Annotated in this window: 46 protein-coding genes and 10 pseudogenes (2 of these 56 cut by a window edge); 22 read left to right on the top strand and 34 right to left on the bottom strand. The window is 59.8% G+C overall.

Annotated features, from left to right (window positions below):
* From Mame_RS25530 to Mame_RS25515, 4 genes are all read right to left on the bottom strand, one after another.
* Positions 1 to 325, bottom strand: partial view of an IclR family transcriptional regulator gene (locus Mame_RS25530; protein ID WP_018065866.1) — the 5' end (the start) only. The gene continues 503 nt to the left of window position 1, outside the view; only the first 325 of its 828 coding nucleotides appear in the window; it begins with the start codon at positions 323 to 325; the stop codon falls past the left edge of the window.
* A gap of 444 nt (positions 326 to 769) precedes the next feature.
* Positions 770 to 2113, bottom strand: coding sequence for a TRAP transporter large permease (locus Mame_RS25525; protein WP_155122309.1), 1344 nt, complete (start codon positions 2111 to 2113; stop codon positions 770 to 772).
* Positions 2110 to 2616, bottom strand: a complete 507-nt coding sequence (locus Mame_RS25520) for a TRAP transporter small permease (protein ID WP_018065863.1) — start codon at positions 2614 to 2616, stop codon at positions 2110 to 2112. The genes Mame_RS25525 and Mame_RS25520 overlap by 4 nt, the downstream gene beginning before the upstream one ends.
* Positions 2617 to 3044: 428 nt before the next feature.
* A complete protein-coding gene (locus tag Mame_RS25515) occupies positions 3045 to 3755 on the bottom strand; it encodes an IS6 family transposase (protein ID WP_018065752.1) in 711 nt (236 codons plus the stop codon).
* A gap of 86 nt (positions 3756 to 3841) precedes the next feature.
* Between Mame_RS25515 and Mame_RS25510 the strand changes: the two genes are divergently transcribed.
* Positions 3842 to 5095: an ROK family protein gene (locus Mame_RS25510; protein WP_018065753.1), complete on the top strand. Its 1254-nt coding sequence runs from the start codon at positions 3842 to 3844 to the stop codon at positions 5093 to 5095.
* Positions 5096 to 5601: 506 nt separating this feature from the next.
* Here the strand turns inward: Mame_RS25510 and Mame_RS25505 are convergent.
* The 3 genes and pseudogenes from Mame_RS25505 to tnpA all read right to left on the bottom strand — a co-directional run.
* A pseudogene (locus Mame_RS25505) lies at positions 5602 to 6396 on the bottom strand (IS66 family transposase); the annotation flags it as partial.
* Positions 6397 to 6450: 54 nt separating this feature from the next.
* Positions 6451 to 6804, bottom strand: coding sequence for an IS66 family insertion sequence element accessory protein TnpB (gene tnpB / locus Mame_RS25500; RefSeq protein WP_018065755.1), 354 nt, complete (start codon positions 6802 to 6804; stop codon positions 6451 to 6453).
* The gene (tnpA, locus tag Mame_RS25495) at positions 6785 to 7243 is read right to left on the bottom strand and encodes an IS66-like element accessory protein TnpA (protein WP_018065756.1); all 459 of its coding nucleotides are present in this window, start codon (positions 7241 to 7243) and stop codon (positions 6785 to 6787) included. The genes tnpB and tnpA overlap by 20 nt, the downstream gene beginning before the upstream one ends.
* 143 nt (positions 7244 to 7386) lie before the next feature.
* Here tnpA and Mame_RS25490 point away from each other — a divergent pair.
* Positions 7387 to 7527, top strand: a pseudogene (locus Mame_RS25490) (transposase domain-containing protein); the annotation flags it as partial.
* A gap of 306 nt (positions 7528 to 7833) precedes the next feature.
* On the opposite strand, the gene Mame_RS25485 reads toward Mame_RS25490, so the two are convergent.
* The gene (locus tag Mame_RS25485; RefSeq protein WP_155122308.1) at positions 7834 to 12636 is read right to left on the bottom strand and encodes a beta strand repeat-containing protein; all 4803 of its coding nucleotides are present in this window, start codon (positions 12634 to 12636) and stop codon (positions 7834 to 7836) included.
* 578 nt (positions 12637 to 13214) lie between these two features.
* Between Mame_RS25485 and Mame_RS25480 the strand changes: the two genes are divergently transcribed.
* From Mame_RS25480 to Mame_RS25470, 3 genes are all read left to right on the top strand, one after another.
* Positions 13215 to 13916: an IS6 family transposase gene (locus Mame_RS25480; RefSeq protein WP_018065758.1), complete on the top strand. Its 702-nt coding sequence runs from the start codon at positions 13215 to 13217 to the stop codon at positions 13914 to 13916.
* A 164-nt stretch (positions 13917 to 14080) separates the two neighbouring features.
* On the top strand, positions 14081 to 14914 hold the full coding sequence (locus Mame_RS25475; RefSeq protein ID WP_026173640.1) for an IS5 family transposase: 834 nt from the start codon (positions 14081 to 14083) through the stop codon (positions 14912 to 14914).
* A gap of 115 nt (positions 14915 to 15029) precedes the next feature.
* Positions 15030 to 15848, top strand: a complete 819-nt coding sequence (locus tag Mame_RS25470; RefSeq protein ID WP_026173641.1) for an IS5 family transposase — start codon at positions 15030 to 15032, stop codon at positions 15846 to 15848.
* A gap of 9 nt (positions 15849 to 15857) precedes the next feature.
* Here Mame_RS25470 and Mame_RS25465 read toward each other — a convergent pair.
* A pseudogene (locus Mame_RS25465) lies at positions 15858 to 16130 on the bottom strand (integrase core domain-containing protein); the annotation flags it as partial.
* A 25-nt stretch (positions 16131 to 16155) separates the two neighbouring features.
* Between Mame_RS25465 and Mame_RS25460 the strand changes: the two are divergent.
* A pseudogene (locus Mame_RS25460) lies at positions 16156 to 16455 on the top strand (transposase); the annotation flags it as partial.
* Between the two features lie 144 nt (positions 16456 to 16599).
* Entirely contained in the window at positions 16600 to 17955 is a 1356-nt protein-coding gene (gdhA, locus tag Mame_RS25455; RefSeq protein WP_018065762.1) for an NADP-specific glutamate dehydrogenase, read from the top strand.
* Between the two features lie 251 nt (positions 17956 to 18206).
* On the opposite strand, the gene Mame_RS25450 is transcribed toward gdhA, so the two are convergent.
* Complete coding sequence (locus tag Mame_RS25450; RefSeq protein ID WP_018065763.1) at positions 18207 to 18908, bottom strand: IS6 family transposase; 702 nt, start codon at positions 18906 to 18908, stop codon at positions 18207 to 18209.
* Between the two features lie 17 nt (positions 18909 to 18925).
* Positions 18926 to 19180: a cyclic nucleotide-binding domain-containing protein gene (locus Mame_RS25445; RefSeq protein WP_018065764.1), complete on the bottom strand. Its 255-nt coding sequence runs from the start codon at positions 19178 to 19180 to the stop codon at positions 18926 to 18928.
* Between the two features lie 527 nt (positions 19181 to 19707).
* Here Mame_RS25445 and Mame_RS25440 point away from each other — a divergent pair.
* From Mame_RS25440 to Mame_RS25430, 3 genes are read left to right on the top strand one after another with little or no spacing between them, the layout of a single operon-like run.
* Positions 19708 to 20778: an HlyD family secretion protein gene (locus tag Mame_RS25440; RefSeq protein ID WP_235726834.1), complete on the top strand. Its 1071-nt coding sequence runs from the start codon at positions 19708 to 19710 to the stop codon at positions 20776 to 20778.
* Entirely contained in the window at positions 20775 to 23546 is a 2772-nt protein-coding gene (rbbA, locus tag Mame_RS25435; RefSeq protein ID WP_018065766.1) for a ribosome-associated ATPase/putative transporter RbbA, read from the top strand. Before Mame_RS25440 ends, rbbA begins: the two co-directional genes overlap by 4 nt.
* Positions 23547 to 23549: 3 nt before the next feature.
* A complete protein-coding gene (locus tag Mame_RS25430; RefSeq protein WP_018065767.1) occupies positions 23550 to 24662 on the top strand; it encodes an ABC transporter permease in 1113 nt (370 codons plus the stop codon).
* 376 nt (positions 24663 to 25038) lie between these two features.
* Here Mame_RS25430 and Mame_RS25425 read toward each other — a convergent pair.
* Positions 25039 to 25305 (bottom strand): annotated as a pseudogene (locus Mame_RS25425) (SDR family oxidoreductase); the annotation flags it as partial.
* 87 nt (positions 25306 to 25392) lie between these two features.
* Positions 25393 to 26757 carry a sulfatase gene (locus Mame_RS25420; RefSeq protein ID WP_236953515.1) on the bottom strand — a complete coding sequence of 455 codons (1365 nt, stop codon included), beginning with the start codon at positions 26755 to 26757 and terminating at the stop codon, positions 25393 to 25395.
* Between the two features lie 698 nt (positions 26758 to 27455).
* Here Mame_RS25420 and Mame_RS25415 point away from each other — a divergent pair.
* From Mame_RS25415 to Mame_RS25405, 3 genes and pseudogenes are all read left to right on the top strand, one after another.
* Positions 27456 to 27992: pseudogene (locus Mame_RS25415) on the top strand (IS21 family transposase); the annotation flags it as partial.
* A gap of 88 nt (positions 27993 to 28080) precedes the next feature.
* Positions 28081 to 29432 (top strand): IS3 family transposase gene (locus tag Mame_RS25410; RefSeq protein WP_155122306.1). Its coding sequence is split into 2 segments (ribosomal slippage): positions 28081 to 28416 and positions 28419 to 29432, totalling 1350 coding nucleotides; the frame shifts between segments, so codons are not numbered across the junction.
* A gap of 77 nt (positions 29433 to 29509) precedes the next feature.
* Positions 29510 to 30061: pseudogene (locus Mame_RS25405) on the top strand (IS110 family RNA-guided transposase); the annotation flags it as partial.
* 161 nt (positions 30062 to 30222) lie between these two features.
* Here the strand turns inward: Mame_RS25405 and Mame_RS25400 are convergent.
* Positions 30223 to 30729 (bottom strand): disulfide bond formation protein B, encoded by a 507-nt coding sequence (locus Mame_RS25400; RefSeq protein ID WP_169337200.1) that lies wholly within the window; start codon positions 30727 to 30729, stop codon positions 30223 to 30225.
* Between the two features lie 221 nt (positions 30730 to 30950).
* On the opposite strand from Mame_RS25400, the gene Mame_RS25395 reads away from it, so the two are divergent.
* The 8 genes from Mame_RS25395 (at position 30951) to Mame_RS25360 (ending at position 37986) form a co-directional block, all read left to right on the top strand.
* A complete protein-coding gene (locus Mame_RS25395; RefSeq protein ID WP_024706424.1) occupies positions 30951 to 33083 on the top strand; it encodes a heavy metal translocating P-type ATPase in 2133 nt (710 codons plus the stop codon).
* 66 nt (positions 33084 to 33149) lie between these two features.
* Positions 33150 to 33767 carry a cation efflux transmembrane domain-containing protein gene (locus tag Mame_RS25390; protein ID WP_018065776.1) on the top strand — a complete coding sequence of 206 codons (618 nt, stop codon included), beginning with the start codon at positions 33150 to 33152 and terminating at the stop codon, positions 33765 to 33767.
* Entirely contained in the window at positions 33760 to 34263 is a 504-nt protein-coding gene (locus Mame_RS25385) for a copper chaperone PCu(A)C (protein ID WP_009452628.1), read from the top strand. The genes Mame_RS25390 and Mame_RS25385 overlap by 8 nt, the downstream gene beginning before the upstream one ends.
* Positions 34260 to 34880, top strand: coding sequence for an SCO family protein (locus Mame_RS25380; RefSeq protein WP_009452629.1), 621 nt, complete (start codon positions 34260 to 34262; stop codon positions 34878 to 34880). The genes Mame_RS25385 and Mame_RS25380 overlap by 4 nt, the downstream gene beginning before the upstream one ends.
* Complete coding sequence (locus tag Mame_RS25375) at positions 34880 to 35623, top strand: cytochrome c biogenesis CcdA family protein (protein WP_018065777.1); 744 nt, start codon at positions 34880 to 34882, stop codon at positions 35621 to 35623. The genes Mame_RS25380 and Mame_RS25375 overlap by 1 nt, the downstream gene beginning before the upstream one ends.
* 25 nt (positions 35624 to 35648) lie before the next feature.
* Positions 35649 to 36113, top strand: a complete 465-nt coding sequence (lspA, locus tag Mame_RS25370; RefSeq protein WP_009452631.1) for a signal peptidase II — start codon at positions 35649 to 35651, stop codon at positions 36111 to 36113.
* On the top strand, positions 36110 to 37222 hold the full coding sequence (locus tag Mame_RS25365; protein ID WP_051085129.1) for a flavin-containing monooxygenase: 1113 nt from the start codon (positions 36110 to 36112) through the stop codon (positions 37220 to 37222). Before lspA ends, Mame_RS25365 begins: the two co-directional genes overlap by 4 nt.
* A gap of 335 nt (positions 37223 to 37557) precedes the next feature.
* The gene (locus Mame_RS25360; protein WP_018065780.1) at positions 37558 to 37986 is read left to right on the top strand and encodes a FixH family protein; all 429 of its coding nucleotides are present in this window, start codon (positions 37558 to 37560) and stop codon (positions 37984 to 37986) included.
* Between the two features lie 43 nt (positions 37987 to 38029).
* Here Mame_RS25360 and Mame_RS25355 read toward each other — a convergent pair whose 3' ends face one another.
* The 5 genes and pseudogenes from Mame_RS25355 to Mame_RS25335 form a co-directional block, all read right to left on the bottom strand.
* Positions 38030 to 38890 carry a F510_1955 family glycosylhydrolase gene (locus Mame_RS25355; protein WP_018065781.1) on the bottom strand — a complete coding sequence of 287 codons (861 nt, stop codon included), beginning with the start codon at positions 38888 to 38890 and terminating at the stop codon, positions 38030 to 38032.
* Between the two features lie 57 nt (positions 38891 to 38947).
* Positions 38948 to 40408, bottom strand: coding sequence for a multicopper oxidase family protein (locus tag Mame_RS25350; protein ID WP_018065782.1), 1461 nt, complete (start codon positions 40406 to 40408; stop codon positions 38948 to 38950).
* A 64-nt stretch (positions 40409 to 40472) separates the two neighbouring features.
* The gene (locus Mame_RS25345; RefSeq protein WP_155122305.1) at positions 40473 to 40844 is read right to left on the bottom strand and encodes a hypothetical protein; all 372 of its coding nucleotides are present in this window, start codon (positions 40842 to 40844) and stop codon (positions 40473 to 40475) included.
* 293 nt (positions 40845 to 41137) lie between these two features.
* The gene (gene istB / locus Mame_RS25340; protein ID WP_026173652.1) at positions 41138 to 41896 is read right to left on the bottom strand and encodes an IS21-like element helper ATPase IstB; all 759 of its coding nucleotides are present in this window, start codon (positions 41894 to 41896) and stop codon (positions 41138 to 41140) included.
* A gap of 24 nt (positions 41897 to 41920) precedes the next feature.
* Positions 41921 to 42700, bottom strand: a pseudogene (locus Mame_RS25335) (Mu transposase domain-containing protein); the annotation flags it as partial.
* 253 nt (positions 42701 to 42953) lie between these two features.
* On the opposite strand from Mame_RS25335, the gene Mame_RS25330 reads away from it, so the two are divergent.
* Complete coding sequence (locus Mame_RS25330; protein ID WP_018065785.1) at positions 42954 to 44183, top strand: IS110 family RNA-guided transposase; 1230 nt, start codon at positions 42954 to 42956, stop codon at positions 44181 to 44183.
* A gap of 99 nt (positions 44184 to 44282) precedes the next feature.
* Here Mame_RS25330 and istA read toward each other — a convergent pair.
* The 15 genes and pseudogenes from istA to Mame_RS25255 all read right to left on the bottom strand — a co-directional run.
* Positions 44283 to 44990, bottom strand: a pseudogene (istA, locus tag Mame_RS25325) (IS21 family transposase); the annotation flags it as partial.
* A 180-nt stretch (positions 44991 to 45170) separates the two neighbouring features.
* Positions 45171 to 46514, bottom strand: coding sequence for an APC family permease (locus Mame_RS25320; RefSeq protein WP_018065787.1), 1344 nt, complete (start codon positions 46512 to 46514; stop codon positions 45171 to 45173).
* Positions 46515 to 46622: 108 nt separating this feature from the next.
* Positions 46623 to 47327 carry a ferric reductase-like transmembrane domain-containing protein gene (locus Mame_RS25315; RefSeq protein ID WP_155122304.1) on the bottom strand — a complete coding sequence of 235 codons (705 nt, stop codon included), beginning with the start codon at positions 47325 to 47327 and terminating at the stop codon, positions 46623 to 46625.
* A gap of 85 nt (positions 47328 to 47412) precedes the next feature.
* Positions 47413 to 48066 (bottom strand): methyltransferase family protein, encoded by a 654-nt coding sequence (locus Mame_RS25310; RefSeq protein WP_018065789.1) that lies wholly within the window; start codon positions 48064 to 48066, stop codon positions 47413 to 47415.
* Complete coding sequence (locus tag Mame_RS27750; protein ID WP_230802127.1) at positions 48066 to 48188, bottom strand: DUF2933 domain-containing protein; 123 nt, start codon at positions 48186 to 48188, stop codon at positions 48066 to 48068. Before Mame_RS27750 ends, Mame_RS25310 begins: the two co-directional genes overlap by 1 nt.
* A 162-nt stretch (positions 48189 to 48350) precedes the next feature.
* Positions 48351 to 50705, bottom strand: coding sequence for a copper-transporting P-type ATPase (locus Mame_RS25300; RefSeq protein WP_026173642.1), 2355 nt, complete (start codon positions 50703 to 50705; stop codon positions 48351 to 48353).
* Complete coding sequence (locus tag Mame_RS25295) at positions 50702 to 51649, bottom strand: ribose-phosphate diphosphokinase (RefSeq protein WP_018065791.1); 948 nt, start codon at positions 51647 to 51649, stop codon at positions 50702 to 50704. The genes Mame_RS25300 and Mame_RS25295 overlap by 4 nt, the downstream gene beginning before the upstream one ends.
* The gene (locus tag Mame_RS25290) at positions 51646 to 53154 is read right to left on the bottom strand and encodes a thymidine phosphorylase family protein (protein ID WP_018065792.1); all 1509 of its coding nucleotides are present in this window, start codon (positions 53152 to 53154) and stop codon (positions 51646 to 51648) included. The genes Mame_RS25295 and Mame_RS25290 overlap by 4 nt, the downstream gene beginning before the upstream one ends.
* A pseudogene (locus Mame_RS25285) lies at positions 53151 to 53945 on the bottom strand (MBL fold metallo-hydrolase RNA specificity domain-containing protein); the annotation flags it as partial. The pseudogene Mame_RS25285 and the gene Mame_RS25290, both read right to left, overlap by 4 nt.
* Positions 53946 to 53952: 7 nt before the next feature.
* Positions 53953 to 54606 (bottom strand): methyltransferase family protein, encoded by a 654-nt coding sequence (locus Mame_RS25280; protein ID WP_018065794.1) that lies wholly within the window; start codon positions 54604 to 54606, stop codon positions 53953 to 53955.
* A gap of 146 nt (positions 54607 to 54752) precedes the next feature.
* Positions 54753 to 55676, bottom strand: a complete 924-nt coding sequence (gene lgt, locus Mame_RS25275; RefSeq protein WP_018065795.1) for a prolipoprotein diacylglyceryl transferase — start codon at positions 55674 to 55676, stop codon at positions 54753 to 54755.
* A 105-nt stretch (positions 55677 to 55781) separates the two neighbouring features.
* Positions 55782 to 56453, bottom strand: a complete 672-nt coding sequence (locus tag Mame_RS25270) for a TVP38/TMEM64 family protein (RefSeq protein ID WP_051085130.1) — start codon at positions 56451 to 56453, stop codon at positions 55782 to 55784.
* A 20-nt stretch (positions 56454 to 56473) separates the two neighbouring features.
* Positions 56474 to 56914 (bottom strand): DUF6010 family protein, encoded by a 441-nt coding sequence (locus Mame_RS25265; protein WP_018065797.1) that lies wholly within the window; start codon positions 56912 to 56914, stop codon positions 56474 to 56476.
* Between the two features lie 87 nt (positions 56915 to 57001).
* Complete coding sequence (locus Mame_RS25260; RefSeq protein WP_018065798.1) at positions 57002 to 57388, bottom strand: DUF302 domain-containing protein; 387 nt, start codon at positions 57386 to 57388, stop codon at positions 57002 to 57004.
* Positions 57389 to 57599: 211 nt separating this feature from the next.
* Positions 57600 to 57671: the 3' end of an EF-hand domain-containing protein gene (locus Mame_RS25255; protein WP_018065800.1), read on the bottom strand. It continues 516 nt past the right edge of the window; the window shows 72 of its 588 coding nt (coding positions 517–588); the start codon falls outside the window, past its right edge; it ends in the stop codon at positions 57600 to 57602.

The following is a 57671-nucleotide window of genomic DNA, read 5'->3' as shown; positions in this document are numbered from 1 at the left end:
AGTTCGCCTTGAGCGCGAGCCCGTCCGCGTCGTTCAGCGCAACTTGCCCCGCGCGCGAGTGCAGCCAGACCTCGTAGCCCATCTCCCAGTAGCGCAGCGAAGGGCTGTAGCGGGACTTGGCGTTCTTGTGAACGAATCCATACGCCGCAAGGGTTTGCAACAGGCGGTGCACGTTGCTCTTGGTCATGCCGAGAGCCGCCGACAGGTCGCTGATGCCCGCCGGCGCCTCGCAGGTTGCCAGGTGCCGCAACAGGATCAGCCCCTTCGAGAAGGACTTGTCAAGACCTGCCTTATTGTAGGGCAGATCGGGGCTTTCGTCGGTCATGCTGCACGCCTCACTCGACGGAAAGAAATGTGAAAGATTATTCTCTAATTCCGGTACGCATTTTCTACAATATAGAACACTGGAGGCCAATACGATCCGCCATACCGGAAAGCCCCTTCTCACCACCGCGCTTTCTTCCGCGCTGTTCGCAGGTGGCTTCACCGGCCCCGCGCTGGCGCAGGAGCTGAGCCAAGGGCATCTCAACATCATCGGGCTCAGCCAGCTTCATGCCGCTCTATGCCGAGCGGGATATGCCGTTCTGGACCCAGACCCTGGCCGAGGTGTTCTCTGTGACCTCGAACTGAACGGGGCGTTGGGTCTTGCTCTGGATGACGGAGACGCGCACGCAACCGCCGTTGACACCGTGAACCTTGATCGCCTCATTGTCCGTCTCCTGGTTGGGGCGGACTCTACCTCAAACTGGAGGAAGAAGTGGGGCTCAGGTCAGAAGGAGCGATGCTTACGTAGACAGCATTTAAAACCCCACTGCATCATCCTATCCGGAAGATATGTGGCCAACGCCGGGAACAGGATCAGGATCCCCACCAGCAGGATCATCGCCACCCAGAACGGCAACACGCCGAGGAAGATTTCAGCCAGCGGCACCCGGGGCGCGATGGATCGGACGATGAACACATTGACCCCGACCGGTGGCGAGATCATCGCCATTTCCAGCACGATGACGATGATGACGCCGTACCAGATCGGATCGAAGCCCAGCCCGATGACGATGGGGTAGAGGATCGGCATGGTCAGCACGATCATCGACAGCCCCTCAAGGAAGCAGCCCAGCACCAGATAGCACAGCAGGATCAGCACCAGCGTGGTGATCGGCCCGGCGGTGACCCCGGCCAGCCATTCGCCCACCACATGCGGCACGCCGGTGAGCGAGATGAACGGGTTCAGGATATAGGCCGAGATCAGGATCAGCATCACCGTCGCCGTGGTCCGGCCGCTGTCGAGGATCGCCCGCCAGAGCCCCGCCAGCGTCAGGCGGCGCAGCGCGAAGCCCAGCACGATGGCCAGTCCCGCGCCGACGGCCGAGGATTCGATGGGCGAGAAGATACCGGTGTAGATCCCGCCGATGGAGACGAGGATGATCGCCAGGATCGGCAGGGCGCCGAGGGTCGCGCGGGCCTTCTCGGTCCAGTTGGTGCGCGGGCCGCGGGGCCCCCAGCTGGGGAAGATCGTGCACAGAAGCGTCACGGTGCCGACGAACAGCAGCGCCAGCAGGATCCCGGGCACCACCCCCGCCAGGAACAGGCGGCCGATGCTCTGCTGGGTCAGGATCGCGTAGAGCACGAAGCCGGTCGAGGGCGGGATCAGAATCCCCAGCGTGCCGCCCGCGGCGACCACGCCGGTCGACAGGCGCGGGGAATAGCCGAAGCGGTCCATCTCGCCGATCGACACCTTGCCCATGGTCAGCGCCGAGGCGATCGACGAGCCGGACAGCGCCGCAAACCCGGCGCAGCCGACGATGGTGGCCGAGGCAAGCCCGCCCCTTAGCCGCCCGATCCAGGCGTAGGCCGCGTCGTAGAGAGAACTGCTCATCCCGGCCTGTGTCGCAACATTGCCCATCAGGATGAACAGCGGCACCACGATCAGCTCATAGGAGGTGGCGACGGTGAAGCTCTCGGTGGCCAGCATGCTCAGCGCCGGGTTCAACCCGTTCAGCGCCGCGGTTCCGGCCAGACCCACGGCCAGCATGGCAAAGGCGATGGGGACGCGGATCGCCATCAGCACGAAGAGGGCGAGGATCCCCAGCCCCCCGATCATTGCGGGTGTCACGTTGCGGGCTCCTGCTGCGCGGCGGGGGATTGGGCCCGACCCAACGCGATTTCGATCAGGTGCAGCACCATCGACAGCGCGACGATGCCCGAGGCCAGGGTGATGGCGATCTGGAACGGCGCCTTGGGGATGCGCAGCACATTGGTGCCGAGGTTCAGCATCCGCGAAATCTGCGCCGCCTCCCAGCATTTCCAGCCGATCAGCACGAAAAGCGCGGCCCCCAGCGCCGTGGCGATCAGGTCGAAGACGCGGTTCAGGGCGGGCGGGAACAGGGTTTCCAGCAGATCCAGCCGCACATTGCCCGCGGTGCGTTCGCACAGCGGCACACAGCCGAAGACGATGACCACGAAGCACATCTGCACGATGTCGGGCGAGCCGGACAGCGGATGCCCGAAGGCCCGGGCGATCACGTCATATAGCACGACGCCGAGGCCTGCGGCCAATCCCAGGCCGCCGACCCAGGCCGAGAGGGTGACCAGAAGGTCGACCCCCTGACGCGCCACCAGATGTCAGCATCCACCTGCGCGATCACATCACGTACGCGCTGGAAGTCCGCCTCACTTCGCGGTCGGCATCCACGATCGGTATCAGCGACCAGATGCTCGATGTTCCAGCTTGCGATCCGTAGCGTCTCTGCATGTGCAAGTAGCGGAGCGATCAGAAGCGTGATGAGCAAAAGAAATCGCATGAACTTTCCCGTTGAGGCCTGAGAGGCAACAGATTTCCTAGCCTCGATCCGCAACGGGCATCCGGGTAGCGCAAGACGGGCAAACTGCAGACATGTTACCGGAAAAACCGCGCCCGGGCCAGACTTTACCGGATTTCAGACGCTATTCGAGAGCGTGCTGGAACTGTCCGTACTGCTCGACCACCTCACGTGGCATTGCCAAGTTGTTTGTCTTTGGTCGCGGGTTGGCGAGGCGTTCGTTTTTCAAGCTGCCATTTCTGCCGTGTAATCGGCCCACAGGCAGAAGGCATCTGCTCTTGCGTGTCGATATGAGAGAGCTGAGAGGTTGTATCGGCGGGGACGAAAGAGGGTGTTTATCTGATCGTGGGCTGACAGAAAACGTTGAGCTTGACGAGGTGATTTGAATCGCCCCATGATCTTCTCTCGCTTCCTCGTCTGACGGTGTGAGTTTTCAATTCTGTTGTTCAGGCCCTTGTGGGCCCGATGATCAGCATCTGGCGTCAGGTCTTGTATCGGCTTGATATAGCTGCGCAGCTTGTCCGTCACGACGACACGTGGTTCACCGAATTGCTTGACCAACCTTGAGAAAAAACGCTTGGCAGCTTTGGTATTGCGGCGAGCTTGAACCAAAATGTCGAGCACGTCACCAGCGGCGTCAATTGCCCGCCAAAGCCAGAATTTTTTTCCGCTGATCGTGATGACAGCCTCATCCATATGCCACTTATCGTTCGGCTTGGGCCGGTCTGTGCGAATACAGTCGGCAAAATGTCGGCCAAAGCGGTTGATCCAGAGACGAACCGTTTCCCTGCTCACGATCACACCGCGTTCAGCAAGAAGATCTTCCACATCGGCCGTGCTCAACGCAAATCGATGATAGGCCCAGACCGCGAAGGCGACAACTTCACGCGGAAAACGAAACCCCTTCAGACGGGGAAATGAGCTCGGCAACTTCATCTCGTCTCGATACCCGAAACGCGGAGGTCAAACAACTTGGCAATGCCGTACAGACATATGGCCGAAGGCGCTGCAGGAGTGAAATCGTGAGCATCACCGAAAAAACCGTGCTTGATGATCCGGCCTCATTCGCCGCTTCGGCAGAGACGTTTTCGATCATTGCGCAGAACGACATATCGCGGGCGGCGCTTGCGCGTGCAACCGGTCTGTCTCGCATGACGCTCGGTCAGAGACTTGCCCCCCTCATCGAGAGTGATCTGGTCGTGGAGTTGCGCGAGACGGTTCCCAGCGGCGGCCGGCCGACGAAAATGCTCGGAATCAATCCGGATCTCGGGCTCCTTCTTGCCGCCGATATCGGCGAGACCACCATCCGCCTTGCTGTTCTCAACGTGCAGGGCACCATCCTTCACCGGGAGACACTTGACTATCGACCCGAGGATGGAGCGGAGCCTGCACTCAGGAACATCGCCAACGGCTTCGACACCATGCTGTCTGGCCTTCCGGACAGGCCTTTCCTGATTGGTCTCTCCGTCAGTCTGCCCGCGCCGATCGACGTCAAGGTCGGACTGGTGGTCGGCCCCTCGATCCTGAGAGGATGGGATAATTTCCAGATCGTGCCATGGCTGGAAAGGCGGCTGGGCATCCCCGTGTTTGTCGAAAACGACGTCAATCTGATGACGCTCTACGAATCCCGACGCGCACCGGAAGCCGGCGATGATTTCTTCTTCATCAAGATGGGCACGGGGATCGGCTCCGGCCTGATCGCCGACGGACACCTCTATCATGGCGCCAACGGCGCTTCCGGGGATATCGGTCACATCCAGCTCAACCGGGAGAAGGCCCCGCTGTGTCGTTGCGGCAAGGTTGGCTGCCTCGAGGCCCATGCCGCCGGCTGGGCGATCGCGCGCGAACTGCGCGCAAGCGGCTTCGAGGCAGAGGATGCGCATGATGTCATCCGCCTGATCGATCAACACGTTCCCGAAGCGATCGGCCTTCTGCGGGAAGCCGGCCGCGCGCTCGGCGAGGTGGTTGCCGATGTCGTGAGCATTCTCAATCCCAGGACGATCAGAATCGGCAGCACGCTGGCTGCGGCGCAGGAATACCTGCTCGCGGGCGTGCGCGAGCGGGTTTATCAACGCTGCCTGCCGCTGGCGACCAATAACCTGATCATCGAAGCCGCGCCGCCCAACGAGATCGGATGCCTGACGGGCGCCGCCCTTCTGCTGAAGCAGAAAGTGTTCACAAGAGATGGCTCCGAACGCTTGCTGAAGCGATATCAGGAGTGGCGCCTGGCAGACTTCGACAACAGGCGGCCCACCGAAATGCAAAAGGCCGAGTGACACCGAAAGGGAAACCAAGAGGAGATCAATGTCCTGCGCCAGAGCATTTCGCAGTCAGGCGGAATCGCCTGACGCCCGCGAAAACGCGCCAAAACCAGCAGATAGAGCGTTCCGTGTTTCCGTGAAAAGCGGAACCGCTCCAAGCTTGAACGGACACCTTGCCCAGCCCATTGCGCGCCGTGACCGGCCTCGCCGCAGGTTTTGGCGGCGGCGTAGGGCCTTTCCGACCACGCCGATTGCTCAGTTTTACGGATATGACGGCGTACAGTTCGGCATCTTCACGCTGATGGCGCTGGTGCTTGGCGGGCTGACCCCGCCCGTCGATCGTCGGCTACATTTCTTTCCTGACCGCCTGGCTTCCCTCACTTGTGCTCAACTGAGTCCTCTCTCGTCGGCTGACTGGAGGTCGGCATGAGCACGAAGATGGCAGGGACGAGTGGCCGGCGGCGCTTGAGGTATTTCGAGCATCGCTATCCCGGGGTGGCGACAAAGCCCGGGATGACCGGCTTTTCCTTGAAGCTCAGCACCTGGACCGTCGTCTCGTCGCCATGGATGAGGGGCTGCGATCTGAGCCGCAGCTTCAGCGCGTCATAGGTGCGGATGAGATGCGTCTCGCTCGAGCCGATCACCCAGTGTCCCAGGGCACCACGGCTGACGGGAACGCCGGCGCGCTCGAATGTCTGCGCCAGGCGGTAGAGCGGCGTGCCGTCGACATATTTGTGAACCAGGGCGAAGGCCAGCGTCGAGGCCGTGACGATACTGCCAGGCAAGGGCTGCGCCGGCATCGGCGCGGTCACGACCGGCGTGTTGATGCCGGTGCGGTCGCAATGGCGGCAGGCATATTTGAACCGCACATTCTGCAAGACCTTCGCCTTGACCTCGATATGAAGCTGCTCGGTCACGGTCTCGCCCATGCGATGCATCCGGCCATGACAGCACGGGCAGGCCTTCTGATCGTCGGGAAGGTCATATTCGACGCGCTCGCGCGGCAGGTTTTCCGGCAGCGGCTTGCGGCCGCGCTTCCTGCCTTCCGGCTTGTCCGCAGGCGGCAATCCGGTATCCGGCAGATCAATAACAGCGCCATCTTCGCCGTCGCCTTCGTCCGCGGCTGCAACCTGCTCGGCTTCATTGAAGACCCGCACACCACGTTTTTCGCTGCGCGGCGCAAACCGATGTGAGCGCGCAAGCGCCAATTCTTCCTCGAGTTTGACGACGCGTTTGCTGAGCTGACGGTTCTCCGCTTGCAGCGCAGCTATTTGCGCCATCAGTTCTTCAACAGTTGGTTTGCCGGTTCGATTCATCGGATTCTTGAATCTGAACCGTCCGGCCGCGTCAACTGCGGAATGCGAGAACCTTCAACCAGCGACCTGGTAATGCCGCACTGGATGGCGGACCATTGCATCGATATCGATGCCGTCGAGGATCCAGTGCAATTGTTCGCTCGTCAGCCGCACCACCATATCCTCGCGCCGGGGCCAGCGGAACTTGTCCTCGCTCAGCTGCTTCAGCACAAGTACGAAGCCGGACCGGTCGAAGAACAACAACTTCATCCGGTCGCGACGGCGATTGCAGAACGCAAACACCCCAGAGGCAAAGGGATCCAGTCCCATCGTTTCCTGAACCCGCACCGCAAGGCTTTTGATCCCGGCCCGGAAGTCGATCGGCTCGCGGTGCAGGTAGACAGACACGTCAGCGGCCAGTCTGAACATCACACAAGGCTCCGATTATCGCCGACAACGCATTCGCATCATCAAAATCAAACGTCAGCTTCACTCCGTTCGGCAGTGTCGCGCTCACCTTGGCTGGAGAGGGCAAAGACCCCGTTCTCTCCAATTTCGTCAACCGCTGTTCACCACGCGTGGGACGCACTTCCATCATCGGCCTGCTCGGCAGCGGCGGATTGCTATCCACGGCCAAAACCGGGACAAATGCCGGCGTTGAAGATGACAGCACAGTCTTGGTCTCCTGGCCTGCCTTGATCCATTTCCTCAGCAGGTTTGCATTGATCCCGTGTTCAAGCGCGAGTCGCGATACCGACACGCCGGGCTCAAGGCAGGCCGCAACAAGACGCGCTTTCGATGCCGGATCGTACCAACGCCGACCGTCACGACCCACCAGCCTCACATTCAGCTTCTGTTCTTCTTCCATGAAATGGTGTCCACCTATCTTTGGTGGACACCTCATGCATCACTGCGATCAACGGCAAAAGGTGCGGAGAAATTCGCGCTTACGTTTGTCATGCCTCTTCATCGCCAATCAAGCTCCAAGTTCCGTTAACTTTACGATGCCGTCTGATGTTGACCTGCCGGGCTTGTGGCGTCGAACCGCTAGCCTGGTTGCGCCATGTACTCACCGAATTGCCGCAGCGCGTCGGCGACGCCGACATTAACGATTTGCTGCCATTCAACTTCCCGAAAATAGCCACCGCCTGATCGCATCCGACGCTCTCCCATTCAAACGCGGCCCGCCATAGCGCCGACGTCAACGTGCAGCGAAATGAGCGCTTACGGCTGTCAAAGCTTCTCAGCCGAGTAATTCGAGGCGTCCAGTTGACAATCGCATCGATCACGCCATCCGTGCAGAAACACCGGTTAAAATCGCAGCACACCTCACTACAGACGGCCGCACTTTCCAACGATCAGCGACAAAAAAGTCCGGCGGCACATCACGTGCCGCCGGTCCTGTCTTTCTTCAAATTGGCCAGAGCAGTCACCTTTTGGCGACGCCCCCTTCCGCGCCTAGAACTGGGCGCGGATCGACAGGGAAACCTGACCGCCGGAAACATCGTCGCCAACCGGGAAATCGGCGCGCAGCTGGCTCGAAATCTGGCGCATGTTGCCGATTGCAGGCGTCAGATAGTTAAAGCCGATGCTGATTTCGCCATAGCTGTCGACGGTCGATGCCGTGACCGGGGTGCGGATGCCCGCCGACGAGACATAATAGGCCGTCGGGTCATCGGCGAAGTTGTTGTAGTAGGTCCCCGCCAGGAAGGGTTCGATCGTGCCCTTGTTATCATCGAGCACGAACGACGCCGAGGCGGCAAGGCCGAGTGAACCGACAAGCGTATCCATATCGTCGAACGCGATGCTGGCCGGAGAGCCGCTGGCCACCTGCAGATCGTCCTTGAAGCTGCTGTTCGAATAGGACAGCCCGATCGACGGCATCACCGAGAAACGGTCAATGTCGAAGCTGTAGCCCATATAGCCCGCAGCGGTGTACTGATCGGCATCGAAACCGTCCTGATCGAACACCGATGTCGACAGCCCGGAGGCCATGCGCATCTGGTTGATGTCATAGGAGGTCCGGCCATAGGTCGTGCGCAGTTCGGCGATGAACGGTCCGGCGAAATAGGACGCATAGCCGCCGAAATAGTGCTGATCGAACGTGCTCAGACCGCTATAGCCGATACCGCCAACCATTTCGCTGGAGCTGACCGTGCCGGAGCTGATGCCGCCCAGAAGTCCGAAATTGACCTGACCGCCATTCTGGCCGAGATCAAAACAGCCATAGTCGATCCCGATTTCGACGCCGCCATATTTGGTATCGGAATTGGTCTTGGCCGACGTCGAGCCATCCGAAGATGCCGTCGATGCGGTCTCCAGCGTACCGCCATTCATGCGGGTGTAGCTGCCCGGACCGCAGCCTTTCTGCGCACCGTCGACCTGCGTGACATAGCTGTCGTCAAACCGGTTTGTGGTGATCCCGGTAAAGGCCTGGGTGGCATAGATCCCGCCCAGCGTGCCGCTGATCGGCACCATGTCGAGCGACGTGGCCAGAATGACCGCATTGTCGGTCTTCTTCACACTGTTGACGATCAACGGGTTGGCGGTGTTGCCGAGGCCGTAGATGTCGCCAATCTGCGCCGAATAGGTCCCGTCAGCCGAGATCAGCGTGCGCTCATCCGGCGTATCGAGATAGTTCAGACCATAAAGCGACAAGTCATAATTGTCGCCGGTGAAATTGCCAGTGACGTGGATCTGATCGGTGGTCGTGTCGGCATAGGTGCCGAGCGCGATCCGGCCGCCGCGCGTGATGTTGCCGTCGACAGTCAGCGTCGTTGCCGAGGCGCCGGGCGATTTCAGTGCATTGGTGTCGGTATTATAGTTCGAGGCATTGAGTATGCCGTTGTTTTCGATGTCGATGCCCGACACCGTGTAACCGCCCCAAGCCGTGAACGTGCCCTGATTGTCCAGCGTGCCATTGCCTGCAAGATCGCCGGTCAGAACGAATGTATCGTCCAGCGCGCTGTTGTTGACGATCATGCCGTTGATCGTGCCGGTAATCGCCGCCATGCCGTTATTCACAAGGCCGCCATTCAGCGTTCCGTTGGTAATGAACAGGCCATCATTCGTCGTCAGACCATCGATCTGGCCGCTATTGGTCAAAACACCATTGCTGCCGATATCGGCCGTTCCGCCGATGAAACCGGTATTGTCTGCCGCACCGCCCGAGATGGCGACAGCGCCGCTGACGTCACCGTCATTCTGGAAGAAACCGGCGGTATTGGTCACCGAGGCGAGCGTGCCGCCAGCCATGTTGATGGCGTTGCCGCTGTTGGTCAAAGCACCCGCGGTTCCGCCGCTCTGATTGATAAAGCCAAAGCCGAAGCTTCTGCCGGGGCCGCCTGCGACAAAGGAACTGTTGACCACATCGGCAAGCGTGCCGCTATTGGTCACCACGCCGTCATCGCTGACCGTGGTCAGACCGTCGACCGTGCCGGTGTTGTCGGCCGTGCCGCCCGATACATCCATCGTGCCGGTGACCAGACCGGCATTGGTGAACGCGCCCGCCGTGTTCACGACGGAGGCAAGCGTGCCGCCCGCTTCGTTCAGCGCATTACCGCTGTTCGTCAGCATGCCAGCAACGCCGCCATCCTCATTGATGAAGCCAAGACCGCTGCCCCCGGCGGAGGAACTGTTGGTCACATCGGCAAGCACACCGCTATTGGTGACGACGCCGTCATTGCTGATCGTCGTAAGACCACCGACCGTGCCGTCATTCAGCAGGCCATTGCCATTATTGTTGACGAAACCGCCATTGACGACAAGCGCGCCGTCAATGCTGCCGCTATTGGTGAAGGTTCCGGCCTCATTGGTCGCTGTCCCGATGGACCCGCCGATGAGGTTCACAGCCGAGCCGTGATTGACGAGTTCTTCCGTGCGGCCAAAGCTGCCATTGGTAAAGCCGTTGGAGTTGACAGCTCCTTCGGAATAATTGACCACCTTGCCGAAATTGGCGCCGGAGATCAGGCCATTGGTTACGTCGCCATCATAGATCGTGGTAAGGCCAACGACATCGCCACCCGCCTCATTGGCGACAAAACCGCCTGTGACGTCGAGCGTGCTCTCCAGCGTTCCGGTATTGGCAAGCACGGCGCCGGAAACCGTTGCCGCGCCTGTGACCGTTCCGGTGTTGGTGGCAAGGCCGCCCGAAACGTCAAGCGTGTTATCGATCGTGCCGATATTGGTGAACGCCCCGTTGCTGACCGAGGTGGCGCCATTGACCAGGCCCGCATTCGTGGCAACGCCGCCGGAAACATCAAGCGTATTGTCAACCGTGCCGAGACTGGTGAATACACCGCCGCTGACCGACGTCGCACCTTCCAGCAAACCGCTTGCGGTATTGGTGAAAATGCCGCCGGAAACGGATGTGGCACCGGAAACGGTTCCCCTATTGGTCACGATCCCGCCGGAGACGCCGAGCGTATTGTCAATCAGACCGTTATTGGTGAAGACCGTCAGGGTTCCCGAAACAGTGGTCGCCCCGTTGATCGTGCCATTATTGGTGGTGATGCCGCCGGAGATATCGGTCGCGCCGTCCAGCACGCCGTCACTGTTATTGGTGACCACGCCGCCGGAGATCGAGGTCGTGCCGGTCACCGTGCCGGAGTTGGTGAAGACGCCGCCGGTGTTGGAAAGCGTGCCGACCGTGCCGCCGTTCTCATTCACGGCAATGCCGGAATTGGTGAGGCCGCCAATCGTGCCGCCATCGGCATTGGTAAAGCCGGGAACCAGTAGCAGACCGACCGAAGAATTCGTCACCATGCCGGTGACCGAACCATTATTGGTGACCATGCCGCCGGTAATGCCCAGCGTGTTGTCGATCGTCCCGTTATTGGTGAACAGGGTCAGCGTGCCGGATACGGTGGTCGCCCCGCTGATCGTGCCGTCATTCGTGGTGATGCCGCCGGAGATATCGGTTGCGCCGTCCAGAATGCCGTCACTGTTATTGGTCACCAAACCGCCGGAAATCGAGGTCGTGCCCGTCACCGTGCCGGAGTTGGTGAAGACGCCGCCGGTGTTGGAAAGCGTGCCGATGGTGCCGCCGTTCTCATTCACGGCAATGCCGGAATTGGTGAGGCCGCCGATCGTGCCGCCATCCGCATTGGTGAAGCCGGGGATCAGAATCGCGCCAACAGATGAATTGGTCACCATGCCGGTGACCGAACCATTATTGGTGACCATGCCCCCGCTAATGTCCAGCGTGTTGTCGATCGTCCCGTTATTGGTAAACAGGGTCACCGTGCCGGAGACTGTCGTCGCCCCGTTGATCGTGCCGTCATTCGTAGTGACGCCGCCGGATATATCGGTCGCGCCGTCCAGCACGCCATCGCTGTTATTGGTGACCAAACCGCCGGAAATCGAGGTCGTGCCTGTCACCGTGCCGGAATTGGTAAAGCTGCCGCCGGTGTTGGAAAGCGTGCCGATTGTGCCGCCGCTCTCATTCACGGCAATGCCGGAATTGGTGAGGCCGCCGATCGTGCCGCCATCGGCATTGGTAAAGCCGGGGATCAGAATCGCGCCAACAGATGAATTGGTCACCATGCCGGTGACCGAACCATTATTGGTGACCATGCCGCCGGTAATGCCCAGCGTATTGTCGATCGTTCCGTCATTGGTGAACAGGGTCAGCGTTCCCGAAACGGTCGTCGCGCCTTCAAAGACGCCATCGCTGTTATTGGTCACCACGCCGCCGGAAATCGAGGCCGCATCGGTTATCGTACCGGAATTGGTGAAGCTGCCGCCGGTATTGGAGAGCGTGCCGATCGTGCCGCCGTTCTCATTCTCCGCAATGCCGGAATTGGTAAGCCCGCCGATCGTGCCGCCATTGGCATTGGTGAAGCCGGAGATAAGAATCGCGCCAACAGACGAATTGGTCACCATGCCGGTGACCGAACCATTATTGGTGACTATGCCGCCGGTAATGCCCAGCGTGTTGTCGATCGTGCCGTTATTGGTGAACAGCGTCGCCGCGCCGGAGACCGTCGTCGCGCCATTAATCGTACCGTCATTGGTGGAGATGCCACCGGAGATACCGGTTGCGCCGTTCAGGATGCCGCTGCTGTTGTTGGTGAAAACGCCACCATCAACCAGCGTGGTGCCCGCCACGGTGCCCGAATTGGTAAAACCGCCAAGGCTTTCCACCGTTACGGAACCGGTGATCGTTCCACTATTGCCTACGCTGCCCAAACTGCCTGCGGTTACCGCACCATTGAAGGCGCCGCCGCTGTTGATTGTGACCGTCCCCGATGTGACCGTCATGGAATCAGCGGTGAGGGCACCGCCGTTACGGATGGTCAAAGCACCCGCGTTTTCAACCGTAACCGTTTGAACCGTATGGCTCTGATCAAGCCAGGGCGACCCTGATAAGGAGAAACCAATAGTCGCGTTATCGCCAGCACCCGGAACAGTATTTCCGCTCCAGTTCGATCCCGTCACAAAGTTTTGATTGCCGCTGAAAGACAGCCCCTTCCAGTCCCGATCAGCGGAAAAGGAGGGGGCTGACGCCAGGGCAACCATGCCAAGAGCGAGAACGCCAGAAAGCGCGGTCTGATTCGCCAGATTTCTTTTACGGTTAAAAAAACCTGCAGTTGAGCCGCTTTTACCGCGCACAGATCGAGCCATTCATCCCTCCTTTAGCTTTCACTTGAGTTCGCCTTAGCTAAATTTTTTATGATTGTATATATGCATGTATTAAACTTTCACTTTCATCTCGCCATTGAGGCGCACAAGCAACACGGGTGGGAAAGCAGATCGTGCAAAAACACACCGTGCGCCCTTCACCGCAGACGGCATCGTAAAGTTAACGGAACTTGGAGCTTGATTGGCGATGAAGAGGCATGACAAACCGTAATCCTCTTTATCGCCGTCACCGTTTTCCTGCTGAAATCATCGCCCACGCGGTGTGGCTCTATTTCCGGTTTCCGCTCAGCCTACGGATGGTCGAGGATTTGTTGGCGGCGCGTGGCATCATTGTCTCGCATCAGACCATTCGTCTGTGGGCGGAGAAATTTGGCCGTACTTTCGCCAATGAGATCCGTCGTCGGTCATCCGGCCGGCTTGGCGACAAGTGGCACCTTGATGAGGTCGTTATCTCGATCCGGGGCAAGAAGCATTGGCTATGGCGCGCCGTGGATCAGGACGGTTTCGTCCTGGAGGTTCTGGTGCAAAGCCGCCGCGATGCCAAGGCGGCCAAGCGCCTGATGCGCAAGCTTTTGAAAGGCCAGGGACGATCGCCGCGCGTGATGATCACCGACAAGCTTCGCTCCTATGGCGCGGCAAAGCAGGAAATCATGCCCGGCGTCGAGCACCGCTCTCATAAGGGCCTGAACAATCGGGCTGAGAATTCCCACCAGCCAGTCCGACGGCGAGAGCGGATCATGAAGCGCTTCAAGTCAAAGCGGCATCTGCAACGCTTCGTTTCCATCCATGATCCAATTGCCAACCTCTTCCATATCCCGCGCTACGACATCCCCTCCAACCATCATCGCCAACTGCGCGCAGCGGCGATGAACCTGTGGGCGAAGATCGCTCGAGCATGAGCGGCCGCAGATACACAGCATCTCCGCTTGTTTCGTCACCGTTAAGTTTACGATGCCCATATAATCCTTGCGCTCTTGCTGTTTAGAGGCTGCCTCAAAAAGAGGTGGGTGATTTCAACAGGTTATGATTCCTTCGGATTTGCAAAGATTCGATGGAGCACACGATGGTCTGGACCGAAATCACCCGTCGGCAATATGCCCTGCGAACTGGACGCTACGCAAGCGATATGTCGGATCGGGAATGGGCTCTGGTTGAGCCTTTTCTACCAATGCCGCGCCGTCTTGGACGCCCGCGGATCACGGATTTGCGTGAGGTCGTCAACGCTCTGCTTTACATCGCCACGATTGGCTGCCAATGGCGGATGCTGCCGAAGGACTTTCCCCCTTGTTCGACCGTCCAGCGATATTTTTACGAGTGGAGGGCACTGGGGATTTGGGGGCGCATCAACCATCATCTGGTGATGGAGGCGCGTGAACTGGAGGGCAAGGAGGCAAGCCCGACAGCGGGTGTGATCGACAGCCAAAGCGTGAAGACCACGGAAAGCGGCGGTATCCGGGGCTATGACGCGGGCAAGAAGATCAAGGGCCGCAAGCGCCACGTCATCGTCGACACGCTCGGCCTGATGGTCGGCCTCATGGTGCACAGCGCTGATATCCAGGATCGTGACGGCGCTCCCGATCTCCTGAAATCCATCCGCCACAGATGGCCATGGTTACTGCATGTCTTTGCCGATGGTGGCTATGCGGGCGACAAGCTGAAGCGGCGGCTGAAAAAGATTGGGCGCTGGACGGTGGAAATCATCAAGCGCTCCGACAAGGCCAAAGGCTTCGAAGCTCTGCCCCGCCGATGGGTGGTCGAGCGCACCTTCGCATGGCTCGGCAGATGCCGCAGATTGGCAAAGGACGTCGAAAAATCCATCGCATCAGCCGAGGCGTGGATCATGATCGCCCACATTCGCCTTATCACCAGGCGTCTGGCAAGGTATTGCTATTATTGAGGACTTTTCGACTCAGACTCTGAGTGTCTGTCCCAGAATGGCGCTGACGTCGCGGGGTTGAGTGAAGGGCGGCAATCAGATTCTTTGTATTTTACGACAAATACGGAGATATCGAATGGCTTGGACACCCTTCACCCGCCGTCACCATGACAGAAGCCGCCTGCGCTACGCAAGTGACCTGACGGATCGGGAATGGAGCATGATCACGCCTTTTATGCCATCGCAGCCGTTGCGCAGCCGCAGACGCAGGACTTCGCTTCGCGCCGTGATCAACGCCATTTTCTACCTGCTGCAATCGGGTTGCCAATGGGCTTTGCTGCCACACGACTTTCCGCCGAAGAGCACAGTCCATCACTATTTCAAACGGTTCTGCCGGGACGGAACATGGCGACGTATTCATGACGCACTCTATTGCCGGACCCGGCGTTTGGAGGGGCGCGAGGAACAGCCGTCGTTTGCCATCATTGACAGCCAGTCGGTGAAGACTGGCCCGGATGCCCGCCGCGATGTCGGTTATGATGCAGGCAAGAAGGTCAAGGGCCGCAAGCGGCACATTCTGGTCGATACGCTCGGCATGCTTCTCAAGGCAGAGGTTCACTCGGCAGGCATTCAGGATCGCGACGGAGCAGCGCTCGTGTTCAACAAAATCGCCAATCGTTTTCCCTTCATCGAAAAAATCTGCGGTGATGACGGCTATCAAGGCCAAAGGGTCGAAGAGGCAAGCCCGAGACCGATGGAAATCGTCAAGCGCAACCAAGCAGGCTTTCAGGTTCTGCCGAAACGCTGGATTGTCGAACGAACATTGGCCTGGCTCGGGATAAACCGCCGCTTGGCAAAGGATTTCGAGCGGTTCTCTGCAACAAGCCTCGCCTTCATTCAAACCGCTATGATCAAGCTCATGACAAGGCGGCTCGCTCGATATCCGCTTTCTTGAACAGACTCTGAATCTTTCTGGCTCCTTTGTCCAGACATTGCAGATGTATTCATAGGGTGTGAGCCCCCTGAGCGTTTTGAGACGTCGGGCGAAATTATATGCGGCGACGAAATTGTCGATATGACTTCGGAGCTGTTCGTGGTTGTCGTAGTGGCACCGTTTGACCGTGGCTTCCTTGATCGTCCGGTTCATTCGCTCAACTTGTCCGTTCGTCCAGGGATGTTTGGGCTTGGTTAGCCGGTGCTCGATACCGTGTCGCCAGCATGCCCGGTCGAAAGGGTGGCCCCGGAACCGCGCGGTGGGGCCATTTCGGTTCAAGTGCCGGGCGGTGGCCGACAGCTTGGAGGAAGCAGGCGAGCGGCTCTTCACCTTCACCAGGCTCGACCAGTCGCAATGGAAATCGGCCCGGACGACAAATGCCATAGAAAGGCTGAACGAGGAATTCCGCCGCCGGATCAAGACCCAGACCGTGCTTCCCTGCGCCGAGACCGTGCCGATGCTGCTTTGGGCGCTCTTGGCCTCCGGCCAGATCCAAATGCGCAAAGTCGACGGGTGGGAGACCCTCTCTCAGCCCATCGAGCCGATCGCCCTTGACCTCGCCGCCTGATCGGATGCACCTTCACATGCCCGCAGAACGCCGCCACGGAATTTCCACAGCATTCGCGACACGACCCTAGCAAATGGGCGCTCGCGGTGCTGATGCACACATTTTCCGCACCCAACCAACGCCCCCTTTGATGCGACGAGGCACATGAACAATATCGACGAAAAGCTACGACCGATCCTTGCCGAAGTGGCGAGGCGCAATGCCGGCGAGCCGGAATTTCACCAGGCCGTGCACGAGGTGATGGAAAGCCTCGGGCGCGTTGTGGCAAAGCACCCTGATTATCTCGAACAAGCGCTCATTGAACGGATCTGCGAACCCGAGCGTCAGATTATCTTTCGCATCCCTTGGGTTGACGACCAAGGGAATGTCCAGATCAATCGAGGATTTCGCGTCCAGTTCAACTCGTCCCTCGGTCCCTACAAGGGCGGGATGCGCTTTCACCCGTCTGTCAATCTGGGGATCATCAAGTTCCTCGGCTTCGAGCAGACCTTCAAGAATGCCCTGTCCGGCCTGCCGATCGGTGGCGGAAAGGGTGGAACGGATTTCGACCCCAAGAACAAATCCGATGGCGAAATCATGCGCTTTTGCCAATCCCTCATGATCGAACTGCACCGCCACCTAGGCGAGCAGACGGATGTGCCAGCCGGCGATATCGGTGTCGGCGGGCGTGAAATCGGATATATGTTCGGGCAATACAAGCGGCTGACGAACCGTTATGAATCGGGTGTGTTCACCGGCAAGGACATCGCCTACGGAGGATCCCGCGCCAGGACCGAGGCGACTGGTTTCGGCAATACCTATTTCACCAAGGCCATGCTTGAAACGCGCCAGACCGATTTCGACGGCAAGCGCGTCGTGGTGTCGGGTGCGGGCAATGTCGCCATTCATACCATCGAAAAGGTCCAGTCCTTTGGCGGCACGGTCATCGCCTGTTCGGATTCAAGCGGCTACATCATAGACGAGGCCGGGATTGACCTTGCCCTGCTTCAGGAGGTCAAATCCGTGCGCCGCGAGCGAATTTCGGAATATGCCCGGTTGCGCGGGAACGGAGTCCGTTTTGTTCCTGTCGGAAAAGGTTCTGTCTGGGATCTTCCCTGTGACGTGGCAATGCCCTCGGCTACCCAGAATGAGCTGACGGGCAAGGACGCGAAAACACTGGTCAAGAACGGGGTTCTGGCGGTCGGCGAAGGTGCGAACATGCCTTGCACCCCCGAGGCGATCCGCATCCTGCGCGAGGCCGGTATCCTGTTCGGGCCCGGCAAGGCTGCGAACGCTGGGGGCGTTGCAACGTCGGCACTGGAAATGCAGCAGAACGCCAGCCGTGATCGCTGGAGCTTTGAGCAGACCGAGCAACGGTTGGCACAGATCATGAAAAGCATCCACGACAGATGTGCCGAAACCGCCGATGAATATGGCGCTCCGGGTGACTATGTCCTGGGCGCGAACATCGCCGGTTTCGTGCGGGTTGCAAAAGCCATGCGGATGCTGGGAGTGATCTGAGCCGATCCCCACATCATCGAAAGACGAGGGCGATCTCTTCCTGGCATCGTAAACTTAACGGTGACGAAACAAGCGGAGATGCTGTGTATCTGCGGCCGCTCATGCTCGAGCGATCTTCGCCCACAGGTTCATCGCCGCTGCGCGCAGTTGGCGATGATGGTTGGAGGGGATGTCGTAGCGCGGGATATGGAAGGGCACCGTAAACTTAACACCCGATAGGCTCTGGTTTGCCCGGTTGCTCGACTTGTCGACTAAATCCGAGCGATTTCCGCCCATATGCTCATGGCTGAGGCGCGCAGTTCGCGATGGTGGCTGGTGGAAATGTCGTGGCGAGGGATGTGGAAGAGGTTGGCGATCGGATCGTGAATGGAAACGAAGCGTTGGAGATGTCGCTTTGACTTGAAGCGCTTCATGATCCGCTCTCGCCGTCGGACTGGCTGGTGGGAATTCTCCGCCCGATTGTTCAGGCCCTTATGCGAGCGGTGCTCGACGCCGTGCATGATTTTCTGCTTTGCGGCTGCATAGGAGCGAAGCTTGTCGGTGACCATCACGCGCGGCGATCGTCCCTGGCCTTTCAAAAGCTTGCGCATCAGGCGCTTGGCCGCCTTGGTGTCGCGGCGGCTTTGCACCAGGACCTCCAGGACGAAACCGTCCTGATCCACGGCGCGCCATAGCCAATGCTTCTTGCCCCGGATCGAGATAACGGCCTCATCTAGGTGCCACTTATCACCAAGCCGCCCGGATGACCGGCGACGGATCTCGTTGGCGAAGGTCCGGCCAAACTTCTCCGCCCACAGTCTGACGGTCTGATGCGAGACAATGATGCCACGCGCCGCCAACAAATCCTCTACCATCCGCAGGCTCAGGGGAAAGCGGAAATAGAGCCACACCGCATGGGCGATGATTTCGGGTGGAAAACGATGGCGGCGGTAAAGAGGATCTCGGTCAGTCATGGCCGAGCATCCCACATTCAGGTCCAAGCTTCGTTAAGTTGACGATGCCCGTCGATGATCTGTACCTCGCCTTCGGGCATTGTCTTGGAAAGCGCCGCCCAGCCGTTCAGCAGCAACATCGAATGTTCGGCGTATCCCGATTCCTGCACGATGGTCTGACCCTTCGCGGCCCGGAGTTTAGCCTGTTTCGGACGCAGTGCGGTATAGGCATCGACAACCGAGGACCGTGGGATACTCCGATAGGCTTTCTGTAAAGGTCCGCTGATCTGCATGATGAGTTCTCCCCATGGCGGGCACTATGGAACGGTTGCGAACGTGTCTGGGTGACGGTTTGCCTTCGCCTCAACAGCCTGCACCGTCCCACGATCCATACCGGCAGGCCGGAGCCGCCGGGCTGTCTTGTCCGTGGGCCATCTTCTTTTCACCTCGGCTCCGTCGCCGAACGAGATAATGCGGCGCTTATCTACTCTCGCCGAGCCGCCCGGTCAGGTCAAGCTGAAGCTCCTGCCCGCTGCTGTGAAGGCTTCAGAAACATGGGTTTGACCATATGAGTTGCTCTTGTTCTGGCCTCTAATGAATGCTGCGATCGATCTACCGCGCAACGAGTCTCATTTTGCGTGTAAGCATCCGAGAATGTACGAACCCCGATTTCAAACGTAAATCGGCATTAGTTTTGTGAAGTTCGAGATATAAAGGCGACATGTCGCATTGTCACAATCTTTCCACCCGCTAAAATGCTAAGGAGCGATTACATGCATATGTCGGGGTGGAATCTCACGCCGAAATGGGGGATGGCAGAGTGCGGACAGGTTTGGGTAAATGGGTTGCGATCGTCGTCCTGGCAGCCGTTGCGGCCGGCGGTTATGCCGCATGGCGCAATCTCAACGGCAACGCTCTTCCTGAAGGCATTGCCAGCGGGAACGGCCGTATAGAGGCGACGGAAATCGATATCTCCGCCAAGACGGCCGGGCGAATCAGCGAGATTTTCGTCAATGAGGGCGATTTCATTCAGGCCGGCGAGAAACTGGTGCAGATGGACACCAGGCAGCTGGAGGCGCAAAAACGCGAGGCCGAGGCCAAGCTGCGCAGCGCCCGCACCGGCGTGGACGCCGCCAATGCGACGATAGAACAGGCGAAGGCTGAAAAGCGGGCCGCCGAAGCCGTCGTCGAACAGCGCAAGGCCGTACTCAATTCCGCCGAGGCCACTTTCGCGCGCTTCCAGAAGCTGGTCCAGACAAATGTCACTTCCAGGCAGGCGCTCGAGGATGCCGAGGCGAAGGCGCTGCAGGCGAAGGCCACCGTTGCCGCGGGCGAGGCCTCATCCGCCGCTGCGAGCGCGGCCGTCAGCACCGCCGAAGCGCAGCTAACCAAGGCGGAAGCGGCGATCGATGCCGCGGAGGCGAGCATAGACTATATCCAGTCGATCATTGACGACAGCACACTGACTGCGCCGCGGCCCGGGCGTGTGCAGTATCTCGTCGCCCAGCCGGGCGAGATCGTTGCCGCCGGCGGTCGTATTCTCAACATTGTCGACCTGACCGACGTCTATATGAACTTCTTCCTGCCGACCGAACAGGCGGGCCGGACGGCAATCGGCGCGGAGACCCGGCTGGTGCTCGATGCCGCGCCGCAATTCACCATCCCCGCCAGCATTTCCTATGTTTCCGACGTCGCCCAATTCACGCCGAAGACCGTCGAGACGGAGGTGGAGCGCCAGAAGCTGATGTTCAGGGTCAAGGCCCGCATCGACCCGGCTCTGTTGCGCGAGCATATCGACCTCGTCAAGACCGGCCTGCCCGGCGTCGCCTATGTGCGCTATGACCCCAATGCCGCCTGGCCCGACGCGCTTGAAGGAAATCTCGCCCAATGAATGCCGCGGATGAGCAGGGTGGCGCCGGCGCAGTCGCTCGCCTCGAAGGCGTCAGCCTGCTTTATCGCAAGACGACGGCGCTGAACGACATATCGCTTGATATTCCCGCCGGCTGCATGGCCGGTCTCATCGGCCCGGACGGCGTCGGCAAGTCAAGCCTGCTGTCGCTGATTGCCGGCGCGCGCAAGGTGCAGACCGGCGCTGTCAGCGTGCTTGGCGGCGACATCTCCGATGACGGGCACCGCCGCGCCGTCTGCCCGCGCATCGCCTATATGCCGCAGGGGCTCGGCCGCAATCTCTACGCCACGCTGTCGGTCTACGAGAATATCGATTTCTTCGGCCGTCTTTTCGGCCATGCCCATGCGGAGCGCCGGCGGCGCATCGAAAACCTGATGAAAAGTACGGGGCTGCTGCCCTTTGCCGACAGGCCGGCCGGCAAGCTCTCGGGCGGCATGAAACAGAAGCTCGGGCTTTGCTGCGCGCTGATCCACGACCCCGATCTTCTGGTTCTCGACGAACCGACGACCGGCGTCGATCCACTGTCCAGACGGCAGTTCTGGAGCCTGATCGACGATATCCGCGCCGCGCACCCCGGCATGAGCGTTATCGTCGCAACCGCCTATATGGAGGAGGCCGCGCGCTTCGACTGGCTGGCTGCGATGAATGACGGCAATGTTCTTGCCACCGGCAGCCCGGCCGAGCTTTTGAGCGCGACCGCCACCGACAATCTCGACGACGCTTTCGTGGCGCTGCTGCCGGAAGCGATCCGCGGCGACCGGAAGGCGCTGGATATTACCCCGCGCGAGGAGGGTGATGCCGGCGATTTTGCCATCGAGGCCGAGCATCTGAGCAAGCGTTTCGGCGATTTCACCGCCGTCGACGATGTCAGCTTCCGCATTCGCCGGGGCGAGATTTTCGGCTTTCTCGGCTCGAATGGCTGCGGCAAGACCACGACCATGAAAATGCTGACCGGGCTTCTGGATGTGAGCGGCGGCACGGCAAAGCTGTTCGGCCAGCCGGTCGATCCCGGCAATCTCGATGTGCGCCGGCGGGTCGGCTATATGTCCCAGGCCTTCTCGCTCTATACCGAGCTGACCGTGCGGCAGAACCTTTATTTGCACGCACGGCTTTACCGGCTGCCGGCGGAGACGATCGAACCGCGCGTTGCCGAAATGATCGCGCGGTTCGATCTCGCCGACGTTGCCGACAGCCTGCCGGAGGCGCTGCCGCTCGGCATCCGCCAGCGCCTGTCGCTGGCGGTCGCGATGATCCACGGGCCGGATATCCTGATCCTGGACGAACCGACCTCCGGGGTTGACCCGCTGGCCCGCGATGATTTCTGGCGCATGCTGATCGCGCTTTCGCGCAACGACAATGTCACGATTTTCGTCTCCACCCATTTCATGAACGAGGCGGCGCGCTGCGATCGGATTTCGCTGATGCATGCCGGCCGGGTGCTGGCGAGCGACCGCCCGGCCGGCATCATCGAGGCAAGCGGAAAAGCAACGCTCGAAGAGGCCTTCATCAGCCATCTGGAAGCGGTTACGGACGAGGCGCAGGAGGCTGAAGAGCCCGCGATCGCCGAAGATGCCGAAAAGGACGACACCGACGGGCGTGCCGCCGAAAGGGCGCTGAAACACCGTTTCGACTTTCGCCGGATGATGGCCTATTCCTGGCGCGAGGCGCTGGAACTGCGTCGCGACCCGATCCGCGCCACCATGGCGATCATCGGCAGCGTCATTCTGCTGCTGGTGATCGGCTACGGCATCAATCTCGATATCGAAAACCTCAGCTATGCCACGCTTGACCGCGATCAGACCGTAACGAGCAGGGACCTGACGCTCGATATCTCCGGATCGCGCTATTTCGATGAGAAAGCCCCGCTCGTCGATTATGCCGATATGGACAGGCGCATGCGTGACGGGGAAATCAGTTTCGCCATTGAAATCCCGCCGCATTTCGCCGCCGATCTGGCGCGCGGGCGCGATGTCGAAGTCGGTGTCTGGCTGGACGGCTCGATGCCGCAGCGCGCATCGTCGGCCAGAGGCTATATTCAGGGCGTCTATGCCACGTGGCTTACCCGCAAGATCGAGGAGGTCTACGGGGCGGGGGCGGCTGATCCGGCCTATTCGGTCGCCGCGCGCTATCGCTACAACCCGGATATCCGCAGCCTCGTCGCCATGGCGCCGGCGGTCATTCCGCTGCTGCTGCTGCTCATTCCCGCCATTCTCACCACGCTTTCCGTGGTGCGGGAAAAGGAGCTGGGCTCGATCGTCAATTTTTATGTCACGCCGACGACGAGGCTGGAATTCCTGATTGGCAAGCAGCTGCCCTATATCGTGCTTGCCATGTTCAATTTCGCCCTGCTGCTGGCAACCTCGCTGATGGTGTTTCAGGTGCCCTTTACCGGCAGCATGCTTGCCTTTTCGCTGGCGGCCCTGCTGTTCGTCACCATTTCAACCGGCATGGGCCTGCTGGTGTCGACCTTTACCAGCAGTCAGATCGCAGCCCTTTTCGCCACCGCTCTTCTTACGCTCATTCCGGCAATCCAGTATTCCGGCCTCATCGATCCGGTCAGCGCGCTTCAGGGGTTCGGCGCCATGATCGGCGAGGTCTATCCGGCTACCTATTTCGTGACGATATCGCGCGGAACCTTCACCAAGGCGCTCGGCCTTGCCGATCTGCAGGCTGCTTTCGTGCCTCTTCTCATCGCCATTCCGGTTCTGACGATCGCCAGCACGCTTCTGCTCGGCAAGCAGGCGAGGTAGGTCATGCGGTTTTCCAATATCCTCCAGCTCGGCATCAAGGAATTACGGGGGCTTGGCCGCGACACGCTGATGATCATTCTGATCGTCTATGCCTTTTCGCTGTCCATCTACATGGAGTCCTCGGCGATGCCGGAAACGCTTAACCGCGCGGCGATAGCGGTTGTCGATGAGGATCGCTCGGCGCTGTCGCAACGCATTGTCGATGCCTTCTATCCTCCCTATTTCATCGAGCCTGAAATTATTACCACCGCCGAGATGGACGCCCGGCTGGATACCGGAACATCGACCTTCGTGCTCGATATACCGACGGATTTCGAACGGGATGTGCTCGCCGGGCGAAAACCGGAGCTGCAGCTCAATATCGACGCCACGCGCATGACACAGGCCTTTACCGGCAACACCTACATCCAGCAGATCATCGACAATACCGTCAGCGAATATCTTAACCGTGCTCCAGGCGGCAGCAAAATTCCGGTCTCTCTCGATATCCGCGCCAGCTACAATCCGCAGCTCAGCCAGATGTGGTTCGGCTCGATCATCAACATCATCACCAGCATCACCATGCTGTCGATGATCCTTTCCGGCGCGGCGCTGATCCGCGAGCGCGAGCATGGCACGATCGAACACCTTCTGGTCATGCCGGTCACGGCGCTTGAAATCGTGGTCAGCAAGATCTGGTCGATCGGCCTCGTCGTCCTCGTTGCCTCGACGCTTTCCCTCGTGATCGTGGTTGAAGGCATTCTCGGCGTGCCCGTCAACGGCTCCATGCCGCTGTTCATGGCCGGCAGCGCGTTGATGTTGTTCGCGATGTGCTCGCTCGGCATTTTCCTGGCGACGATTGCGGGCTCGATGCCGCAGTTCGGCCTGCTGCTGATGCTGGTGCTGCTGCCGCTGCAGGTGCTTTCCGGCGGTCTGACGCCGCGCGAAAGCATGCCGCAATTCATTCAGGACATCATGCTGCTGGCGCCCAATACCCATTACGTGACGCTGTCGCAGGCCATCCTGTTTCGCGGCGCGGGGTTTGATGTCGTCTGGCCGCAATTCGTCTGGCTGGCCGTCCTCGGGCTGGCGCTCTTTACCATCGCGCTGCGCCGTTTCCGCGGGTTCCTGCGATAAGTGCCGTAGTCGTTGTTCATTGTCGTTTCCGAAGACACGATCAACGACATTTTCCTCGCCTTTATGGATGGCCCGCCTTGCCGCCAGCGTCCGTTTATGATGCCGGTGTTCAAGGGAGGAGGGGGCGATGCCTATTGGCCAGCCCCAGCCCCCAACAAACCGCAGTGGCGGCTCAGGCCACAAATACCGAACAGTTTCAGATTCCGCTGACAACGCGGGCGTACAATTTCAGAGAGTATCAATCTATCAATGGCTTATGGAGAGACAGGCACGTTTCACAGGTTCGTATCCCTTCAGGACCTTGATGCCGTCCGTCAATACGGGCTGTGTCGCTCCAAGGTGCGGGTGAAGTCTCGAGAGGCAGCTTTGCGCCAACCTATCGGCCGCCCGACATGTCCACGAAAGTGCCGGTCACGTAAGATGACGCATCGCTGATCAGCCAGGTGATCGCGTCGACGACTTCCTCCGGTTGTCCCGATCGTCCCATGGGCGTTGTCGCGCCAAGCACTCCGGCCCGGTCGGGCCGGCCGCCGCTTGCATGGATATCGGTTTCGATGAAGGCGGGCCGGACTGCATTCACCCGAATGCCCTTCGGTCCGAGCTCGCGGGACAGACCGATGGTCAGCGCGTCGGCCGCTCCCTTGCAGAACGGGCGGAATAATGGGCGACGACATTAAAAAAATGGATCGATTTCGCAACCGATCCGTTTGATGTCCCTTTGCTATCCGTTTCAGCCGTAACTCGGCAGCGGTTCCCCCCCGGCATCCTCGAGCACCAGCGCGAACATCTGCTCGACGATATCGGGATTGTCGGCTGCAATGTCATTCTGCTGATCGGGATCGGCAACGATGTCGTAGAGCTTGGCATCGCTGCCATCGTTCTTCGAAATCATCGTATACTGCCGGTCCGATACCCAGACATAGTTATTCATCCCGGAAGTGAAATGATCACGCGAATCGGATGGCATCTTGCCGTCGAGCGTCGGCATCAGGTCGACGCCGTCGAACCTGGTTTCAGGCTCGATGCCGACAAAGGAGAGGATGGTCGGCGCAATGTCGTGGGTCGATGCGAAATAGTCCATGGCCTCACCGGCGCGCTTGCCGTCCGGGTGGCGGATGAAGAAGGGCGTATCCGTCATCTCCGGCCATAACGCGAAGGACGGTTTTCCAAGCGCACCGTGTTCGCCAAGCGCCATGCCGTGGTCGCTGGTCATGATGACAAGCGTGTTTTCCAGAAGGCCGAGCTGTTCCGCCTGCCGCATGAAATAACCAATCCAACGATCGACCATGGTGAGCTCACCGGCATAGAGAGCGCGCATGCGCTTCAGCTGGCGCTGCGTCAGATAGTCGCTCTTGCCGTAGCGCGGCGAAACCGGCTCCGGATCGGCGTAATCGGGGTCATAAAGATCGGCATAGTGACGCGGCGCATCCCAGGGCTCGTGGGGATCAAAGGAATCGATCGACATAAAGAACGGCTGGTCGGGCGGCGTACTTTCCAGCATGCGCGCGGCGGTGCGGAACACCTTGGCACAGAGATAGTCCTCTTCGCGAACGCGATCTGCATTGTTGGCGAGATACTGTCTCAACTCGTTGGCGAGCAGCAGATTTTCGCCCTTGGAGGTCAGTTCCTCGCCGCCTGCGTCCTGATACAGGTATCGGTCGATGAGTCTGTCATCAGCGAGCCATGGCGGCATATAGTCATCGCCTTCCTGCCCTCTGATCCATTGCAGCGACTTGAAGCCGCGTGCGAAATTCATCGACGGCTTGAAGGTGTGCGGATTGTCGGAAACCAGGATCGTCGTATAGCCGCCGGCCGACAACAGTTCGGCGAGTGTAGGTTGATCGTCGGGGATGTGCTGCCAGCCCCAGACGCCCGATTCATTGCCGCTGCGCTTGACCCAATTGCGGAACGGAAAGGTGCGCATGCCGCTGTGGATGGAACGGCGCGCCGGCACGGTCGGCATCGCCTCGGGCACGGCCCGGGTAAAGCGCAGGCTCGCGGCGGCAAGCTTGTCCAGGTTCGGAGTCTGAATCCAGTCATTGCCATAGGCGCCAATATGATCGCGCCGCGTGGTATCGGTGACGATCAGGATCACGTTCGGTTTTTCCAAGTGACCGGCGGTTGCCGCGGCGCGTGCCTGAGTTTTTTGCTCTACGGCCAGAGCAGTGCCGACAACGCCAAGGCTGACACCGGCGGCCGTGCCGGTAAGAAGACTGCGACGAGAAATAGAAAAGGCCATTGAAGCACTCCCTTGCGATAGGCCAAGCCAGACAGTCGGCTGGCCCAAATGCTTAATCGACTGAACTACGAAGAGTTCCCCGGTAAGGCCGCTACAACCGCAAATACCTTGAAACGGCCATAATTTACTCAGCGAATAAGATTATCTGCAGTTGAAACGAGAAAGAGATTCAATGCTGCTTTTGACTTCCATCGCAAGGCAACATGTTCCGTCATGGCCGCCGTTTTCGCGGCGGCGTCCTGCCTCGCCGGTCTCCGCCACGAGCTTCGATTGCAACGTTTCCGGCCTGACGCCTAACGAAAAGCGATCTGCGCTTTGACCTCATCCGGCCATTGGCATCTACCCGGATAGTCCGTCTAGTTTTCCAAGGTGGCGCCGCGAAATCGGAAGAGTGTCCGTCGTCGAATGATTATGGACAGAATGCGGATCGACTATCAGGAGTGTTGATTTCCGCTGAGAAGTGACCCGGTAGGCCCCCAAATTTTCACTGAGAATTGACCCATGTGAACACATTGCCCTGACGGTTTCAGTCGGGGAGATATGGAGTGATCGACATGGGATTTTTGAGTGTCATTAGACGTTGGGCATTGCGTGACAAAATGCCAATTCGCGAGATTTCCAGACGAACGGGGCTGTCTCGCAACACCATCAGAAAGTATTTGCGCGAGGGCGCGGTCGAGCCGAAGTTCAAGACGCCGGCCCGGTCGAGCAAGTTGGATCCGTATGCGGATCGATTGTCGGCCTGGCTTCTGGCGCAAACGCGCAAGTCGCGCAAAGACCGTCGAACCGTAAAGCAGATGCATGAGGATCTGGCCAAGCTCGGTTACGATGGGTCCTACGGACGTGTGGCGGCTTTTGCCCGGGCATGGCGGGAGGATCGGCTTCGCGCAGAGCAAACAGCAGGACGCGGCACCTTCGTCCCCTTGGTGTTTCAACCCGGCGAGGCATTCCAGTTCGATTGGAGCGAGGATTGGGCCAGTATCGGCGGAGAACGGGTCAAACTTCAGGTGGCCCATACGAAGCTGTCGCATAGCCGCGCCTTCCTGGTACGGGCTTATCCGCTTCAGACGCACGAGATGTTATTCGATGCCTGTCCCGTCTCAACGCCTTTGAGACAGATCAGGCTTAACGGATAAGGGAGGGTTTTGGCTCATCATAGCGCACGCAAAGGAAGTGACGATGAGACAGAAATCCGGTCAGCAGAAGCCGAGCGCAGACAAGGCGATCAAGGATATCCGCCGTTCCACCCGCAAATCCTATTCGGCTGAGGAAAAGATCCGCATTGTGTTGGAAGGCCTGCGCGGCGAAGACAGCATTGCCGCACTCTGCCGCCGTGAGGGCATCGCCGAGAGCATGTATTACACCTGGTCGAAGGAATTTCTCGAGGCCGGCAAGCGGCGCTTGGCCGGCGATACGGCACGGGCCGCAACCACGGATGAGGTGAAGGCGTTGCGCCGGGAAGCACGCGATCTGAAAGAGGTCGTGGCCGAGCAGACGCTGGAGCTGCGCCTGCTCAAAAAAAGCATGATCGGGGATGGGGACGCAGAAGAATGAGATATCCCGCATCCGAGAAGCTGGAAATCATCCGGCTGGTTGAGCAATCGCACCTGCCGGTGAAGAAGACGCTGGAACAGCTCGCCATTCCACGGCAGACCTTTTACCGCTGGTATGACCGTTTCCAGCGCTTTGGCGTTGAGGGGCTGGAGGACCGCTCATCGGCTCCATCACGCGTGTGGAACCGGATTCCCGATGCTATCAGGGAGGAGGTGATCGAACTGGCGCTTGAAGAGCCGGAGCTCTCCCCGCGCGAACTGGCGGTGACCTTCACCGATACAAAAAGCTATTTCGTATCAGAAGCGTCCGTTTATCGCCTGCTCAAGGCCCATGACCTGATCACCTCACCGGCTTTTATCGTCGTCAAGGCGGACAATGAGTTCAAGGACAAGACCGTTCGCCCCAATGAGATGTGGCAAACCGATTTCACCTATTTGAAAGTAATCGGCTGGGGCTGGTTCTATCTGTCCACCATTCTCGATGACTTCTCGCGTTACATAGTGGGCTGGAAGCTGTGTACGAACATGAAAGTCGGCGACGTGACCGACACGCTGAACATTGCACTGGCCGCATCCGGTTGCGACAGCGTCAAGGTGGAGCACAAGCCGCGACTGCTGTCGGATAATGGCGGATGCTATATCGCCGAAGACCTGGCGGATTGGCTGAAGGACAGGAAAATGGAGCAGCTGCACGGCGCGCCTGGTCATCCGCAGACCCAAGGCAAGATCGAGCGCTGGCACCAGACGCTGAAAAACCGGATCCTGCTGGAAAATTACTTCTTCCCGGAAGACCTCGAAGCTCAGATCGGGGCGTTTATCGACCATTACAACAATCGCCGATACCACGAGAGCCTCGGCAATCTCACGCCAGCGGATGTCTACTTCGGCAGAGGAGACGAAATCCTGAAACAGCGAAAAAGGATCAAGCAACAGACCATTCAGAACCGACGCTTGCAACATCACGCAAACGCCGTTTAAATCAACACATCAGACGAGCCAGATCCTCCTGAAATCCAAACCGCATTCTGTCCATAATCATTCGATGACGGACAGACATCGTGCGTGATGCGACCGATGCTCGCCTGCCGAAGACTGCGCGCTTCGCTCTGTCCACCCTCGCCGATCAGATCGAGGCGTTGTTCGCGCAGATCGTGAAGCTCGAACGGGAGATTGTCGCCGAAGCGAAGCGCGATGAGGATATGCGACGTCTGGCCACTATACCAGGCGTCGGCCCGATCACGGCGGCGTCAATCAAGGCGCTTGTTCCAGATCCTGGCGGGTTCAAATCCGCTCGCCACTTCGCAGCCTGGCTGGGATTAACGCCGAGATCCCATTCGAGCGGTGGCAAAGAGAGGTTGGGAGGAATATCAAAGATGGGCAATCCCGAGCTCCGCTCCTTGCTCGTCCTCGGCGCGAGCTCTGTCCTGCGACGCGTCCGAGGCAACGATAAAGCGCCGAAATGGCTGAGCGCGCTTCTGACCCGACGGCCCTACAAGGTCGTGGCCGTCGCGCTCGCAAACAAGACGGCCCGGGTCATATGGGCACTTCTGACCAAGGGCGGGATATATCGAGGCATGGCACCGGTAGATAGCGTCGCGAATGCTTGAACCGGAAGTCGGCCAAAATGAACTGTCGGCGCGGTAGCCGGCAGAGGTGAGGTGCAAAAGCAGACGATGATTCCATGGGACGAAATCCCGAGGCGAGAGAGGCCGCTTGTGTCAACGCGCTCAAAGCGCGTGCCGTTGATTAGCCGCTCGCATCGCGGATCTCATCGAGGCCAGCGGTTAATCGCCGCGCTGAAAGGCCGAACATATGACCGCACCGTTCCCGCGTGATCAACTGTCTGAAAAAGCCCTTGCCAAGCGGGTCGTTCCACATATGACACAAAGGCGGCGAGCGATAGGTAAGGGAGCGGCAAAATGCCAAGGACCGTCATCTCGACGCCAGAACATGACGGGCCGTCTTGTGTACAAGGCTCGATGGCTGCTGGAAGGATCCTCGCATAAAGGAGGGAGTGGAATGCAGCGATGGCGGCACCTAGGGCAGCCAGTGGAAGTCCGTACCGGGAAACGCTGGCATCACCTCGAAAGCTAGCGACAGCCAGAATGACCGCCAGCGGAAACATGAAAGCGCGCTGATGCCAGCACAGATTGCACGGCGTCTGTCCCATGACCTCACCAATGAAGAGAGCGCTGAGCGAGGCGGCAAGCGCAATGAGCCATGCCGAGAAGACGAACGCCCAGGTATTTGCAGTCGTGCCCGCCCCGGTGGTCATAGCACTCCCTTTCGCCATCGTTTCGCTTCGCTCCATTTACCTTTGCATTCAACTATTTCTGCACCCTGTACCCACTACAGGGTCAAGGCTCCTTAATGAAGTTGTACCGCGAATTTGCACGTGGATCGCAGCGCGAAATCAAATAAACGAAGTCCACTCTTGACCCTATAGTTGCTACAGGGTCTATCTGCGGTGTCACATTAAACCATCGAGGTGACACCATGGCGGCAGCGAGCCCTTACAGACTGCGTATAGAAGGCATGGACTGCGCCTCGTGCGCATTGAAAATCGAGACGGCGATGCAACGCCTGCCGGGCGTTAGCGACATCAATGTCAGCTACGCCAACGAGACGCTAGCATTGCAACTCGATGAAGACCGGACGGCCCTCGGCACTATTGAGCAAAAGATCCGAGCGCTCGGGTACACGCCAGTGATCGAGCAGGCTGAGACGAAGGGGGGGCCGCCTCGGAAGCGCATCACAGAGGCGTGGTGGAAAGGCAGCAAGGGTCGGCTTGTACTGCTGACCGGCGCACTGTTCATGCTTGCCTTCGCCATTGCGCGTATCCTGCCGGATTGGGAGCAATGGCTCTATTCAGGTGCGGCCCTGATCAGCGTTATCCCGTTCGCGCGGCGGGCGGTCGCCGGTGCGATGTCCGGCTCACCCTTCACCATCGAGACGTTGATGACGGTCGCGGCACTCGGCGCGGTCGCCATCGGCGAGGCCGAAGAAGCTGCTGTCGTGATCTTCCTGTTCGCAGTGGGCGAGCTGCTTGAAACCGTGGCGGCAGGCCGTGCGCGGGCAGGCATTGAAGCGCTGATCGATCTCGTGCCCCGGGTCGCGTTCCGCGAGCGTGATGGTGTCATTGAGCAGGTCGCTGCCGAAGAGTTGGCTATTGGTGATGTCGTCGTTGTTCGGCCTGGGGACCGTGTGCCGTCTGACGGCACGGTGATTGATGGTGCATCTGAGGTCGATGAGGCGCCCGTGACAGGCGAATCCATGCCCGTGCTTAAAGAAGCCGGCGCAAACGTCTATGCCGGCAGCATCAATGCAAATGGCGAGTTGCGAGTGTCGATCAGTCATGTCGCGGCCGACAATACCATTGCCCGCATCATCCACATGGTCGAGGAAGCTCAGGAATCAAAGGCCCCGACGGCGCGTATGATCGACCGTTTCAGCCGCTGGTATACGCCTGGCGCTATGGTCGTCGCGGCTCTGATCGTCGTGGTGCCGCCGCTCGCCTTCGGCGGTGACTGGATGACATGGGTATATCGGGGTCTTGCGACGTTGCTGATTGCTTGCCCCTGCGCGCTCGTGATTTCCACGCCGGCGGCTATTGCCTCGGGTCTTGCCGCCGGCGCGCGTCAGGGATTGCTGATTAAGGGGGGCGCGGCACTGGAAATACTCGGTAAGGTCGTAACTGTTGCCTTCGACAAGACAGGAACGCTGACGCGTGGCCATCCCCAGGTGACGGACATTGTGCCGATCAATGGGGACGAGAACGCCGTCCTTGCCATTGCAGCGGCCGTCGAGCGCAGCACCAGCCATCCTCTCGGGGTTGCAATCGTGGAGGCGGCAAAAGTGCGGGGGCTCGAACTGCCCGTCACCTTCGGGGGCGGCGTTGCCACACCCGGCAAAGCGGTCACAGCGCGGTTGAAGGACGGCTTCGCTTCGGTCGGGTCTCCCCGTCATGCCGCCGAACAGGCTGCCCTCGAAGAGAACATTGCCGAGACGATCACCATACTGGAGAGCCAGGGCAAGACGGTCGTCGTGCTTATAAAGGGCAAGACCATCGAGGGATTGATCGCGTTGCGCGACGAACCGCGCGACGACGCTATCGAAGGTGTGAAGCGGCTGACAGATCGAGGTGTGCGGCCACTGATGCTGACCGGCGACAACAAGCGCACGGCCGACGCCATTGCGGCCCATCTTGGCCTTGAGGCAAGCGCCGAATTGTTGCCCGACGCCAAGCTCGCCGAGATCGGTCGCCTCAAAGCTAATGGCCCGATCGCCATGGTGGGAGACGGTATCAATGACGCGCCGGCGCTCGCAGCCGCTTCCGTTGGCGTTGCCATGGGTGCAGGCACCGACGTTGCTCTGGAGACCGCAGATGCCGCGCTGCTCAGAAACCGGGTGACGGGTGTTGCCGATCTCATCGGGTTGTCACAGGCGACACTCGGCAATATTTGGCAAAATATCGCCATAGCGCTTGGTCTGAAGGCCGTCTTCCTCGTGACGACTCTATTCGGCATTACCACGCTCTGGATGGCGATTCTCGCCGATACGGGCGCTACGGTCCTCGTTACAGCCAATGCGCTGCGCCTGCTGACCTGGCGCGGCACCCGCGACAAATGAGCCCAAGCAGTGCGCGAAGGCAGGTCGCGGCTTCCACTTCTCGCCAAGAAAGCCGAGGTGTAATTTATGAGTAATCAGTCCAAGGGCAGTGCCACTTCATCCGAGAAGAGCGAACAATGGGCGCTCGCATGGGTGCTTGCGATCAATACGGCCCAGGCAGCCATTGTGGGGGGATTAGGGTGGTGGGCTCAGTCAACAGGATTGATGGGCTCTGCACTCGATAATCTTGGCGATGCCGGTGTCTACGCTATTAGCCTTTTCGTCGTAGGTCGCGGTTTGGCGGCGAAGGTTCGAGTTGCCCGGCTGTCGGGTATCCTTCTGATGGTTTTCGCTGGTCTTCTTCTATTTGAAGTCGGTCGTCGCTTCTTCACTGGCTCCGATCCGATAGGGCCGGTCATGATTGCCGTGGCAATCGCGAGCGCGCTTACGAATATGATCTGCATGTGGTTCCTGAATTCTCATCGGGAAGGCGGCGTGCATCTGCAAGCCTCATGGATTTTCACGACAAACGACATGCTCGTGAACTCAGCCATCGCGCTTTCGGGTCTGGCCGTAATCCTTTTCAATTCGCCCTACCCGGATCTGATCATCGGCCTGGGCGTGGTTGTTGTCGTTGTCAGAAGCGGCTTGGAAATTCTTGAAAAGGCCGGGGAAGCTGGAGAGAAAGTTAATCAACATGATTAGTTCACGAGCCCTATCCGCCGCCTTCCTTACCCTTGCGGTATTGATCTCTCCTGCCGTTGGTCACGACTTCCAAGCCGGTTCGATCACCATCAATCATCCGTGGTCGCGCGCGACTCCGCCGGTCGCGCCGGTAGCCGGCGGCTATCTGACGCTAACGAACGATGGCGGTATGGCCGACCGTCTGGTTTCGATCTCATCACCTCTGTCAGAACGGGCGGAAATCCACGAGTCGACCGTGATCGACGGGGTTGCCAGCATGAGGCCGGTGCAAAATGGCATCGAAATTGGGGCTGGCAAGACGGTCGAACTTCAACCTGGCGGTATACACATCATGTTTTTGAAGCCATCGCGTCCTTTGAAGGAAGGGGAGCGGTTTGCCGCAACACTGGTGTTCGAGCAGGCCGGTACCATCGACGTTGAGTTCGCTGTGCAGAACATGGGTGCTCGTCCGGAATTTGCGAACGAACATGACGGGCACGGAGAGGCTGTCCAATGAGCGGCGTCAAACTTTTCCGTCTTGTTGCATGGGTTGCCGTCGCCGCTGTCGGTGGGCTTTTCATCGGCTTGTCAGTGTCCAAGCCTTGGCAGCAGCAAAATGCGGCGGTCGCGTCTTCGACAGGCATCGCAGCTATCGGCGGCCCGTTCCAGCTCACATCGCATCAAGGCGGGACGATCGACAATGCCGCGCTTGCTGGAAAGCCTTATCTCGCCTTCTTCGGCTTCACCCATTGTCCCGATGTGTGTCCGACGACGCTCTACGAACTCAGCGATCTCATGAACGAGCTCGGGCCGGTGGCCGACCAGTTCAACGTACTGTTCTTCACCGTCGATCCCGAACGAGACAGCCAAGAGCTGCTGGCTCAATACATGACAGCCTTTGATGATCGCATCCTCGCATTGCGGGGAAATCGACAGGAAACGGACGCCGTGGTGAAGGCCTTTGCGGCCTACGCGCGAAAAGTGCCTCTGGAGGGGGGCGAATACACGATGGATCACACCGCAGGCGTCTACATGATGGATGCCGAGAGCCAATTCGTCGGCACGCTCGACATGCACGAGCCGCGTGAGATTCGCTTGCAGAAGCTCCGCCGTCTAGTGGGCGAGATTGGCTGATGGAGTTCTCCAGTATCGGAATGGCGACGGCTTTCGCCGCTGGCGTTATATCCTTCCTGTCGCCCTGCGTTCTGCCGCTGGTGCCGGGCTATATTTCCTACGTTGCAGGCCGCACGATTAGCCCGGACGGAATTGCGGCCGATACAGAATTCAGGGCAGCGGGCCGAACTCTCGGCCTCAGCCTCTGCTTCGTGCTCGGCTTCACGACCGTGTTTGTCATCCTTGGGGCCAGCGCCACCGTGTTGAGCCGGCTCTTGCGCATGTATCTTTTCGAAGCGAACCTGATTGGCGGAGGGATCGTTATCGTCTTCGGCCTATTCACGACCGGCCTCGTACCAATGCCCTGGCTCAATCGTGAAGCCCGGTTCCATGCCAATCCGGGCAGCGGAAGCGCTGGGGCCGCTTATCTCCTGGGTCTCGCTTTTGCGTTCGGCTGGGCTCCCTGCATCGGACCAGTGCTAGGTGCGATTCTGACCCTCTCCGCTGCCAACGCCACGGTTGCAAGCGGAACGACGCTGCTCGCCGTCTATTCCCTGGGCCTTGGCCTCCCTTTCATCTTGGCGGCTTTATTCATGCGCGGGTTCATGGCGCGGATGATGTCGATGCGCCGCACCGGCCGGGTGCTCAAAATCGTCGCTGGTGGGGTGATGGTGGTGATGGGCATCGCCATGATCACCGGCCATCTCTCTAGCTTTGCAATATGGCTGCTCCAGACGTTCCCGGCCCTCGGTCGGATCGGCTAAGCCGGAGTTTAAAGGACATTCGGACATGCTCAGGCTCGGCCTTCCACTCGCCCTTGGCGGGTTTTTCATTGATCAGGCGACGAAGTGGTGGGTCATGGACCATGTTATGAATCCACCTCAGGTCATTCCCGTCACCGGCTTCTTTAATCTCGTGCTCGGCTTTAACACCGGCGTGAGCTTCGGATTGTTCGGCCAGGCGCCGGTTTGGCTCCTGATGGCGTTCCCGCTCGCTATAGTCGCCGGCCTCCTTATCTGGATCCATCGAAGCGACAGCCGCCTGACGGCATCCGCCCTCGGGCTCGTGGTTGGGGGGGCGCTCGGCAATCTGCTCGACCGGCTCCGGCAGGGTGCCGTGACGGATTTCCTGGATTTTTACATCGGCAGCTATCATTGGCCCGCCTTCAATCTTGCCGACGTGGCGATTGTCTGTGGGGTAGGGCTTTTGCTGATGGAGAGCATTCTGGTAAAAGGCAAAGCAAAGGCTGCATGAACAGAAGCCCTCGCCAGCTATCCGTGAGCCATGGTTCGGAGGAAATAGACGTTCTAGTGATCGGCGCGGGTCAAGCGGGACTCGCAGCCGGCTATTATCTTGCCCGACCAGAGCTTTCATTCCAAATCGTCGATCGCCATGCCCGCGTCGGCGACAGTTGGCGCCATCGCTACGATTCCCTGACCCTGTTCACTCCGCGCGCATTTAGTTCGCTGCCTGGTCTTGCGCTCGATGGGGACCCAGAAGGCTATCCAACGCGAGACGAGTTTGCGAATTATCTCGAAACCTACGCCAGCCATTTCGACCTACCGGTGCATTCCGGAAATGGTGTGGCTCGGCTCGAACGCCGGGCCGATGAGCGGTTCGCCGCGCAACTCGACGATGGCAGGTACATAGTAGCGAAGGCAGTGATCGTCGCGACGGGTGCGTTTCAGAAACCGATAATCCCAACGATTGCTGCCGGCTTCGACAGCGCAGTCAAGCAACTAACACCGGAAAGTTATCACAATCCCAGTGATCTCCCGCTTGGCATGGTCCTTATTGTCGGAGATGGAGCAAGCGGACGCGACATCGCAGCCGAGCTGGCTTTGACCCATGAAGTGGTGCTTGCGGCTGGACGCAGCCGCCGTCTGTTTCCCGAGCGCATTCTGGGCCAGAGTACATGGTGGTGGCTGCACACATTGGGCTTGATGAGAGCAAGGCCCGAATCGACGATAGGACGCGTGATGCGGCGCGCGGACCCCTTTCCTGACAGGGATCGGAGCCTTGACGACTTGGAACGAAGGGGCGTAGCCGTCGCGAAACGCTTAGTCTCTTCACAAGACCGCCTCGCATTCTTTGCCGATGGATCGAAACGGGTGATCGATTCCGTCATCTGGTGCATCGGATATCGAGACGATAGCGCATGGCTCCAGATTCCAGGCAGTACCCGTTCCAACGGAAGCATTCTGCAAGAAGGCGGCCTTTCTCCCGTACCGGGCCTTTTTCATCTAGGACGTCCGTGGCAGCGAAATCGTGCTTCAGCCCTCGTGATGGGCGCTGGTGAAGATGCTTCCGCAGTTGTCGCCGCATGCGCGAAATTCTGCTCCGGTCGCGACGTGCCGGTATGATAGGTCGCGGTGACGTCGGCCACCTGCAGCGTCTGGTTTCAGAAGCAATGACCTGCCTCAGGGACGTCCCGGATGGCGTCGCTTGTTGCCCGACCGCGTTGGTACCGTCCAGCAGGTTCCTACCGTGAATCTATGTCCCAATAATGCACAGGGGGCCACCTTCTCGCCTGGCCAGTTCAGCAGGTTCTGACGCGCGAGCCAATCTGGGCCGGCCCCCAAGTCCTGGTTCTTTTCGTCCTTTCCGGCACCATCGCCGGAGGCCTGGCTTATCTCTCGTGGCGATGGATCGAAAAGCCTGCGCTTCAACTGAAGGCGCGAGCAGAGGAAAAGGTACTATGAAGCTGCATGATCAGCGCCATCGTCGACGCCGATACTCCTTCCCGTCCGTGGCCATTTGGACGGCAGGCGCCTTGTTTTTGGGATTAGTCTTGATGCTCGCCAGCATCCCATGGATCGCTCGGATTCCTCCGGGATCAGGTGGATTGTCGGCACCCATTACCGACAACATGTCGTTTGACGTCAGTGCCAGTATCAACAGCAGCGGAATCCTGACCGTGTTCATCGATGTGCCGATTGGCCACGAGGAATCCCCAGAACCAGATGTGCAAGTTAATATGCCCGCGCACCAGATGAGTGTCCCGGTCGAGATCCTGTCTGCCGGGCCAGGAGCTTACCAAGCGAGTGCCATTCTTCCCATGGCTGGGATCTGGGAGGTTCGAATTCGATTCGCTGATGAGTTCGGACAGATCGAACTTCGATGGTAGGACCCCTGCCTTGGGGGCGCCAATGCGCCCCCAATGCTCTTCGTCACAAAATCGATTTTACCGGTTCGCCTTCGGGTGACAGGACGACAAGGGCGTTTTGATCCGTCACGGCCACGAACCCTTCCTCGATGGACGTCAGATGCAACAGGTAAGTGTCGCCAAAGCCATCGGCGACAACAGAAAAGGCGAGGTCGTTCTCGCTCGCCGTGACTAACCCGACGCCAAGGATGAAGGCGACGACACCGGTCTCGTCTACGTGAATCGAAGAAACCGGGGCGCTGCTCTCATAGCTCCTAATCCACGTCCGGCCTGCATCTTCACTCTTGAAAAGTCCCGTGTTGGTGGCCGCGAATAGAGCGTTTGGCGCGATCGCGGAGGCAGCTAGATCGATAATGCCGTCGGGCAGAAGCCCGACTTCGTCCCAGCTGCGCCCACCGTCGTCGCTCTTCTGAAGGCTTGCGCCGTGGTGAACGCCGTAAAGTACGTCTGGATCAGCTTGGCTAACGGTCATTTGGTGGAAGTCGACGGGGCCGCCGACACCCTCGGCAACTTTCGTCCAGTTCTCACCACCATCCGTACTCATGATCACACCGAGATTGCCACCTGTAATCGGATGGCCACTTGCCCAAAACCTTCCAGCATCGGCAGGGTGGTGCGAGAAGCCCATGAAGTCGTCGCGGCTGTCTCCCAGCAGATGTGCTGTCTCCTGATCGAGATTGACAGCCCATAAGCCGTGGTGCGTCGCCATCAGGATACGGCTCGAATTCAGCTCAGGTGCCAGGCCGTGAACGTGGGTCTGCTTAAGGACTTCGCTCAGCGGGCGGGCTTCCTGGCTCAGTGCGATGTGTGGCGAAACCAGCAACGCGGCGACCAATGCGACCGAAGCAGTCTTGAAAAATGACATGGTCATCTCCTCAAATGTCAGTGCCGACCCCGTTGTTCGAGGCCGGCTGGTTTCGGCTCAAGTCTCGACGCGGAATTCGGTCATCATGCCCGTTGAGAGGTGAGGCATATGGTGACAATGGAGCATCCACCTTGCCGCTTCGCCCGCATCAATGGCGATTGTCACGCTCGCCATCGGCGGCACGTAAACTGTGTCGCGCACCGCGCCCCAAAAACGACGCGATCCGTGACCCACGACTTGAAAGGCGTGGCCATGCAGGTGCATCGGGTGGCCCATCATCGACATGTTGTGGAAAGTGAGTTCGACACGCTCACCGCTTTTGGCGACGATCGGTTCATGTTCGCCCCAGCCGCGACCGTCGATGGTCCAGACATAGGGGGACATGGTCCCTTCCAGCATCACCATCCGACTATTGGAAACCGTCCGTTCGGGCAGAGGGTCGAGAGCCTGTAAAGCTGCCTCTTGCGAGAAATCGACGTCGAACGCCGGGGCAGCAGTATCGCTCATTCCTGACATCGTCGGGACTGCTGCTCCTCGCGGTGCGAGGATCAGACCGGTGCGTTCCCGCTCACCTTCGCGCAGCGCCAGAATGGGGAACGCCCGGGACTCTGTGGGCAGATCAAGGTCGATGTCGAGACGCTGTCCCATAGCAAGGCCGAACCGACGTCCGGTGATGGGAGCGACCTTGTGGCCATCGACTGCTACTAGGCGCCCATCAACTCCGGTATCGATCCAGAAGGACGTCGCCGAAGACCCGTTAATGATGCGCAGCTTAACCCGTCCTCGGCGTTCGACATGCACGAGTTCGGGATCGTCCAGGGTCCGATCATTGACGAGGTACGCGTCGAAATCGAAATCGTTGAGGTCCATGGCCATCGTGGACATGCTCTCCATGTCGCTCATGTCCATTCGCTCCATATCCATGCCGCCATGATCCATCGGCATCGATGAACCGTGGCTCATATCCCCATGCCCGGTTCCGCTGGTAATCTCTTCGAGGATCGTTTCAGGGTTCTTGAAGGAAAAATCGTGAAGGAACATAACAACCTCCTGCCGATCCTCAGCTACGTCCTCTACGCTGCGGACGATGAGAGGGGCGGCAAGCAGGTTCATCTCCTGGATCGGCACGTGGCTGTGCATCCAATGGGTTCCTGCCAGAGGTTCGAAATCATAGGACCGGATTTCGCCACTAGCGAGTTTGGGCATCGGCATGTCGGGGACCCCGTCCTGCGCGTTGGGGGGAAGCTGTCCATGCCAGTGAATTATAGTCTCGACGTCCAGGCTGTTTTCGAGGGTGAGTGCGAAACGTTCGCCGGGATCGAGGGTAAGCCCCTGCCGCCCATCTGGGCCGGAAATGCCATAGACGGAGGCGGTCTTTCCATTGACCTCGATCGTACGAGTGGAGGCGACGAGTCGGCGGACAGGTTCTTGGCCCTGACTTGCAAAAGGGAAAGCAGTGGATGCCGCAAGTGCGGCTGTCGCCGTGAGAAAGCCACGGCGGTTCAAGGTGATAGTCATTCCAATTATCCGATCTTTGCGCGCGAAGGCGCGACTGTACATTTCCGCCCAACAAGGCGGAGCTTCAGGCGAGGATCGGGTTGGATTTTGGAGGGCGGCGGCCCGGCTCGGGGCCGAAGGAAGGCCGGCCTATATCGTTAAATGGCGTAGACTTCAGCTCTAAGCTAAGTGGGTAGTTAAAGTCCAAGGCCGTTGGAAATGTTCCAGCAAGGGCGCACGCGGTTGCGCAAAGCGTGTTGTGGTGCAGCCCGGTCTTCTTGTTCTCGGGTCCGTGCCCGGTCATCGAAACCGTAGCATCCGCGCTGACCTGATGCGCCTTATGGTGCTGCACGAGACTGCCATCGCCGGACATCTGTGCCCACGACATGGCTGTCATCGACAGAACCACTGTGACAACAGCAACAATCCGCATGATGTACGAAGCGAGCACGAACATAGTCGAATAGTAATCCCGGGCGGAAACGCCATCAAGACGATCATGGTCGACCCCGGCGCGACACATTGCACCGGGGTCATGGCTATTGCTCTCTGGCGCCGTGGTCGCTTCGTTTCGCCGGCGCCGACACGACGGGCCTTGTACGATCGAACCTGTTCCCTTGTCAACGGCGGCGTAAAAACCGGCCACGGGGCGGAGCAAAAGTCGGCCACTTTGGACGCCGGTATGAGGCCCGCGGGAGGGCGTAGCCCGAGCGGGGGCCTCATACCGGCGTTGCGATTTTCTGAAGGGTTTCAGCCGGCCTTTCGGGCGCGGCTTTGGGCGAGACGATAGCTGTCGCCGTTCATTTCGAGAATGTTGACGTGATGGGTGACACGGTCGAGCAGAGCGCCGGTCAGTCGCTCCGAACCCAGAATTTCGGTCCATTCGTCAAAGGGCAGATTGCTGGTGAACAGGGTGGCGCCCCGTTCATAGCGTTGCGAGATCAGCTCGAACAGCAGTTCTGCGCCGGTCTTGGAGAGCGGCACGAAGCCGAGTTCGTCGATGATCAGCAGCTTGCATCCTGCCATCTGCTTTTGGAAACGTAAGAGACGCCGCTCGTCACGGGCTTCCATCATCTCACTGACCAGGGCAGCGGCTGTGGTGAAGCAAACGGACAGGCCCTTCTGGCAGGCGGCAAGGCCCAGGGCGAGCGCTATGTGCGTCTTGCCGGTTCCACTGGGGCCGAGAGCGATGACGTTCTCGCGACGCTCGATCCATTCGCAGCGGGCAAGTTCCAGAACCTGCATCTTGTTGAGCTTCGGGATGGCGGCAAAATCGAAACTGTCGAGACTTTTGACGACCGGGAATTTGGCTGCCTTGATACGCCGCTCGACCTTGCGACGATCCCGTTCGATCATCTCACGTTCGGCAAGCCGGGTAAGGTATCCGATATGATCGACGCCCTCGGTGGCGCAAAGCCGGGCCAGTTTCTGATACTCCCGTTGGAATGTTGGCAGCTTCAGGCTCTTGAGGTAGTGGGCAAGCAGGATATCAGGTGCTTCGGTGCTCATGCCGCTTCTCCCTTCCCCCGATGACAGGAGGCCCATATACGCCTTCGCCGATGTCGTCTCGACGGTTGCTCTCGGCAGGTAGGGATAGATCGATAGATCCAGTCGCGGCGGCCGGCGCTCCACCCGGCAAAGAATCAGATGTTTGACGGCGTCGAAGCCGATCGCGCCGAGATGAATGGCCTGCTTCACCGCCGCATGCAGGTCGGCCATATCGAAGTTTTCCAGCAGTCGAAGTACCTGCACGTATTCCCGCCTGCCATGTTTTGCCATGCGGCCTTCCATCAGGCGGCACAGTGTGGCGAATTCCTCCGGCAGATCCCAGCCCTGCAAAGGGGCCGCCTGATCCAGCGCATTGATCTTCTGTTCGATCAGCGGCAGGTAATGAACAGGGTCGAAGATGACATCCTCCCGATCCCAGCTTCGGGGATGGCGAGCGATGACCTCGCTGCGGCAACCGATCACGACCTCATCGACATAGCCTCGGATCCAAACGTCCTGATGACCGTAGGCGGCGGGTACGGAATAATCGTTCGTCTTGTAGCGAACGAGAGACTGTGCCGTGACCTTGGCACTGGCCTGATCGCAGGCATCGAAGGGCGACGCTGGCAAGGGCTGCATGGCAGCCAGATCACGCTGCAGCCGTTCACCGATCGTCTCGCTCTCACCGCGCAGCCTGTCGCGCTGGCGCTTGCGGCACTGTTCTTCCAGAAAGGCATTGAACGCATCAAAGGTCGCAAACTGCGGGATGGGGACCATGAAGTTACGCCGGGCATAACCGACAAGGCCCTCGACGTTGCCCTTATCTGGCATGATCACGCTGACGCCTCGATATCTTTGCCGCACTTCGGTGGCAGGCGCTATGGTGAGACCATTCGGGATGTGGGGCGTCGGGAGCACGCGAGTGCGGGCAGGCCGAGCGAAAGACATGGGCTGCGAGCCCGAGCCTTTATATGGTCGCCCCTGCGGCTTACCCGAATGCGCTGCGAGCGCGGATCCGTAGTTGCCGTGTAGCCCGCCAGTTCCTGAGAAGAGGGATGACATAGCAAAGGAGGTAGATATGCGCATCATCGGCATGGATATCCACCGCGTCTTCGCCGAAGCGGTGGCCCTTGAAGATGGAGAAACCAAGCGACTTGGCCGGATCGGCATGACGCGGGAGCATCTGGAAGACTTTGCCAGAACACTTCTGCCGTCGGATCATGTCGTGGTGGAAGCGACCGGCAATGCGACCGCGGTTGTGGAGATTCTCGCTCCGCGCGTGGCAAGGGTGGCCGTGGCAAATCCGTTGCAGGTCCATCTGATCGCCAAGGCGAAGATCAAGACTGACGCGATCGACGCGCGCGTCCTGGCGCAACTCTACGCCGCCGGCTTCCTGCCGGAGGTCTGGATCCCGGACGCGGCAGCCTTGGCTCGCCGACGTCAGGTGACGCGCCGAACGCAACTTGTCCGGCAACGGACCCGTCTAAAATCGATCGTCCAGTCGATCCTGCACGCGAACCTGATTCCACCCTGCCCATTTGCCGATCTCTTCGGCGGCAAGGGGCGGATCTGGCTGCGGGCCCAGTATCTACCGGACGACGAGCGGGAGGCCATTGAACGGCACGTCGAGGAATACGACCGCCAGTCCGATGCACTGAAGGGAGTGGAACGTGACATTGCACGCGCCGCCTTGTCCGATCCGAACGTGACACGATTGATGACGATCCCGGGCATCGACATGGTGGTTGCTGTCGGATTGATGGCGGCGATCGGCAAAATCGAGCGTTTTGACAACCCCGACAAGCTGGTTGCCTATATCGGTCTCAATCCAAGCGTCCATCAATCTGGTGATGGCCCCGCCCATCATGGTCGGATCACCAAACGCGGACGCGCAAATGCCCGCCATTTACTTGTCGAAGCGGCCTGGCAGACCGTGCGAAGTCCAGGGCCGTTGCGTGCCTTCTACGAGCGCGTGCGGAGCAAACGCGGCAATCACATTGCCGCAGTGGCGGTTGCCCGTAAGCTGGCAGTAATCATCTGGCACCTGCTGACCAAAGGTGAAGACTACAGCTGGGTTCGCCCCTCGCTACATGCCAAGAAACTTCGTGACCTCGAACTGCGCGCCGGACATCCGCCGAGACGCGGCCAGAAAGGTGCCGGCTATGACTACAACATCACGCAACGTCGCCGGGAGGAGCGCAACCGCGCTCAGCAGGCCGAAGGCGCATATCGGCGAATGACCGACGGATGGCGACAACGAGGGGCCCGCTCAAAACCCACGGACGCCACAAATGAGGAGCGACGATGATCTGGCTGCGCCGCAGGGCTTGAACCTCATGCCCGGCCGTTCACCACGTGGTCGCCCGTGGGCCTGAAGAAAATACCACAATTTCTGTCGAAGGGGCTATTCGATCTCATCCGTGTCATTGCCCTTTCCGGGGCGGCCATAGCGATCCCGGATCAGATAATGGGACAGGAACCCGCTGAACAGTGTCGCCCGCTTGCGCGTGCCGTCAGGCAGGATACTCGCCACAAGGCAGCGGTCATTGTCATAAACGATCGACTGCGGCACGGCCCCGAAGAAGGCGAACGCATGGACGTGGCCATCGACCCAGGCCTCGGCCACCGCCGCCGGATAAGCCCGCACGTAGCAGCCGTCGCTATGCGGAAGATCGAGCACAAAGAACCGGGCTTTCTGCTCGATACCGCCGATCACCACCGTCGCCTCACCGAAATCAGCCTGCGCATGGCCGGGCGGATGAGAAAGCGGCACGAACACTTCCTGGCGACGCTGTTCCCGCTCGCGGATATAATCCTTGATGATCGTATAGCCGCCGGTGAACCCGCATTCGTCGCGAAGCCGGTCAAACACACGCTTGGCCGTATGGCGCTGTTTGCGCGGTACCTTCGCGTCTTCAGCCAACCAGTGGTCGATCGTCGAAACGAACGCGTCCAGCTTCGGTCGCCGGACTGGTGATTGTCGCTGATAGCCAGGAGGCGTCGAATACGTCAGCATCTTCGCTACGCTGTCGCGGGATATGTTGAAGTGTTTGGCTGCCTGACGTCGGCTCATCCCTTCCGAGACCGCCAGGCGAACCTTCAGATAAAGATCCACGGTGTAAATCCTCTGTCCCTCCTGCGCTCATTGCAGAAGGAAAATAGGTGGCCGGTTTTTACGCCGCCCGCGACCGAATTATTCCGCCGCTTCCGTGGCCGACTTTTGCACCGCCGATCTCAGATTGATCGCAATCGGTGCACAAGGCATCGCATTCCTTCAGGGCTAGATGATGGCTGGCTATTCACCGTGGGAATGCGCGGCCTGAGGTGCCAACCATCGCGACAAGTAAACGCGCTCGAAAGCGAAGACAGCGATCATTCCGACAGCCGCATACAGAACGATCATTGGATCACTTTGAAGCTTCATTACGGTGAAAGCTGCCAATACAATTGCATCGAGAGAGAGCGCAGACAAAAGCACGATACTGGAGGCGCCAACTTCGGTTCGACGATAGCGGAACACGCCCCAATGTATGATCATGTCCATGACGAGGTAAAAGAAGGCACCAAGGGATGCGATCCGTCCCAAATCAAAGAGCACGGCCAGCGTCGAGGCGATAACGACTGTATAGACCAGCATATGCCGCTGGACAGCCCCGGACATGCCAAAATGGCTGTGCGGGATCATTTTCATCTCCGTCAGCATGGTCAGCATCCGCGACACTGCGAAAACGCTGGCCAGCACGCCGGATGCTGTGGCCACGGCCGCCAACACGACCGTCAAGTAAAAGCCGACCTGCCCGAGTGCGGGCTCAGCCGCCTGGGCCAGCGAATAGTCGCGCGCGGCGATGATTTCGTCGATTGTCAGGCTCGCGCCCACGCCAAAGGCCACAAGCAGGTAGACCACCACGCAGATCGCGATGGACAGCATGATAGTGCGGCCCACATTGCGGTGGGGATCGGTGATTTCGCCGCCGCTGTTGGTGATCGTGGTAAAGCCCTTGAAGGCAAGGATCGCCAGCGCAACGGACGCGATGAAGCCTGTCACTCCAAAGGTCTCGGCCGTTTCTGACGCGGCGGCGAACTGAAACCCGCTTGACCAGAGTGCTGCGATACCGAACAGCGCGATGCCCCCGATCTTGATCGCCGCCATGACTAGAGAGAATAGCCCGACGGAGCGGTTTCCTGCGATGTTGACCAAGAATGCGAACACGATCACGGCAACCGCCAGAACGGGCACAAGTGGCCCGCCCGTGATATCCAAAGGCCGCAAGACATAAGTGGCGAATGTCCGTGCGACGAGGCTTTCCGCGATCACCATGCTGAGCGCCATCAAGAGCGCCGCTCCCGCCGCGACCGCCCCCGATCCATAGCATTTCTGAAGGATCATCGCGATGCCCCCTGCCGAGGGCCAGGCGTTCGACATCTTGATGTAGCTGTAAGCGCTGAAGCTGGTCACGATGGCACCAGCGATGAACGCGAGTGGAAATAGTGGTCCAGCCAGCTGGGCGATTTGTCCGGTCAGGGCAAAGATGCCCGCACCGATCATCACGCCCGTGCCCATGGCAACAGCTCCGCCAAGGCTGATCGAGCCTTCACGGTAGCCGTCGTTCCCATCGCGGTTTTTATCGTGTTTCTGCATTTCGATCTGCCTTGGTTGCTTTTTAGGTCGTTACGCCTCTGCGCATGCCCACCCGATCGGTTTCAGGCCGCCAGAAGTCCCGACCCTGGGCGTCTGATGAAATCGCGACTACTCCCGTTGCGAGGGTGCGCCGTAGATCCGCCGGGAAGTTTGCGAACGCCATGTGACTACAACGGCGGCCCCTTGCAGAGCGATAACTGACGCCACAAGGGCAACGAACGGCCATCGCGCCCAGTTTGGCTCAGGCATTTGGCGGTGGAAATCAAGAAAATGAAAGAACAAGAAATAGGCCGTGTGCAGCACTGCCAGCCACCACAGAACATAAGCGCCCTGCTGGATGTATTTCCACACGGACGTGCCAAGTACCCTTTGGCTGAAATTATTCGACGTACCGGCAAGCACAAAGCCGTAGAGCAGTGCCGCGATCCCAACCACATTGGCCAGCGCAAACCCGTGCTGAAGCATCACGTAGCGTTGCAGTTGGGGGTGATACTCAAAACCGAACAGCCGTGCAAAATCAAGCTCGACCCAGCCGATCAGTATTATGATGGTATGCACCGTCGCCGCCAGAACCGCATAAATACCGAGCTCGCGTCGGTACGGCATAAGCTTCCGTAAAAAGGGCGTAGACGACAAGCGTGCGAGCGGCCCAATCGCCATTGCAGCAACGATGAGCAGCAGTGAAAGATCCCCCAGCGCTCGGTTGTAGCGGTGCATCTCCGACCACTCGGCACACGAAGCAAGCAGCAGGTATCCCGTCAGCACGGACGTTCCTATGATTAGTACGCGCCGCAGAAGGGCGGGTTTTTTCATCATGGTTTCAGATACCGTATGTTTGCAGTCTTCCAAAGATGTTTTAGGCACGCAAATAGCACATCAGATCGGCTTTCGCTTCCAATCAGCGTTCAACATTCTGCAGAGTGTTGACGTTTGGTATGAAAGCCGGAACCCGGCTGGCATACCTGTCCCAGCTTTCGCCAAAACGGGCGCGACTGTCCCCCTCCTCGCCGCGGGCAAGCCGTGCGTACATCCAGACCAGCACCGGGAACATCGCGAGCGTCAGGAGGGTCGGCCATTGCACGAGAAAGCCCAGCATGATCAGCACGAACCCCACATACTGGGGATGGCGAATGCGGGCATAGGGGCCTGTCGTCGCAAGCAACCCCTGACGCTGCGCGTTCCACAGATGGTACCATGCCACGGATATGAGCCAGAAGCCGCCGCCGATAAAGACGAAGCTCAGGAGGTGGAACGGCCCGAAATGCGGGTTCGATTGCCAGCCGAACATCATTTCGGGGAGATGTCCGCTGTCGTGGGCAAACCAGTCTACCTCCGGCCAGGTCGATTGCAGCCAGCCGGAAAGAAAGAAGATGGTCAACGGGAACCCATACATCTCGGTGAAGAGAGCTACGACAAAGGCGCTGAACGCTCCAAAACTGCGCCAGTCGCGTTTTGTCTGCGGCTTGAAGAAACTGAAGGCGAAAATGATGAACACCGCCGAATTGATAAATACTAGCAGCCAGAGTCCATAGGAAGCACCTGCATCGGTCATTACTGGTCGTCTCCCTTACCGTGCCCGCCGTGGCCTCCATGACCGCCGTGCATAAAGAAGTGCATTCCAACGCAAAGCAGCAATGGCAGCCAGATCAGCAATCCGCTGCTCAGGATGTGCACCCGGTGCTCGTAACCCAGGAGAAGGCCGCCAACTGCCAGCGCAACGATCAGATAGATGCCGGCGCGTGATCGCCAGAATGAGGGCGGGCGGGGGGCATGCTCCGATTGACTTTGATTAACATGTGATGGATCAGGTTGATGGGTCACGTTGTGGCTTCCTTTCTAGATCTTTGCGCCGCGAAGGCGCAGCGAATTGAGCACCACCGAGATCGACGAGGCGCTCATGGCGAAGGCGGCAAACATCGGGCTGATGAGGATGCCGAAGAACGGAAACAGCACCCCCGCCGCGACAGGCACGCCAGAGGCGTTGTAGATCAGCGCGAAGAACAGGTTCTGCCGGATATTACGCATGGTGGCCCGTGCGAGCCGCCGTGCGCGCACGATACCGTCGAGGTTGCCCTTGACCAGTGTGATGCCCGCGCTTTCGATGGCCACATCGGCCCCGGTGCCCATGGCAATGCCGACATCGGCCTGTGCCAAGGCCGGTGCGTCATTGACGCCATCGCCGGCCATCGCGACCTTGCGGCCCTGCTGCTGCAATTCCTTGATGATCCGTGCCTTGTCCTCCGGCAGCACATCGGCCCGGATCTCGTCTATGCCCAGACGCGCGCCGATGGCCTTGGCCGTGCGTTCGTTGTCTCCGGTCGCCATGATAACGCGGAACCCCAATTCATGCAGATCCTTGATGGCGGCGGGTGTGGTTTCCTTCACCGGGTCAGCGACCCCGACAAGACCGGCGATCTTGCCATCCAGCACCACGAACATTACTGTCTCGCCCTCGTCGCGACGGGCATTTGCCTTGGCGGTCAGGTCGCCCGCCTCAAGGCCAAGGTCCCGGATCATCGCCAGATTGCCGAGCGCGACCGCTTTGCCGTCGACGACCCCCTTGACGCCCTTGCCGGTGACCGCCTCGAAGTCGTCGGCATTCGCCATCTTCACATCGCGCTCTTCCGCGCCGCGCACGATGGCCTCGGCAAGCGGGTGTTCCGATCCGCGCTCCAGCGATGCGGCGAGACGCAGGACCTCGGCCTCGTCGTGACCGGGTTGCGGCAGGACGGCGACAAGCTGCGGCTTGCCCATCGTCAACGTGCCGGTCTTGTCGACGATCAGGGTATCGACCTTCTCGAACCGCTCCAGCGCCTCGGCGTTCTTGATAAGTACCCCGGCCTGGGCCCCCCGCCCCGTCGCCGTCATGATCGACATCGGCGTGGCGAGGCCGAGCGCACAGGGACAGGCGATGATCAACACGGCGACAGCCGAGATCAATGCGTAGGACAGCGCAGGCGCGGGCCCCCAGATCGCCCATGCGATGAAGGACAGGAGCGCGATACCGATCACGGCCGGAACGAAATATCCCGCCACTTTGTCGGCATACTTCTGGATCGGTGCGCGCGACCGTTGCGCGTTGGAGACCATCTCGACGATCTGCGCCAGCATCGTGTCGGATCCGACCCGCGTCGCCTCCATCACGAGGCTGCCGGTGCCGTTGATGGTGGCACCGGTCAACGGGTCGCCCTCGGTCTTCTCGACTGGCACGGGTTCTCCGGAGATCATGCTTTCGTCGACTGAGGACCGGCCTTCCAGAACCACGCCATCTACCGGCACCTTGTCTCCGGGACGCACGCGCAGCCGGTCGCCGACCTGCACATCCTCCAGCGGAATCTCCTCTTCGGATCCGTCGTCCCGGATGACCCGCGCGGTCTTTGCCGCCATGTCGAGAAGCGCGCGGATCGCCTTGCCAGTGCCTTCACGGGCGCGCAATTCCATCACCTGGCCAAGCAGCACAAGCGTCACGATCACCGCCGCCGCCTCGAAATAGACGCCGACATGACCTTCGGCGTCGCGAAATCCGTCCGGGAATATGCCGGGTGCCAGAACGGCGACGACGCTGAAGAGCCAGGCCGCGATTACCCCCATACCGATCAGGGAGAACATGTTGAGATTCATCGTCCGGAACGAATTCCAGCCCCGAACCAGAAACGGCCAGCCGCACCAAAGAACAACCGGGGTTCCGAGAACCAACTCGATCCAGAGGGTTGCGCGCTCGCCGAGAATCTCTCGCACTTCCGGGAAGCCGAGATAGGGACCCATGGTGAGGATCAGAAGCGGAATGGTCAGTACCGTGCCAACCCAGAAACGCCGGGTGAAATCCACCAGTTCGGGGTTCGGGCCGTCGTCCATCGGGACCCCGGACTCAAGCTCCAGCCCCATTCCGCAGATCGGGCAGGAGCCGTGCTCGACCTGGCGAACCTGCGGGTGCATCGGACAGGTGTAGACGGCGCCGTCATAGCCCTCCGGGACGGTATCGTATCTGCCGTCCGCCGGGGCGGCACCAGCGTTATGGTCATGACCGTGGTGATCATGCCCGGCATGGCTGTCGAGCTCCGCCTCGGGCACAAGATGCATCCCGCATTTCGGGCAATCGCCCGGACCGTTCTGCCGTACCTCAGGGTGCATCGGGCAGGCGTAAATGTTGGATTCGGTTTCATGTGAAGCATGGCTTACTTGGTCGTTCATTCGGTTGTCCTCTCGGCGTGATTCGGGTCCAGCCTAATTGTTCCGGCAACTGGAAGGTCAAGGGCTGTCACCACAGAAAGGATCGCTTCGGCCAATAAACCGGCAATTCCGATCGCATTCGTTGGATGGGGTATGGTGTCGGTGGTGATGATCCTTGCCGCACCAGCCGACAGAATGGCGTCCTGAGCGCCGTGCGCAAAGACCGCATGGATAGCCAGGCAGACAGGCGCGGCGGTTCCGGCCGCAAGCAACCTTTCGACGGCACGAGCCATCGTGGACCCCGAAGACGCGATGTCGTCGAGGATCATCGGTGTGCCTTCGCGCAGCGCCGCGCTTTCGGGCACACTGACATCGACACTGCGGTCACCGGATCTCACCTTGCGCAAGACCTCATAGGGCCGTCCGGCCAGCCGGGCCACCTCAGCCACCCATTGTTGGCTTTCGCTGTCAGGGCCCAGAAGAACGGCGTCTGGCAGGTTCGTGCTGATCCAGGTCGCAAGCAGCGGGGCGGATACGGCGCGAATGGCAGGCATCGGGAAGACATTTTGCAGCCGCGCGATGCGGTGCAGATGCGGATCCACGGTCACCAGCCAGTCGAAACTTTCCCCCAGGAATTGCGCGAACAGCGGTGCGCTTACCGCCTGCCCGCGCTCGAAGCGATGGTCCTGCCGCATGTAGCCAAGATAAGGCGCGATCAATCCGACGCGACGCGCGCCCATCTCGCGCGCCGTCGCCGCGGCGAAGCGCAAGGGCAGGGCAAGGCGATCGGGATCGCGCAAAGTCGCCAGAAATGCCACATCGGCCCCGTCCAGATCGCCGGGCAGCGAAATCAGGCTTTCGCCATCGGGGAAGTGGTGCCAGCCGAGAGCGAGCAGGTCCGCCCCAAGCGCGAGTGCCAGGTCTTCGGCAAGCGGCCTCATCTCGGGAAACGCGACAAGGATCATGACACTGCCTCGGACAGCGTCAGCACGCCGGTCTGGGACTCGGCATAGGCCAGGGCATAGGCCAGTTCGCCTGGTGTCTCGGCATGGAGTTCATAGAGCGGCTGGCCCTTGTCCATATGATCCCCGATCCGCACCAGAAGGCGGACGCCTGCGCTCTTCTGACGCGGGGCACCGGCCAGCTTGGCGATGCGTGCGATGCGTCGGTTGTCGATGGCGGTCAACTGGCCCGCATGGGGGGCGCGTATTTCGATCTGCTGCGCTGCGGTTCCGGGTTCGCGGAAACCGCCCTGCGCCGCGCAAATTGCCATGAACTTTGCCTCCGCTGCACCACTATCGAGAAACGACTGCGCGCGGACCCGACCCTGCCCCACAACGGCGTCCGGTGCCAGGTCTAGAAGATGTCCGGCCAGATCCAGCGCCCGTGCGCGCAGATCGACAGGCGCGTCCGGCGCGCGCCGCAGAACCGCCAGCACGTCCATGGCTTCCAATGCCGGGCCGATGCCGCGTCCCACAGGAGCCATGCCGTCGCTGATATGCAGCGCCAGGTTCAGACCCAAGGCCTTGGCCACCGAAGACAGCCGTATCCCGAGAGCCTCCGCCGCTCCGGCAGACCGCACCTTGGCCGTTGGTCCGACCGGCATGTCGATCAGAACATGGGTGGCACCGGCGGCCGCCTTTTTCGACAGTACGCTCGCAACGAGTTGATCGGTGGAGTCGAAATCGAGGGGGCGTTCGACACGGATGAAATGATCGTCGGCAGGACTGAGGGCGAGCCCGCCACCCCAGACGAGGCAACCGCCCTCGGCTTCGACCACCCGGCGCAGCGCGGCGGCGTCAAGCGCGACGGGCGCCATGACCTCCATCGTGTCGGCCGTCCCCGCCGGCGAGGTGATCGCCCTGCTGGACGTCTTGGGGAACAGATACCCCGCCGCCGCGACGATGGCGACGACGATGGGTGTCGTGCGGTTGCCCGGCAATCCGCCGACGCAATGCTTATCGAGGACAGTGTGCTGCCCCCAGTCGAGCGTCTGCCCTGCTTCCTTCATGGCGCGGGTCAGCGCCACGGTTTCGGCCTCGTTCAGCCTGTCGCCGGCGCAGGCGGTCACGAAGGCGGCAAGGTCGAGATCCGAAAGCCGACTGTTGAGAGTGTCGCTGACGATTCCTGCGAAACCGGCCTGATCCAGTCTTTCGCCATAGGCTTTCGCCCGGATCATAGACGCGGAAGCGGGCGGTTCAGGGTGCGAGAAAGCGGCGTCGTCTCCAATCTCAGCGCCAAGCGCGGCCCAGGCGGAAACGGACAATGCCGCCTGGTCCACGGCAAGCCATGCTCCGCGGCCGACGACATTCAGGGTCGCGATGATCCAGCGGTCCTTCAGGTCGATCCGTATGCGTGTCTGGGCAGCAAACCCCTCGGAACGGCAGATGTGACAGTCTTCTTGCATATAGACGACCGGCTGCCGGTAGGTGTCGATGCCGGAGGAAACGAGGGCAAGCGTTTCGGTCATCGCGGCCTGTCCAGGTAGACGGGTTCGAGATGTTCGGGCACGCGCACGGATCGCCCTAGCTCGTGTTCGACGCGAAATCGCAGGGTATCGGCGGCGACAGGTTCCCCATGGGTGAGATAGGTCATCTCGGGGGCGGGACCGGCGGACATCCAGCGCAGGATCTCATCGGCATCGGCATGTCCGGAAAAGGACTGGAGCTGAACCACTTCGGCCTCGATCGGGAACTCCCGTCCGAACATGCGCAATGTCCGCGCGCCTCCGGCCAGCGCCGCGCCGCGCGTGCCACCGGCCTGGAAACCGGAGAGCAAGATCGCGTTCCGCCGATCGCCGCCGAAGCTGGCCAGATGGTGCAGGATACGCCCGCCGGTCAGCATTCCGCTGGCGGAGACGATGATCATCGGGCCCTGGCGCGTGTTCAGCTCCTTGGATTGCTCGACCGTGTTTACCCTCTTGGCGATCTCGAACATCGCAATGCAGTCTTCGCGGCTGACGTGGTGCTCGGCGTGATGACGGTGATAGATCTCGGTCGCATTCACCGCCATCGGGCTGTTGAGGAACACCGGGACATAGGGAATATCGCCGCGCTCCATCAATCGCGCAATGTGCAGCATCAGCCCCTGCACCCGTCCGACGGCAAAGGACGGGATCAGCACCGTGCCGCCGCGGGCAAAGGTGCGTTTGAGGATCGGTGCCAGTTCGGCTTCTGGGTCCACGTCGGAATGGGACCGGTTGCCATAGGTGGACTCGCAGACCAGAACATCTGCTCCGCCGAATGGCTGGGGCGGTCGCATCTGTCGTTTAGTCTCGGAACAAAATCCATATCATCACAGCGTCTCGAAGCTGATCCCAACGCGGAACAAACGCAGGAACATCCTGCTTATACAGCGCATATTGTTTGCCGAACAATCGTTCCAGAGTCTCCTCCTCCCTTTTCGCCAATGCTATGTAAAAGAACATGATGAACGGGAGCAAAGAAACAGATAGTAGTGTTGGCCAATGCACCACTCCCTCTCCAAATAGGACGATAAACAGACCCAAATATTGAGGGTGCCGGACAAATTTATAAAGGCGACCCGTCGCAAGGGTACCTTTCTTTCGATTCCTGTAGAGTTCGCGCCAACCTCCCACTATGAGGCAAATGCCGACCAGCGCGAGCGCATAGCCTAATAGCATTGCAAGAACCATGGCCTCGTCGAAGCCCAGAAGGCTTGACCACAAGTTGGTCGTGAGATCGCCCCTGTCCATTCCGAAAAATCGAACAGCAAGGTATACTGTAAGAGGGAAGCCGTACATTTCGGCGTAAAGTGAAATGATAAACGCTTGCACGATCCCGGCACTGGCCCACTCCCGCCAGTTACTTGGTGCAAAATATCTATATATGACCCAAGAGGCAATTATGATGGCAAGAACGGTGAGATTCCATGCCCCCATTTGCCCGACGTATTGTCTCATTACTGGACCCATAAACTTCGTTTTCCGCCACCTTCGCATCGACCCGGTACCACGGACGATCGAGTTCATGGGTGCCGCCAATCGATTCATAAGTGACTTTGCGGCCATCCTATTTCCCAATCACCAGTTGCAGATCGCTGCCGAGGTCAGGCAGTTTTTTTCGATCGTTGCCCGGTTGCGCCCCCGGATCCGTTCACCGCTCGAAGGATCAGCGCCAGCCCGACCAGGATCATTGGCGCAGAAAGAACCTGTCCCATCGTCAGCCCCCAATCGCCGAAGTGCAGGGCATGGCCGATCGGATTGTCGGAGGTCACGAACTGCATGTCGGGCTGCCGGAACAACTCGACAAAGCTTCTGGCAAGACCGTAGCCGGTCAGGAAAACACCTGTCAGCGCGCCGGGCATCCTGAGCCAGCCCCGGCGCCAGGCGAGGTAAAGAAGGATGAACCCGAGCAGCAGCCCTTCGAGCAGACCTTCATAAAGCTGCGAGGGGTGGCGGGCACATATCGAGGTGATGCCCGGACAGGTCTGGGCGACCTCGCCCGGAAAGATCACGGCCCAAGGCACGTCCGTGGGCCGCCCCCAGAGTTCGTTGTTGATGAAATTCGCAATCCGCCCCAGAAACAGCCCCGGTGGTGTAGCGATGGCCAGAAGATCGGTCGTGCTCAGCATGGATGCGTTCTGACGAATACAATATGCCAGGCCAGCAACGGCGACGCCGAGGAACCCGCCGTGGAAGGACATGCCGCCCTGCCAGATCATGAGTATTTCCAGCGGATTGGCCAGGTAATATTCGGGCTGGTAGAACAGCACGAAACCCAGTCGGCCACCAGCGATCACGCCGATAATGATCCAGGTCAGCAGGTCTTCGATCTGACGGCGATCAAGTGGCGGCCCGGCAGCGGGCCACAGCGCAGGGCGCGCAACGGCAGCGACGCAGATGCGCCAGCCGATCAGGATACCGACGATGTAAGCGAGCGCATACCAGCGCAGCGCCAACGTGAACCCGCCGATCTCGATAGAGAAAAGATCGGGGCCGATGTTGGGAAATGGAATTGCGGCGGTCAACATATCTGTAGGTCCTGATCTGGTGTTTGCGGTTGATTGGCCACGGCGGCTGCGCGCCGGAGGTGATAGGAAGCCTGTCGACGAAACGGCAGGCGAGATTTTCGGCGATCAGTCATGGGTCATCCGGTGCTTTTTCCAGTCCCTGACGGCGACAATCAGAAGAGGTGCAAACGTCAACGCTCCCAGCCCGATCGCGGCCCAGATTGCGCGGGAAGAAGGCCCACTGACCGCCTCGTTGCCTAAATGGGCGAGCACAAAGCTGGCCGGGATGATCCCCGCAAGCGTGGCGAGTGCGAAACGCCAGAAGTGAAGGCGGCTCAACCCGGCCGCGTAGCTGACAATGTCGAATGAGATGAACGGCATCAGACGGCTGGCGAAGACGGTGAAAGTCAAAGCGTTCTGAGAGCCGAGCCAGCCTGCATCCACCTTGTCGCCAAGCCATCCGACGAGCACGTCGCGCCCGAGGACCCTCGCCAATCCGAATGCGACAAGTGCGCCGAGTTCGGCTCCGGCAACGATGTAAACGGTCCCCAAAGTATGCCCGTAGGCGGCACCGGCCGCCAATGCGATCGGTGCGCTCGGAATAGGCGTCGCGACGATCGCGATCGTCATGAGCGAGACGATGAGGATCGGTCCCCATATGCCGGCAGCCTCGATCCAGCCGGAGATTCTCTCGCCGTCGAAGCTCTCGATGACGTCGGCGAGCGGACCCAAGGCCAGGGCGACGATGGCGAAGATTAGCAGTGCCGCAGCAACCAATTGTGCGGTTCGCCCGAACACGAACCGTGGTATTCCCGGCCTCACGGCACATACAGCACGAAGAGAAAAGCTGCCGCCAACAGCTCGAAGACGACGCAGAACGGAATGTACCATCGCGGGACCGGCGCGCCGAACACCCTGTTGTGATGCAGAAGATCCCACGCGGCATGTGCGGCGAACCCGACAGGCAAGGCCAATGGAGCCCAGAGCAATCCGGCCAGCGCGGTCGCCGCGAACAGGGCTGCGACCGCCAGTTCCGCCAAAAAGCGTTTCAGCGAATTGGCGGTCGCACCAAATCCGATGTAGGCTCCGCCGATCAGCGCCAACGTTACCGCGGCGATCGCCACCGATATCTGATGGGGCACCAGTAGATGCACCGGAGCGGCGATCAGAAACAAGACGGCACCCACAGCGCCAGGCCCCCAGAAGCCCTCGCCGAAGGTTGGGGATTCTTCTGTATCCTGGATGCTGTCAGCCACCATACCGCCTTGTCTCCCGGTTACTGGGGTTCGAACCCGATTCCCCGATGCATACGCCCTCCAGTGACCGGAAGGTCAACGATATGGCGATCATGCAGCATCGACGGCCTCGCGCAGCATGTCGCGCACCTCGCACGCGACTTCATGGAGCTGATCGTTGTCGATTGCCTGCATTGACGCCACCGGATCGATGGCGCTGATCTCGGTGCCGCCGTCCGTTTCGCGCAGGATAACGTTGCATGGCAACATCGCGCCCACGCGCGGTTCGATCCCGATCGCCTTGTGGGCCATTTGCGGATTGCAGGCGCCAAGGATGCGATAGCCGTCCATATCGACGTCGATCTTCTGCTTCATCGTCATCTTGACGTCGATTTCGGTAAGAACACCGAAACCCCGATCAGCTAGGGCGGCGCGAACGCGCATTTCCGCGTCGTCGATGCTGACGCCTATGAGTGAGCGGTCATAGGTATAATTCATTTCAATCTCCTTCGGTTATTCGAACGACTGCCTGATCGGTTTGAGCCGTCCCCGCATGATCGCAGTTGTCGCGAGAACCAGCAAAACGGTCATCATTTCAAGGCTCATGAGGTCTGCCTCCGTCAAAGCAGGGGAAGGTCAGCACCGTTTCGCAAACCGTGCCTCGGTGCCGGATACGAGCGTCGGCCCATAGGCCGACGCCCGAAAGCGCTCAATCGTTGTTCATCATGTCGCCGTCGCCCATGCCGGGGCTCTCGCCGGGCTGCATCTGCCCCATTGCGTC

This window comes from Martelella mediterranea DSM 17316, assembly GCF_002043005.1.
GTDB classification, from domain to species: domain Bacteria; phylum Pseudomonadota; class Alphaproteobacteria; order Rhizobiales; family Rhizobiaceae; genus Martelella; species Martelella mediterranea.
Note: the sequence above shows the minus strand (reverse complement) of the source record. Positions and strands in the feature narration are given on the sequence as shown.

What these genes read in the sequence shown, in the direction of transcription:
- Mame_RS25515 (WP_018065752.1), bottom strand. Translation starts at nt 3,755, where the DNA reads ATGAAGTTGCCGAGCTCATTTCCCCGTCTGAAGGGGTTTCGTTTTCCG.
- tnpB (WP_018065755.1), bottom strand. Translation starts at nt 6,804, where the DNA reads ATGTTCAGACTGGCCGCTGACGTGTCTGTCTACCTGCACCGCGAGCCG.
- tnpA (WP_018065756.1), bottom strand. Translation starts at nt 7,243, where the DNA reads ATGGAAGAAGAACAGAAGCTGAATGTGAGGCTGGTGGGTCGTGACGGT.
- Mame_RS25485 (WP_155122308.1), bottom strand. Translation starts at nt 12,636, where the DNA reads ATGACGGTCACATCGGGGACGGTCACAATCAACAGCGGCGGCGCCTTC.
- Mame_RS25480 (WP_018065758.1), top strand. Translation starts at nt 13,215, where the DNA reads ATGACAAACCGTAATCCTCTTTATCGCCGTCACCGTTTTCCTGCTGAA.
- Mame_RS25475 (WP_026173640.1), top strand. Translation starts at nt 14,081, where the DNA reads ATGGTCTGGACCGAAATCACCCGTCGGCAATATGCCCTGCGAACTGGA.
- Mame_RS25470 (WP_026173641.1), top strand. Translation starts at nt 15,030, where the DNA reads ATGGCTTGGACACCCTTCACCCGCCGTCACCATGACAGAAGCCGCCTG.
- gdhA (WP_018065762.1), top strand. Translation starts at nt 16,600, where the DNA reads ATGAACAATATCGACGAAAAGCTACGACCGATCCTTGCCGAAGTGGCG.
- Mame_RS25450 (WP_018065763.1), bottom strand. Translation starts at nt 18,908, where the DNA reads ATGACTGACCGAGATCCTCTTTACCGCCGCCATCGTTTTCCACCCGAA.
- Mame_RS25445 (WP_018065764.1), bottom strand. Translation starts at nt 19,180, where the DNA reads ATGCAGATCAGCGGACCTTTACAGAAAGCCTATCGGAGTATCCCACGG.
- rbbA (WP_018065766.1), top strand. Translation starts at nt 20,775, where the DNA reads ATGAATGCCGCGGATGAGCAGGGTGGCGCCGGCGCAGTCGCTCGCCTC.
- Mame_RS25430 (WP_018065767.1), top strand. Translation starts at nt 23,550, where the DNA reads ATGCGGTTTTCCAATATCCTCCAGCTCGGCATCAAGGAATTACGGGGG.
- Mame_RS25400 (WP_169337200.1), bottom strand. Translation starts at nt 30,729, where the DNA reads ATGACCACCGGGGCGGGCACGACTGCAAATACCTGGGCGTTCGTCTTC.
- Mame_RS25395 (WP_024706424.1), top strand. Translation starts at nt 30,951, where the DNA reads ATGGCGGCAGCGAGCCCTTACAGACTGCGTATAGAAGGCATGGACTGC.
- Mame_RS25390 (WP_018065776.1), top strand. Translation starts at nt 33,150, where the DNA reads ATGAGTAATCAGTCCAAGGGCAGTGCCACTTCATCCGAGAAGAGCGAA.
- Mame_RS25385 (WP_009452628.1), top strand. Translation starts at nt 33,760, where the DNA reads ATGATTAGTTCACGAGCCCTATCCGCCGCCTTCCTTACCCTTGCGGTA.
- Mame_RS25380 (WP_009452629.1), top strand. Translation starts at nt 34,260, where the DNA reads ATGAGCGGCGTCAAACTTTTCCGTCTTGTTGCATGGGTTGCCGTCGCC.
- Mame_RS25375 (WP_018065777.1), top strand. Translation starts at nt 34,880, where the DNA reads ATGGAGTTCTCCAGTATCGGAATGGCGACGGCTTTCGCCGCTGGCGTT.
- lspA (WP_009452631.1), top strand. Translation starts at nt 35,649, where the DNA reads ATGCTCAGGCTCGGCCTTCCACTCGCCCTTGGCGGGTTTTTCATTGAT.
- Mame_RS25365 (WP_051085129.1), top strand. Translation starts at nt 36,110, where the DNA reads ATGAACAGAAGCCCTCGCCAGCTATCCGTGAGCCATGGTTCGGAGGAA.
- Mame_RS25360 (WP_018065780.1), top strand. Translation starts at nt 37,558, where the DNA reads ATGAAGCTGCATGATCAGCGCCATCGTCGACGCCGATACTCCTTCCCG.
- Mame_RS25355 (WP_018065781.1), bottom strand. Translation starts at nt 38,890, where the DNA reads ATGTCATTTTTCAAGACTGCTTCGGTCGCATTGGTCGCCGCGTTGCTG.
- Mame_RS25350 (WP_018065782.1), bottom strand. Translation starts at nt 40,408, where the DNA reads ATGACTATCACCTTGAACCGCCGTGGCTTTCTCACGGCGACAGCCGCA.
- Mame_RS25345 (WP_155122305.1), bottom strand. Translation starts at nt 40,844, where the DNA reads ATGTTCGTGCTCGCTTCGTACATCATGCGGATTGTTGCTGTTGTCACA.
- istB (WP_026173652.1), bottom strand. Translation starts at nt 41,896, where the DNA reads ATGAGCACCGAAGCACCTGATATCCTGCTTGCCCACTACCTCAAGAGC.
- Mame_RS25330 (WP_018065785.1), top strand. Translation starts at nt 42,954, where the DNA reads ATGCGCATCATCGGCATGGATATCCACCGCGTCTTCGCCGAAGCGGTG.
- Mame_RS25320 (WP_018065787.1), bottom strand. Translation starts at nt 46,514, where the DNA reads ATGCAGAAACACGATAAAAACCGCGATGGGAACGACGGCTACCGTGAA.
- Mame_RS25315 (WP_155122304.1), bottom strand. Translation starts at nt 47,327, where the DNA reads ATGAAAAAACCCGCCCTTCTGCGGCGCGTACTAATCATAGGAACGTCC.
- Mame_RS25310 (WP_018065789.1), bottom strand. Translation starts at nt 48,066, where the DNA reads ATGACCGATGCAGGTGCTTCCTATGGACTCTGGCTGCTAGTATTTATC.
- Mame_RS25300 (WP_026173642.1), bottom strand. Translation starts at nt 50,705, where the DNA reads ATGAACGACCAAGTAAGCCATGCTTCACATGAAACCGAATCCAACATT.
- Mame_RS25295 (WP_018065791.1), bottom strand. Translation starts at nt 51,649, where the DNA reads ATGATCCTTGTCGCGTTTCCCGAGATGAGGCCGCTTGCCGAAGACCTG.
- Mame_RS25290 (WP_018065792.1), bottom strand. Translation starts at nt 53,154, where the DNA reads ATGACCGAAACGCTTGCCCTCGTTTCCTCCGGCATCGACACCTACCGG.
- Mame_RS25280 (WP_018065794.1), bottom strand. Translation starts at nt 54,606, where the DNA reads ATGAGACAATACGTCGGGCAAATGGGGGCATGGAATCTCACCGTTCTT.
- lgt (WP_018065795.1), bottom strand. Translation starts at nt 55,676, where the DNA reads ATGTTGACCGCCGCAATTCCATTTCCCAACATCGGCCCCGATCTTTTC.
- Mame_RS25265 (WP_018065797.1), bottom strand. Translation starts at nt 56,914, where the DNA reads ATGGTGGCTGACAGCATCCAGGATACAGAAGAATCCCCAACCTTCGGC.
- Mame_RS25260 (WP_018065798.1), bottom strand. Translation starts at nt 57,388, where the DNA reads ATGAATTATACCTATGACCGCTCACTCATAGGCGTCAGCATCGACGAC.